The organism is Caulobacter sp. UNC358MFTsu5.1, assembly GCF_000712075.1.
Taxonomy (GTDB): Bacteria; Pseudomonadota; Alphaproteobacteria; order Caulobacterales; family Caulobacteraceae; genus Caulobacter.
The window spans coordinates 728359-785286 of the sequence record NZ_JONW01000006.1; the positions used below are offsets into that span (position 1 = coordinate 728359).

The following is a 56928-nucleotide window of genomic DNA, read 5'->3' on the forward strand; positions in this document are numbered from 1 at the left end:
CCGCACGGCCCTTTCTGGGGTCAATGCAATCATTCGCGAGCTGGAAGCCAACCAGGACGCCCGCTCCGTGCGCGGCGCAGCCAATACCCTGGCCCAGATCCTACGGCACTATCGACAAAGCTATCCCAAGGCCCCGGAGCTCGATGCGCTTGAGGAAAAGATCCGCGAGCTGCAGGCCATTGAGCCGCTCTTCAGGACGCCGGTAGCCCTGACGGAACTGCTCGACATCACCGATGAGCTGCAAAATCGGGTTGGCGAGACGGGCTCCAATTGGACCGGGCCGGTGCATAAGGCCGTCGTTCGCTTAACGGATCTGCGTAACGCCCTTGTCCACCAAGCGCCGGCTAACGAGCGTCCAGCCTACACTCTGGACGATGAGGACTAGCCATGTTCGATGTCCTTGAAGTCCGCCTTGGCGATCGAACGGTCGGCGCCATCACCGCGCTGGGCGGCGACCGCTCGATCTTCACCTTTGACGATGGCTATGCGGAAGATTCGCAGCGGCCGACCCTTAGCCTGTCGTTCAAAAGCCAGACCGGCGGGCTGATCCGCGAGCACAACAGCACCCAAACCCGACTGCTGCCCTTCTTTTCGAATCTTTTGCCCGAGGGGCGCCTTCGCGCCTATCTGGCCGAGCGCGCCGGCGTAAAGACCAGTCGGGAGTTCTTTCTGCTTTGGGCGCTGGGCGCTGATCTTCCCGGTTCAGTCTGGGTCGGTTCGGCTGATGGGGAAAAGCCGCCGCCGGGTGCGGGTGGCGCTGAAGAGGCTGTGGGCCAGGCCAGCAAGACCAGCCGCGCGTTTCGCTTCTCATTGGCCGGCGTTCAGCTGAAGTTCTCAGCCTTGGCCGCCCCAAAGAAAGGTCTCACCATTTCCGTCCACGGCGATGGCGGGGACTGGATCGTCAAGCTGCCTTCGGCTCAATATGCCGGGGTCTCCGAGAACGAGTTTTCGATGATGTCGCTGGCCCGCGCCGTCGGCATCGACGTTCCGGAGATCAAGCTTCTGTCGCTGGACGACATCGAGGGATTGCCCACCGACGTTGGGCGCTTGGACGGCGGCGTTTTCGCCATCAAGCGTTTTGATCGCCTCGAGACCGGCGAGCGGATCCATATGGAGGACTTTGCTCAGGTCTTCGGGCTTTACCCGGAAGACAAGTACGAAAAGGCCTCTTACCGCAGCATTGCCGGCGTGATTTGGCGCGAGACAGGCGAGGCGGGCCTCGTTGAGTTTGTGCGGCGACTGGTGTTCAACGCGCTGATCGGCAACGCCGACATGCACCTGAAGAACTGGTCCCTCCTCTACAGAGATGGCGTCAACGCCACCCTGGCGCCCGCCTACGATTTTGTCGCCACCCAGGCCTACATCCCTGACGACAAGGCCGCACTCAAGGTCGTGCGCAGCAAGCGCTGGGCCGACCTTAGCCGGGACGAGCTTGTTGCCATGTCGCGCAAGGCCGGCCTGCCCGAGGAGCTGGTGCTGCGCACGGCGGCTGAAACCGTTGCGGCGTTCCGCGAGGTCTGGAGCAATCAGCGTATCGGCTTGCCGCTCGACCAGGCGGCAACCGATGTGGTCGAGACCCAGCTCAAGATCGTGCCGCTCGCCCAAATATAAGGAGCGTAGCGCTGGGTGCGACCGAGTCTTAAGTCAGGCGCCGATGGGGGCCAGCCAGTTGTGTCTGCCGCTACGTCCAAACCATAGAAGTCTTGAAGCACCCATCCGCGCTCATCGATGGACGGCGTGCCATCCTCCCAAGCGCAGGCTTGCCACAGATCGTCCAAATGGGGCGAACCTCCTGCGGGTGGACCACCGAAAAGTTCGGCGGCATGAACAGCCAATTCTACGCCAAGCTGTTCGAGGTCATCCTGCGGCTGCGCGGCAATTATCTGTGGCCGGCGATGTGGGACAACGCCTTCTTCGAGGACGATCCGGACAACGCCCGCCTGGCCGAGGAATACGGCGTCTAGAACGATTGTTCAAACCCTGCGCCGTCGCGGCAGCCCTCGCACCCCGTCGCCATGGTCCCGCTTTCCTCAATCGCTATGGGTTGAGCTTAGAGATGGCCGGTTTATGGAGTCTTGCGCGCCATCCTCAACGTGCGGAAGTTGAAGCGAACTTAGAGTCCGCTAAATGGCGCAAAGCGACCGCGAGACGGGTCCTGAATTAGGCGCTAGTTTCCGCAGGAGGCATAAACTTCCTCATCCCCGTCGAGCGGAATAGGGACCTTAACGGCATAGCTGCGCTGTGCGGAACCTTCGGAGCGCTAAGGTGGATCCAGTTGTGACGGCTGCGATTACGATGCTCCAGCAAGGCGACCAAGAAGGGGCCCGTGTCCAGCTCTTGGAATTCTGGGCCCGAGCCGACGCGGATCTCATCGAGCGCTGCACAATCGCGCATTTCCTCGCCGACACCGAGGCTGATGTCGCCAGTGAGCTCACTTGGGACCTGCGAGCGCTTGAAGCTGCCACAGGCGGGTCTGCTGGCGAGGATCGCGATCCGCTCACGCCCGATCTGGCCAGCTTTCTTCCGTCTCTGCATCTTAATGTCGGTGACGCATGTCGCCGGGCCGGCGATCTCCTCCTGGCTGAACGTCATGCTCGTTACGGCATTGCGCGCTCTGAAGCCCTTGCTGGTGATGGATACGGCGTCACCGTCCGGCGGGCGCTCGACCGACTGCTTGACCGCGCCACGGCCGGGCGCGCAGACTAGGCCGCATCGGATTCGGTTAAAGTGCATCTCTGGAACCGCTAGCACGCGCGCTGGCCGCGAATGGAGGGGGCGAGACCGTTCTCGGGAGGTGGCCCAACCCGACTAGGCGCGTCAGGCGCTCTTAGTCGACTGGAGTTCAGGCGCGGGTATAATGTACGGCGATGGCGCCGTTGCGCAACGGCTTGGCCGAGACCAGCACGAGCCGCCGCGTGCTCGGCAATCCACTCTGGTAAAGCGTCGGGCCGTGCCCTGCCACCATCGGCTGAATAAGAAACTTGTAGTCGTCGATCAGGTCCAGGCGATCCAGCTCGGCTGCGAGCTTGCCGCTGCCAAGCAGAACGCCGGATGGCGTGGCGTCTTTCAGGGTTTGGATGCCCGCACGCAGGTCACCGACGATCTGTTGGCTATTGGTCCAAGGAAAATCGTCTCTCGTCGAGGACACTACGTACTTGGCCTTATCCTCCAGTGTTTGCGCCCACGCGCGCATCGACGGCGGCGCGTTGATCTCGCCACAGGCGACCAACGGCCAATAGCTCTCCATCATTTCGTAGGTGACCCGGCCCCACAGCATGGCGCCGCTCTTATCAAGGAGATCCGTAAAGTAGGCGCGGGTCTCATCGTCGACGATACCCTCCTGGTGGTCGATACAACCATCGAGCGTCACGTTGATGCTGAAGGTCAGAAGTCCCATGCAATAACTCCGGTTCTTGTGTGAGAATCGGTTCAGCCGTCGAGGTGTCGCCCGGTCGCGGCTTGCTCCCCGGCGTGGAGGCCGTAGCCCGACGGCTAATCGGCGATCTTGATCGTCACAATGGTTTCGAGTTTTAGGGGGGCGGGCTCGTCATCGGGCCCGTTCACGTAGATTTCCAGTCGGCAAGCGAAATGTTCACCGTCAGAGTGCGTTTGGCTGTCCCACACAACGCCATGGTCGCGGGCCCAACCCACCAGCTTGGCGTTGGCTTCCATGAGGCCGTCGTAAGGCCCGCGATGGATGACTTCACCAAACCGTCCGGCGGGGAGAATTCCGGTGATAAGCGTGTCTGTCGCAGGCTGCGGCTCCGCGATGGGCACTCCAAATTCCATCTCGATGTCGGGCATGGCGATGACATTGTGCTTGAAGAAAAGCGGCCCCGCTGGTGTCAGCCCCTGGGATGCGAGCCCGGCGAACAGTTCATGCAGTATTCCCGGGATCTCATCGTCGAAGGGCAAGGTCACGCACCGGCGGATGGCGGCATAGGGGACAGAGGGACGCTCCTGGATGACGGGGGCCGTGATCATCGTTCCTCCTTTAAATCTGAGTTCGGCGCCGACGAGCGCAAGCGAAGGTTTGGCACCGGGTGTCCGCAGGCGGTTTTGGCGTCCTTGCTGGCCGCGCCCAAACAACTCCTTCTGAACTGCCGGGCGACCGCATTGGCCATAGAGGCGGCGAGCAAGGAGAGGCGCTCATCGAACTTCCGATCCGACACTGTGTCTTCCCACGGCCGCCCTAGGCTCTGGGGCGGCGTCAGGCGCGCGCTGAATAGGGCTACCACACAGCCGAGCAAATCGGCCGAGCCGGAGCTCAGCTTCGCCGATTGCACGCGACACCCGCCGACGCTGTCCGTTCGAAGAGGCGGAGAAAGGTCGAGGCGGGCGGACGACGTCCCTGCGACATCGCTTCCGGGCCCCCATGGACTGGGGTGAAGCCTGCCCTTGGCGCTCCAATCGCCGATGAACATGCCGAAAAGCGCAAGCCGTTCTGGTGACACGGGCGTGTTCATTGGGATCTCGGATCTAGGCGCCTGCGGGATCAGCCCAGTTGCCGCGCCCGCCTCAATGTCGATCATTTCAAGGACTCACCCCCCGACGCTTTCACTCAGCGGCTGGCCGATGAAGAGCGCCGGGCCCGTACCCTAGTAGCGTGACGTGCGATAGCGTGGCGCCGCCTGCGTGGGCGCCGATGAAGGCGCCTGGCCGCCCTCTGGAGTGCGCGCGTTCGCCGACGCCTCGCTCGCGGCTGCGTCGTTGGCCAGCATCATGCTCTTGAGCAGGCGAGGGGCGTCGAACTTCACGAAGCGCTCGACGCGCGCGGCGTTCGATCGGGGGTCGGGCAGCGTCGGATCCAGGACCGGGTCGCCGATTTTCCGCGAGCCAATGCGGGGCCATGAGCCCGTCTTCACGCGACTGGCGTTCATGATCGTTTTGGAGAGCTTTTCCTGGCTTGTGCGCAGGTGCCCGCTCAAGAGCCTGGCGCGCGTGATATAGCCCGCGTTCACGCCTGGCAGGCTGTGGTTCATCAGCAGGTGCATGTCGATCTCCGACAAGCCAGCGACCTGGCCTATCGTGCGATAGGTCTGGCGAAGATCATTGCCCCACTTGGAGAGAACCTGGCGCTGCTCCTTGTGCTCGACCAAGTGCCCCTCGCGGCTATCTGCGGTGAAAATCCACTCGCCGCTCTTGTCCGGGTAGATCATGCGAGCGGCGCGGATGGCCCTGACAATGCAGCGGATCATCGCCTGTGACAGCGGAATGTCGAAGGCGCGGTCGGCCCCGCCCTTGGGGCGGGGAATATGCAGGATCCGGTCCCTCAAATTGAGATGCTCAAGGCGCGACCGAACCAAGGCGCCAGGCCGGCTTCCAGACAGCAAGGTGAAGAGATGGAACTCGCGGCGCACGGGATGACGCATTCTGCGGGCTTCTTCGAACCATTGCGGAAGGTCGTCGACGCCCATCGCCGTGTCACGCCGCTTTTCGCGGTTCCAGTCGACCGCGAGGGTCGGGTTCTCCGCCGGTAGGTAGCGATGGCTCTTGCGCGCGTGGTTGTAGATCGCGCGAAGCGTGCGCATCGCGCCATTCGCCGCGGACGGACCATTCTCCCGGGTGAGCTGGTCGTGACGCTCGGCGACCATGGCTGGGGCGTCGCCCAGGGTCTGGAGCGGGACGTCAAGCCAATCGGCCAGCAGGCGTTCGACATGGTCCACATAGCCCCGGATGGTGGCCTCGCTGCGCCCCTTGCGCTCCATGTGAGACGTTCGGTATCGCGCCCAGGCCTCGCGCAGGGTGATGCCCAGTTGGGCCTTTGCTTGGGCAAGCGCGGCGGCCTCGTCCTCGGCCTTGAAAAACTCGCCACTGGAAATCTTGGCGATCAGGGTCTTGGCCTTCAAGCGTGCTTCGCGAACCGTCATCTCATCAGTGCTGCCGACCGACATGGCCTTGGAGCGACGCTTGCCGTCCTTCCAGAACTCGCCGGTCACCATGAACGTCTTCTTGCGGGCGCCGATGAGCACGTAGAAGCCGCGCAGGTCGTCGTCGCGCACTCGGTACTGCCCGCCGTTGGCGAGCGGCAGCTGGAGGAGGGCGCGGTCGGTAAGCGAAAGTTTGATGTCGGCCATTACGACATTCCACCGGAAAAAACTAAGACGGGGTTTTCGGGCGATTTATGCCGGGGTTTATCCTGGGGTTTGCAAAAACCCCAGACTAAAATCGGCTACGAAGCAACCCTACATGGCACGCCAAAAATTGGCAATTCAAAAGCAAAGACAATTACATATCGTGCTACAGCGTGCCCTGGCGAAAGGCCGGAAAAACCGCCTGAGGCCTCTACGAATCTGAGGGTCGGACGTTCGAATCGTTCCGGGCGCGCCATTTTCTCCCAAGTTTCTAGCTGGTTTCCGCCCCGCCGATTTCGCGGGCGTCGGCTTATGCATGCTCGCGCGCCTCGCCGTGCATCCAGCCCTTCCTCGCCAGCCAGGCCGCGAAGACCGGCAGGGCCAGAAGGGTCAGCGACGTCGAGGTCAACAGGCCGCCGATGACGACGGTGGCCAGCGGCTTCTGCACTTCCGCGCCGGGGCCGACGGCGACCGCCATGGGCAGGAAGCCGAGCATGGCGACCAGCGCCGTTGTCAGGACCGCCCGGAGGCGGCTCACCGTGCCCGACACCACCGCCTCGACCGGTTCGAGCCCGTCGGCGAGTTGCCGCCTTATGCTCTGCATCAGCACCAGGCCGTTCAAGGTCGCCACGCCCGAGACGGCGATGAAGCCGACGGCCGCCGAGATCGAGAACGGCGCGCCGCGCAGGGCCAGGGCCGCCGCGCCGCCGACCAGGGCCAGGGGCACGCAGGCGAAGACCAGGGCCGCCTCCGCCGCCGAGCCCAGGGCGAAGTAGAGCAGGATCGCGATCACCAGGAAGACGACCGGCACGATGACCGCCAGGCGCGCCGAGGCCCGCTCCAGGTTCTCGAACTGGCCGCCCCAGTCCAGCCACGAGCCGGCGGGGAGGGGAACCTCGTCGCGCACGGCGGCCTTGGCGTCGGCGACGAAGCCGCCCAGGTCGCGGCCCCGCACATTGGCCTGGACGATGATCCGGCGCTTGCCGTTCTCGCGGCTGATCTGGTTGGGGCCCTCGCTGGCGTCGAAGCGGGCCAGGGTCGAGAGCGGGATCGCCGCCGTGCCGCGCGGCGCGCCTTCCGGCATGACCGGAAGCTGGCCCATGACGGCCGGGTCGTTGCGCCGCTGCTCGTCCAATCGGACCACGACGTCGAACCGCCGGTCGCCCTCCAGGATATGCCCGGCCTCGCGCCCGCCCAGGCCGATGGCCAGGGCGTCGGCGGCGTCGCTGGCGTGGACGCCCAGCGCGGCGGCGGCCGTGCGGTCCACCGTGGCGGTGACGGTGGGCTGGCCCGAGACCTGCTCGACCTTGACGTCGGCCGCGCCCCGCACCCCGCGCAGCGTCTTGGCGATCTTCCGGGCGGTCTGGTCCATGACCGCGAAGTCGTCGCCGTAGACGCTGACGGCGACATCGGAGCGGACCCCGGCGATCAGCTCGTTGAACCGCATCTGGATCGGCTGGGTGAACTCGTAGGCGTTGCCCAGGTGCTTGCCCAGGGCGCTTTCCATGCGCTCGACCAGCGCCGCCTTCGGCAGGCGCGGATCGGGCCAGTCCTTGCGCGGCTTGAGGATGACGAAGGTGTCCGAGGCGCTGGGCGGCATCGGGTCCGAGGCGATCTCGGCGGTGCCGGTGCGGGTGAACACCAGGGCGACCTCGGGCATGGCCGCCAGGGTCTTCTCGACCCGGAACTGCATGGCCTGGCTCTGCTCCAGCGAGATCGACGGCACGCGCGCGGCCTGGACCAGCAGGTCGCCCTCATCGAGGGTCGGGATGAACTCGCGGCCCAGGCTCAGGAAGGCGACGAGGCCGATCAGCAGGGCCGCGCCGGCTCCGGTCGCCACCGCGATCGGACGGGCGACCAGGCGGCGCAGGGTCGGCTCGAACCGCGTCCGGACGGCGGTCATGACCCGGGTCTCGCCGTGCGCCCTGGGTTCGCCGATCAGCAGGGCGGCCATGGCCGGCACGAAGGTCAGGGACAGCAGGAACGCCCCGGCCAGGGCGAACATCACCGTCGCCGCCATGGGACCGAACATCTTGCCCTCGACGCCCTCGAAGGCCAGCAGCGGCGCATAGACCATCAGGATGATGGCCTGGCCGAAGGCGGCGGGCCGGGCCATTTCCCGGGCCGAGGCGGCCGCGATCCCGATCCGCTCGCGGGCGTCCAGGGGCCGTCCCAGGTCCGTCCGGCGCGAGGCCAGCCGGCCCAGGGTGTTCTCGATCACCACCACCGCGCCGTCGACGATCAGGCCGAAGTCAAGCGCGCCCAGGCTCATCAGGTTGCCGCTGATCCCGAACCGCCGCATGGCGATGGCGGCGAACAGGAACGACAGCGGGATGACCAGGGCGGTGATGATCGCCGCCCGGATGTTGCCCAGGGCCACGAACAGCACCGCGATGACCAGCAGGGCGCCGAAGGCCAGGTTGTGCTCGACGGTGCGGATGGTGGCGTCCACCAGGTCCGTGCGGTCCAGCACCGGCCTGACCACCACGCCGGCCGGGAGGCTGGCCTGGATGTCCTTCAGCCGCTCGCCCACGCGCGCGGCGACGGTGCGGCTGTTCTCGCCGGCCAGCATCAGGGCGGTGCCGATGACGACCTCTCGTCCCGCCTCGCTGGCCGAGCCCAGGCGCGGGGCCTGGCCGACGACGACGGTGGCCACGTCGGAGACGCGGATCACCGCCGAGCCGCGACGGCCCACGGGGGTCTCCGCCAGTTCGGCCAGGGTCTTCACCTTCGCGTCGGCGCGGACGATATAGGCCTCGCCGCCGCGCTGGACGTAGCCGGCGCCCTCGACGCGGTTGGCGTGCTCCAGGGCGTCGATCAGCTGCGGCAGGCTGATGCCGAAGGCCGACAGCTTGGCCGGGTCGGGCTGGACGACATACTGCTTCACATAGCCGCCCAGCACATCGACCCCGGCCACGCCCTTCAGCGTCTTCAGCTGGGGGGCGACGATCCAGTCCTGGACCGTGCGCAGATAGGTGGCCTTCTCGATGTCGGTGGTCAGCCGGTCGCCCTCGGGGGTGACATAGGGCGCGCCGGGGCGCGCCGCTGGGCCCGACAGCTCGACCGTCCAGATATAGACCTCGCCCAAGCCGGTGACTGGCGGCCCCATGCGGGGCTCCAGCCCGTCAGGCAGGGTGGCGCGGGCGGCCTGGAGGCGCTCGTTGATCAGACTTCGGGCGACATAGAGGTCGGTGGCGTCGGTGAAGACGGCGGTGATCTGCGAGAAGCCGTGGCGCGACAGCGAGCGGGTCTCGACCAGGCCGGGGATGCCGGCCAGGGCCGTCTCGACCGGGAAGGTGACCTGGCGCTCGACCTCCTCGGGGCCGAGGGCCGGGGCGATGGTGTTGATCTGCACCTGGCGGTTGGTGATGTCGGGGACCGCGTCGATGGGCAGGCCGGCGAGCTGGGCGCCGCCATAGGCCAGCAAGGCCGCGGCCAGCAGGGCGACGATCCAGCGGAAGCGGACGGAGAGGTCGATCAGGCGGTTCAGCATGGTCAGTCCTCGTGTCCCGCTTCGCCCTTGCCGAGTTCGGCCTTGAGCAGGAAGGCGCCCTTGCCGGCGATGCGTTCGGACCCGGTCAGGCCGCGCAGGATCTCGGTCGAGCCGGCGGCGACCCGCCCCGGCGTCACCGGCCTGGCGCGGAACCCCTCGGCCTCGACCACGAAGACCACGGGGCGGCCCTCGACGGTCTGGACGGCTTCGCTGGGCACGATGATCGCGCCGCCGCCGACCGCTCCCGTCATGACCCGCGCGGAGACGACGGACCCGACCGGTGCGGTCCTGCCCCAGGGCGTCGCCCGGACCGTGGCGGTGTTGCTCCCGGACGCGCCGGGCGCCACGGCGGTGATGGTGGCCGGCGCCTGCTGGCCGTCCGGGGTCTGCACCTGGATCACCTGGCCGAGTCGGATGGCGCCGGCGGCGACGGCGGGCGCGTCGAAGACGTATTCGGCGCGGCTCTGGTCGGCGACCTCGGCGACGAGCGCGCCCTGGGTCAGGAAGCCGCCGACCTGGGTCTCGATCCGGGTGACGACTCCGGAAATGGGGCTGCGCAGGACGGTGACGCCGTTGGCGCCCGGCCCGCCCATGGCGCGGACCTGGGCCTGGGCGGCGCGATAGTCGGCCTGGGCCTTCTCGGCGGCGGCCTGGCTGGCTTCCCAGTCCTGGCGGGCGACGACGCCGGCCTCGAACAGGCGGCGGTCGCGGCCGGCGGCGGCCTGGGCCGCCCGCGCCCCGGCCCCGGCGGCGTCGAGGCTGGCGCGGCCCGAGGCGGCGTCGGCGCTGCGCAGGGTGGCGATGGGCGATCCGGCGGCGACGCTGGCGCCGGCCGAGACGTGGACGCGCTCCACCGCGCCCGACACCGGCGCGCCGAGCGCGGCCAGGGCGTTGGCAGCCAGGGTCACGCGTCCGGGCAGCAGGATGTCCGCGCCGCCGCCGCGTCCCGGCGTGACGACCGAAACCCCGGCCGCCGCGGCGTCGGCGAGTTTCAGGGGCACGAGGTCGGTCGCGCCGTGCTCCCCGGGCTCGCCGCCTTCTTCTTCATGGGCCGGCGGGGCCGGGCGATGTGCGGTGAATTGGGCGGCGCCGTAGCCGAGACCGGCGGCGGCGACGAGGGCGGCCGCCGAGGCAATGAGGGAGCGACGAGCGATCACGGCTGATCTCCGAAGGGAATGCGGCCCTGGGCGCGGGCGAGGTCGGCGAACGCCTTGACGCGCGCCAGCTTGGTTTCGACGGCCCGTCCCCGCGCGGCGATCAGGTCGCGGCGGGCGGCCAGCAGTTCGGACAGCGGCAGGCGGCCGGCGTCGTAGCCGATCCGGGCCAGGCGATAGGCCTCGGACGCGGCGCCTTCCGCCTGGCGGGAGGCCTCTAGGGTCTGGCCGGCGGCGGCGACCTGGGCGGACGCGGCGCGGCGGTCGCCGTCCTGTTCGGCCTGGGCCATGGCCAGCCGGGCCTGGGCGACCTGGGCGTTGGCCGTGGCGGCGACGACCGCGCCTCGGTTGCGATCGAACAGCGGCAGGGGAACCGAGACGCCGAACACCGCCGCCGTGGAGTCGTCGCTCTGGAACTGGCGGACCCCGAAGCTGACGGCGAGGTCGGGCGTGCGCCGCGCGCGCTCCACGGCGATCCGGCGCTCGGCGGCGTCCCGCTCGGCGCGGGCGGCCGCGACGGCGGGACTGAAAGCCGGCTCGGTCGGCGGTGCGGCGGGGGCGGCGTCGAGGAGACCCCCGGCGACGGCGGTGTAGGTCTCGGGCGAACCGGTCAGGGCGCTCAGTCGGGCCAGGGCGGTCTCGGCCTCGGCCTGGGCGGCGGCCAGGTCCGCGCGGGCCGTGGCCAAGCCGGCCTCGGCCTGGACGGCCCGCACCTGGGCCTCCTTGCCGTTGTCCACCAGCAGGCGGGCGGCCCTGGCGTCGGCCCGGGCCAGGTCGACGCCGTCCCGGGCGATGGCGAGGCGCTGCTGGGCCGCTTCGGCGTCAGCGTAGGCCAGCGCCAGGCCGCGGGCGAAGTCGACCTGACCCAGGGCGGCGCGCGCCTGGGCGGCGGCGAGGTCGGCCTGGGCCGCGGCGGTCCGTGCGGCGCGCTTGCCGCCCAGCTCCAGCGGCTGCTCGATCGACAGGGTCGTCTCGGCGCCGTCGAAGTCCTTGTAGGGACCGGAGCCGGCGGCGTTCTCGACCATCAGGCCCAGGGTCGGGTTGGGACGGGCGGCGGCCTGCGTCGCCTGCCCCTCGGCCGCGCGGGTCTCGGCGGCGCCCAGCGCCAGGCGCGGCGCGGAGGCCCGGGCCTGCGTCAGCAGGGTCTGGAAGGTCGGGGCGGTCTGGGCCGCGACCGGCGTGCAGAGCACCCCGGAAGCGACGCAGGCCAAGGCCGCGCGCAGCGGCCATCGGTTCGATGACATGAAGGTTCCTCGCGAAGGATGAGCGACGGCGCGCGAAAGGCGCGCGGATCGTTCAGGCGCGAGGCGGTCGGTCGAGGCCGGAGAGGACGCGCGAGGCCAGGACGTGGACGGCCGCCGTCGCGTGCCCGGAGGCGGCGGGGGGCAGGGCGGCGACGTCCGCGACGGCCGCATCCAGCATGGCGCCGCCGTGATGGCAGTGGCCGCCGACGCAGCACGCGGCCTCGCAGGGCGCGTTGTGGTCCCGCTGATCGCCCTGGACGGCCTGGACGACGGCGGTCTCGACGCCGACGACGGGCGCGCCGTCCTCGCAGACGCAGGCCGCCATGCCGACCGTGGGCGCGACGACGAGCAGCGCCAGGACGCAGGCGGCCATCAGGCCGCTCAGGTTCCGCCACCATGTCATCGTTCGACGCATGGTCGTCCTATAGCTTCGGGGGGCGAGCTTGAGAACGTGTTACATGATCACGCCAAGGCCCCCGGCCGCCGAAGTCGCGCCGATGACCCCGAGCGGTCGCCGACCGTCGTTCTCCCGAAATCACGCGTGGTTCCGTCTCCACCGACGATATGCCGCTTGCAATCAAGCGCCTATTCCGCGAGTTAAATCTCCAGGTTGCGGGGGCGACGCGTGAGTGAGTATCGAGCCGAGGCTGACGGTGGCCTCGCCTGTCTGGTTTTGTTGCTCGGCTTCCATCAGATCGGAGCCGATCCGCAGCAATTACGCCATGCCCTGGGGCAGGCGGGCAAGGCGGACGCGGGCGATCTGGTGCGCCTGGCCCGCAGGCTCGGCGCCAAGGCCAAGCTCGCGAACCTGCCGATATCCCGCCTCCAGGACGCGCCCCTGCCGGTGATCGCCCGGGGGCGCGGCGGCGACTTCTTCATCCTGGCCAAGGTCGCCGACGGCGAGGTCCTGGCGCAATGGCCGGGCCAGGCCCCCAGGACGCTGTCCCTGACCGAGCTCTCGGCCGCCTGGGCCGGCGAGGCGGTGCTCGTGACCACGCGCTCGGAGATCCCCGGCGGCGCCAAGTTCGACGTCACCTGGTTCATCCCCGCCCTGGTCAAGTACCGCGGCCTGCTGGGCGAGGTCCTGGCCGCCTCGTTGACCCTGCAGCTGTTCGCCCTGGCGACGCCCCTGATCTTCCAGGTGGTGATCGACAAGGTCCTGGTGCATCGCGGCCTGACCACTTTGGACGTGCTGGCGATCGGCCTCGCGGCCGTGATCCTGATGGAGACCCTTCTGGGCGGGCTGCGGGCGGCGCTGTTCACCCACACCACCAGCCGGGTCGACGTCGAGCTGGGCGCGCGGCTCTATCGCCACCTGCTGGCGCTGCCCATGGCCTATTTCGAGAGCCGCCGGGTGGGCGACACCATCGCCCGGGTGCGCGAGCTGGACACCATCCGCGAGTTCCTGACCTCCTCGTCGGTCACCCTGATCATCGACCTGCTGTTCACGGTCATCTTCCTGGTGGTGATGTGGTTCTATTCGCCGTGGCTGATGCTGATCGTGCTGATCGCCATCGCCCTCTACGCCCTGGTCGCAGGCCTGCTGACCGGACCCCTGCGCCGGCGCATCGAGGAGCGCTTCCAGCGCGGCGCCGAAAGCCAGGCCTTCCTGGTCGAGAGCGTGGCCGGCATGCAGACGCTCAAGGCCTCGGCCGTCGAGCCTCAGATGCAGAGCCGCTGGGAGCGACTGCTGGCCGCCTATGTGGGGGCGGGTTTCCGCGCCGCGCGGCTCAACATCTGGGGCGGCCAGGCCATCCAGCTGATCAACAAGGCCTCGACCGTCCTGATCCTCTATATCGGCGCGCGCCTGGCCCTGGGCGGCAAGATGACCGTCGGCGAGCTGGTGGCCTTCAACATGCTGGCCGGGCGGGTGGCCGAACCGGTCCTGCGGCTGGCGGGCCTGTGGCAGCAGTTCCAGGAGGCGCGGGTCGGCGTCGCGCGCCTGGGCGACGTGCTCAACACCCCTACCGAGGCCCAGTTCTCGCCGTCGCGGGCGGCCCTGCCGCGCATCGAGGGGCGGGTCGCCTTCGACGACGTCACCTTCCGCTACAAGCCGGGCGGGCGCGAGGCGTTGCGCCGCGTCAGCCTGTCGGTCGAGCCCGGCGAGGTGCTGGGCATCGTCGGTCCCTCGGGGTCGGGCAAGTCGACCCTGACCAAGCTGGTCCAGCGCCTGTACGTGCCCGAGAGCGGCCGCGTGCTGGTCGACGGCGTGGACCTGGCCCAGGTGGACCCGGCGTGGCTGCGCCGGCAGGTCGGCGTGGTGCTGCAGGAGAACCTGCTGTTCAACCGCTCGGTGCGCGACAACATCGCCCTGGCCGACCCGGCCTTGCCGATGGAGGCGGTGATGGCCGCCGCCACCATGGCCGGCGCCCATGAGTTCATCCTCGAACTGCCCGAGGGCTACGACACGGTGCTGGAGGAGCGCGGCGCCAACCTGTCGGGCGGCCAGCGCCAGCGGATCGCCATCGCCCGGGCCCTGATCACCAATCCGCGCCTGCTGATCCTGGACGAGGCGACCAGCGCCCTGGACGCCGAGAGCGAGGCGATCCTGCAGAAGAACATGCGCCAGATCGTGCGCGGCCGGACGGTGATGATCATCGCCCACCGGCTGTCGGCGATCCGCATCGCCGACCGCATCGTGACCATGGAGAACGGGGCGATCGTCGAGACCGGCGACCACGAGACCCTGATGGCCGCCGGCGGCCGCTACGCCCAGCTCTGGCGCGCCCAGACCCACGGCTACGGAGCCGAGCAATGAGCCTGGTCGGCCATGCCCGGGTCCTGGTCCAGGCCTGGAAGGACGAGACCGCCCGCCGCAAGGCCGGCGCCCGGGCCCGGATCGAGACCCAGTTCCTGCCCGCGGCCCTGGAGATCGCCGAGACCCCGCCCTCGCCGATCGGCCGGGCCATCACCTGGACGATCATCGTCGGGGTCTGCGGGACCCTGGTCTGGTCTTGCTGGGCCAAGGTCGACACCGTCGCCGTGGCCGAGGGGCGGCTGGTGCCGACGGGGCGCCTGCGCAGCGTCGAGCCCTCGGACCCGGGCACCGTCCGCGCCATCGCCGTGCGCGAGGGCGAGCACGTGCGCCCCGGCCAGCTGCTGATCGCCCTGGACCCGACCGTTGCCGACGCCGACGCCGAGAGCGCTACGACCGAGCTCTCCACCGCCGGCCTGACCCTGGCCCGGGCCAACGCCCTGCTCAGCTACAGCCGCGGCGGCGGCGCGGCCGTGGTCGCCCCGCCGGGCGCCGAGGCCAGCGCCGCCGAGGCCGAGCGCCAGGTGGTGGCCGCCCGCATCCAGGCCTACGAGGCCAAGCGCGCCTCGCTGGCCGAGCGGCGGGCCGGCGCCGAGGCCTCGGCCCGCTCGGCCCAGGCCGAGATCGTCAAGCTGGAACGCACCCTGCCGATCCTCCAGCGCCAGCTGGACGACCAGAAGATGCTGGAGGCCAAGGGCTACGGCGCCCGCCAGAAGCTGCTGCAGCAGGAACAGGCCATGGTCACCGCCGAGCAGGACCTGGTCGCCCAGCGCGGCCGCCTGGACGAGGCCCGCGCCCAGGTCGCCTCCCTGGCCCGCGACGCCGCCGAGCTGACCCAGCAGTTCGTCGGCCAGGCCGCCCAGGAGCGCGCCGAGGCGGAAGGCCTGGCCGCCACCCGCGCCGACGCCCTCAAGAAGGCCGAGCAGAAACAGGGCCTGCAGACCCTCAGCGCCCCGGTCGGCGGGATCATCCAGGCGGTGTCGGTCACCACCCTGGGCGAGGTGGCCGAGACCGGCAAACCGATCGTCACCATCGTGCCCGACGGCGAGGCCCTGGTGGTCGAGGCCCTGGTCCTGGGCCGCGACATCGGCTTCGTCCACGTCGGCGACCGCGCGGTGATCAAGCTGGAGGCCTATCCGTTCACCCGCTACGGCACCCTGACGGGCGAGGTCGTCCAGGTCTCGCCGGACGCCATCGTCGACGAGAAGCGCGGCCTGGTGTTTCCCGTGCGGGTAAGGCTGTCATCGACGCGACTTAGGGTTGACGGCCGACAAGCTCTGCTGTCCGCTGGCATGAGCGCTTCGGTCGAGATCGTGACGGGGAAACGGCGGGTGATCGAGTTCGTGTGGTCGCCGGTCGCGAAGACGGTGAGCGAGGCGGGGAGGGAGCGGTGAGAATATATCCAGCCAGAATACCTGCTAGGGTCGCGGATTTCTGGCGCGCAGGCGGGCGATATTCGAATATTGAATTATCTGTATAGGTCTCATTCAAAGTAATATCGCATACATACTTAATAAATATTCAATATCTCGCGGTAAAATACTAAACACTGTCGACTGAAGTTTGTAGGTGGGGTGGGTCAATGTCTTCTAATGTTATGCGGCAAGTTCAAACTCTGAACTCTGACCTGGCGATCTTTACGCTCAAGATGACCAGTTTGGGCAAGGCTTGGTCGACGCTGAACAATCAGAAAACAGACCTAAACCAAGCGGCGTTCGATCTGGCGGTGCATGACGCCACGGTGTCGTTCTCGACACTTGGCAAGGACGTCGTTGAGTTGATGGGCAACTCCAAGTTCGCGAAAGTCCTTGGAGTCGGGCTCGGCGGTTTGGGCCTCGTCGGCGACATCGCCTCGCTAAAGATGACACTTGACGAATATGCCGCCTTACAAGCGCAAGGGGCGCCCATCCCTTACAGTTTGAACGTCAAACTGGCGATTCAAGTCGGCAAGGTTTCGTTGGGGGTCATCTCCATCCTCGCGGAATTCGCGGCCGGCCCCGAACTGGCCGCGGTGGCGGGCGGTTCCATCCTGCTGCTAGAATTTGCAGGATTCGCCGCCGACTACCTGCCGTCCGGGGCGGATTCCGATGACCAGAAGAAGGAGCTTGCTTCCGTCAAGAGCCAACTCAATTCCGCAGCCAGACTCTATGCGCCCGATGCGCCGATCGTGATGCAAGAGTTGCTTGTCACGGGAACGCACAATTTCGACTTCTCAGGCACGAGCGGAAGATCGGCCAATTGGTTCTATCATGATCCTGAAAACAGCAAAGTTCAGGAGTTCCAGATTTGGAACAAATCTACGGGTAAACTACTCTTTACGATCGTCGATAACACAGGCCACCCGCGGACGTTTCCCTCTGGCGCGGACCTGGTGTTTCATACCGCGTCCGGAGATATCCGTGTCTCGCCCGACGGCTCCGTCACCAGGACAGTCAATGGCGTGACCACCAACGTGCCCCTGTCGACCACGGAGGGATCGTCCACGGTCATCGTCGTCGACGCCAACGGGATCACGGTCAACGAAGGTCTCAACAAGCCGGTGGATCTGTCGCACCCGACAAAGCACACGGCCCAAGAGAACGAAGACATCCTAGCGACGGCCGGCACGGTGGGTTCGATCATCGGCTCGAGCCTGGGCAGCATGCTGGCGGGCGATAACAAGATCGCCGGCATCGTGTACTCGTCGGTTCTGGGCGAGGTGGGCGAGCGCCTGGCCGCGGCGCTCGCGGCTCATGCGGCAGGCGAAACGGCGATGAACGTCGCTACGCAGGGCGGTCTGTCGGCCTTTGGCAGCGAAGTGGCCGTTCGGGCGGGGCAAGCCGCGATCGGTTCGGTCAGTTCCTGGCTCACGATGGAGCTTGGCCAGGCTCTTGGCCTGAAGGGTTTCGGCGCCGAGTTGTTCACGACGGTGGGATCGTCGGTGACAACCCGGGTTATCGCCAATCTGCTCGACGCGACGCTCGGCCCGAGCCAGATTTGGTCGGGCCTGGTCCCCAAAAGCACCGTCAACTCGCCCAACGCCGGGGGCATGGCGCTGGCCAACGCCGTCGGATCCTTCCTCGGCGCCAAGCTTGGCGCCATGGTCGTCAGCCCGCAAACCCAGGCCGGCGTGGCGCTGTCGTCGCTCGGCTCCGCTCTTGGGGCCTTCGCCGCCGGCAAGATCATCGGCCAGGTCACCGGCACGTGGATGAACCTGTTGGTTCCCGGCGTCGGCTCGTTCGTGGGCTTCGTGCTCGGCGCGTTGATCGGCAATTTGTTTGGCCGGAGAAAGCCCAAGATACCGACCGCCAGCGCCGAGACCGTGCTGCAGATTCCCTATGCGCAATATCAGTTGGGCGCGATCACGGTCACCAACAACGGCAATCGCGAGCTCGTCGTCTCGATGGCGTCTTCAGCCCGAGACATCCTCAACGACCTGATCAACAGGGTCGCCTATGTCAACACGACGACCTATGTCTCCAACCTCAACGGCTACGCCACAAACCAGACCTACGGCCACACCAACAGCCAGATCTATGTGAAGATCAACGGCGCCCAGACCAACTTCGCTTCGGCCGACCAGGCCGTGGAGTTCGGGGCCCTGACGGCGATCCGCAACACCAAGATCGTTGGGGGAGACATCTTCGCCAAGCGCGCCATCGCCCGCTCGGTCGCCGCCGACCTCACCTCCCTGTCCGGCGATCTGCAGATCGCCAGCGACTACCGCGCCTACGCTAAGAATCGCAGCCTGGTGAACGCGGCCATCACTGGCGCCTATGCCACCCTGACCGAGGCCGAGCAGAGCTACTACGCCGCCAACAAGGCGCTGATCGACAAGGCCCAGACGCAAGGGACTGCGGCTCTGACCGCCGGCGAATTGTCGATCTATAACGGCAACAAGGCGACCATCGACAAGATCATCGGCGCCCTGGAAAACCAGGCCCTGGCCAACCCCTGGATCATCACCCTGCAGCGGGTCAGCGAACTGGGCCTCGACAAGTGGACCCCCTCCGACTTCTACGGCGGTCTCCAGGGTTTCCTCTCCAGCTTCGACCTCTCCGGTCACGGCGTGGCGTTCGAGGACATCTACTTCCGCGACAACGGCAACTGGCAGGTCAAGATCGGCGCCTCGGGGCTGACCAAGGTCACCGACGTCGAGAGCGCGGCCGCCCAGGTCTGGCGGCTCTATGACGCGATCCTGCGGCGGGCTCCGGACCGGGCGGGCTTCGACGCCCACACGGCGATGGTGCGGAACGGCTCCAGCCTCAAGGACATCGCCACGATCTTCTACAACAGCGCGGAGTTCGCGCTCAGCGGCGCCAACAGCCTGAACAACGCCCAGTTCGTCGACTGGATGTACACCAACATCCTTCGTCGTCCGGCGGACGCCGGCAACGGCTGGGTGGCCCTGCTGAACGGCGGCATGAGCCGCGTGGACGCCTTGCTCGGCTTCTCGGAATCCGCCGAACACAAGCTGATCACCAACGCGACCCTGCTCGCCAACACCTGGATCGACGAGAAGGGCCTGGACCTGCTCTCGATGATGCCGACGGCGTCCAAGGACGGCCAGTCGGTGACGATCGACAGCTTCCCGTGGGCCATGAACTACGGAGGCGGCTATCGGTTCAGCAACGGAACCGGCGCCCAGGGCACCAGCAATTCGGATGTCGTCTGGTCGGCCAATGACGGGCCGATGATCCTCGACGACCAGCACACCGAGGTCGTCTGGCAGGACAACTGGCAGTACGACCCCTACGAGGGCGGCTGGTACAATTCGCCGACCGAGGACTACATCCAGAGCGACGGCGGCGACGACATCTTCGTCGGGGGCTCGGGCGGCGACCTCATGTACGGCCGCTCGGGTTGGGACTGGCTGGACGGCGGGGCGGGCGACGATGTCCTCTACGGCGGCGACCAGAACGACGTCCTGATCGGCGGCGCGGGCAATGATGTGCTCTTCGGCGAGGGCGGGGACGACTACCTGGCGGCCGGCGACGGGGCGGACGCCGCCTATGGCGGGGTGGGCGCCGACACACTGGCCGATGGCCAGGGGTCGGAATGCCTGCTGGGCGAGGATGGTGACGACACGTTCCTGATCGCCACAGACGCCACCTTCAACTGGTTCCTCGGCGGCACGTTCGATGCCGCCAGCGATCCGGCCGGCAAGGACACGATCAGCGCCGAGCGGATGACCGTCGGCGTCAGTTTCGACCTCGACTACAGACCGAGCGACTGGACCGCCAGCCACCCCGACGCCACCGCGGCCAACGCCGCCAGTCGTCAAGCCTTCGTCGTCAATGCGGCGACCGGCGCTTGGATCACCAGCGAGGGCCTGCTGAGCGTGGAGAACGCCACGGGGTCGCTCTACAACGACCGGCTCTACGGCACGGTGGGCGACAACGTCCTGAAGGGTTCGGCCGGCGACGACCTGATCTGGGGGCGCGGCGGCAACGACACCATCGAGGGCGGCGCCGGCGCCGACAGCATGGCCGGCGAGGGCGACTACGACTGGCTCAGCTATGCCGGGTCATCGGCCGGGGTCTATATCGACCTTTCCACCGGCGAGGCCTTTGGCGGCGACGCGGACGGCGACGTCTTCAGCGGGATGGAAGCCGTGCGCGGCTCCAAGTTCGCCGACCAACTGAAGGGCTACGACGGCGGCGACAACTGGCTGGACGGCGGCGACGGCGACGACTGGCTTGTCGCGACCACGGGCGCCGACGTCTATGTGGGCGGGGGCGGCAAGGACTTCGTCGACTATTCGGCGGCGACCTCGGGCGTCTCGTTGTACCTGGGCGGCTACACCCCGACCGGGACGACCAACGGCTACGGCTATACCGGCCTGGCCGCGAACCAGACCTATATCGGCGTCGAGGGCGTGGTCGGCACGGCCTATGGCGACAGCCTGTCGGCCGGCGACGGCGACCAGACCTTCGTGGGCGGGGCGGGCAACGACACGCTCAGCGGCGGCTCCGGAACCGACACCTATGTGCTGAACCTTGGCGACGGCGCCGACACCATCGTCGAGGACAACGGTGGCTGGAACGTGCTGTCCCTGGGCGAGGGGATCACGGTCTCCAACCTGATCGTCGGGACGGCGGGGGGAGCGAACGGCTGGCTGAGCCTGTCGGTTCGCGGCGGCAACGCCTCGGCCTATGTGGGCGGCAATTTCGCGCAGCTGACCAACGCCCGGGTCAAGACCATCGACCTGAACGGCGGCGGACAGCTCGACATCGGCAGCATCGACTACGCCGTCGGCGGCGTCACCGACAACGCCGACACCCTGGTCGGCCTCAGCGGCGAGCACTACGACCTGATCGTCGGGCTCAACGGCGCCGACACGATCCGGGGCATCGCCGCGGGTCAGGTGGAATCCAAGGGCAACGTGATCATCGGCGGGCTGGGCGACGACACCATCTACACGTCCGGCGGCGACGACCAATTCGCCTATGATCGGGGGGATGGCTTCGACACCATCACCGACGACGGCGGCGAGGACACCCTCGTGTTCGGCTCGACGGTGTCGGCCGAGGACGTGATCTACCAGGTGGTGGGCTCGGACCTCTATATCGGCGCCAAGAGCGCGACCGACCCCTCCCAGACCGCGTCGCAGGTCGCCGACCATGTCAAGATCATCGGCGGCGGCGTGAAGTGGATCGAGTACGACCCCTATGGCCAGCCCACCGGGACCTCGTTCATCAGCACGGTGGAGTACGTGGTCGCGGGCGGGACGTCGATCGACCTGCGCAAGCTGGACATCAACTGGACCCCGCAGACCTACGTCAACTACAGCAACTACTATCCGATCGCCCTGGACCTGGACGGCGACGGGCTGAACCTGTCGTCGGTCGACGGCTCCAGCGTTGTGGTCAAGACCGCCCAGGGCGGGCTGTCGAAGATCGGCTGGGTGGGCCCCACGGACGGCTTCCTGGCGGTCGATCGCAACGGTGACGGGGCGATCAACACCCTGTCGGAGATCTCGTTCGTGCAGGACAAGCCGGGCGCGACCAGCGACCTGGAGGGCCTGCGCACCTGGGACACCGACGGCGACGGCCTGCTGGACAAGGCCGACAAGGACTTCTCCAAGATCCTGCTGTTTGTCGACGCCAACCAGAACGGACGCTCCACGGCCAAGGAACTGCGCACGCTCGAAGAGGCGGGCATCGTGGCGATCAATCTGGGCGGAACGGCCACCGGCTATACGCGCGAGATGACCACCGAGAGCTTCGTGCAGAACACCCTCAGCTTCGTGTGGGCCGACGGGCGCACGGGCGCGGGCTACGACGTGGCGCTGGCCCGACGCGTGCTGGGCTCCGAAGGCCTCTACGCCGGCGAGTACCAGGCCGAGTGGGGCGCGCGCGACGAAGACGGCGTGCTGGGCCAGCTGCTCAACGATCCCAAGACCGCGGCCAAGGCCGCCCGGATCAAGGCCAAGAAGGGGCTGCTGGACAAGCTCGGCGCGACCTATGCGGAGGTCAAGGCCGCCGCCCAGGTCGATTTCTCCGACCACGACAAGGTCGATGCGGCGATCGCCAAGCGCTGGAAGAAGATGGACGCCTCCCAGCAGGCCGCCTGGTTGTCGGGTCAGGCCAGCGGCATGGACGGCCAGAAGAACCTGGCGGGGCTGAAGGCGATCTCGTCGCAGCAGTCGCTGAGCAACGCCCTGAGGCGCGGGGCCCAGGCCGGTTCGGACCTGGTCGCCCAAGGGCTGACCCAGGCCGCCGCCGGGGTCTCGTCCAGCGGGCCGGCATCGTCGTCCGCCGGCGGCCAGGGCGGGCCCGGCGGACTGGGCGTGGACTTCGGCCTGGCGTCCAGCGGACTCGGCGGCGTCGCGGCCGGCGAGCCGGTCGATGGGCTGGTCTCGTCCGGCGCGGGCATCGGCCAGGATCAGGCCTGGTGGCGCGGCGAGACCGGCGACGGCCTGGCCGGCGCCGGGTCGTTGGCGGCGCTGCTGGCGGCCATGGACCAGGGCCCGGGCGGCTCCGCGCCCGACGCGGGTTCGGCGGGCGACGACGGGGCCCTGCTGCAGCAGCAGATGCTGTTGCGCCAGGCCATGGCCGGGTTCGGCGGCCAGACCGGCGGTTCGGCGGCGATCTGGAACCGCGACGCGGCCCAGGCCTCGTCCGTCCTGGCCGCCGCCGGCCAGACGAACTTGCCCGCTGCGACCAATCTGGCCCTGGCGTCCTGATGCGATCCTGCTAGGACCCGCATAACGGTCGATTGGACCATCCCTATTTTCGTCGCCCGGCGTCTTCGCCGGGCGGCACAGGTCTTGGAGTTGAGATCATGGCCGAGGAGGCCAAAGGACAAGTCGCGGCGCCGCAGAAGACGGTGTCGCAGGTGCTGGGCGAAATCACTTGGCTGATGACCCAATCCCCCGTGCACAAGTCGCTGTTCATCGGCGACCTGGAATGGTTCGCCATGCCGGCCATCCTGCTGGAGCAGTTCCGGGTCTGGAACGGCCCCAACAGTCCGGCGGCGGTGGCGTTCTGGGCCTTCGTCTCCGACGATACCCAGGCGCGGCTGGAAGGCGGAGCCCACAAGCTTCGGCCCGACGAATGGAAGGGCGGCGAGAACCTGTGGCTGATCGAGCTGGTCGCGCCGTTCGGCGCGACCGACGAGATCCTGGCCGATCTCTCGACCAACGTCTTCGCCGGAGCGCCGTTCAAGTTCCACACCGTCGGTCCGGACGGCCAGCGGCGGGTCAGCGTCTATCCCGCGCTGGTGGGCCAGGCCTAAGACCCGGACATGGTTTTCGCTTCCGTCGCCCTGGCCGGGGCGTTGCACCTGGGGGAAGCGTCGTTCGCCGCGCCGCACGTCTCCCTGCCGCGCGCGATCGGGCTGCCTACCGAAGGCATGCGCCGCCGGGCGGGCTACAAAATCCGGACAAAGGCCTATCACCTGGCCGGCTGGGACATGCGCATCGAACGCGACGGCTTCACGGGGCTGACGCGCTGCCGGCTGTTCGCGCCGTCCGGCCTGGGGCAGGGGCGGATTTCCTACGCCGACGGGGTCCTCGGCTTTCATCTGGATCGCGACCGTGACGTCGCCCAGGCCTGGTACAGCGTCGACGACGCCGCGCCTCGGCCGTGGCGCGACGACTATCCGGTCCTGATCGCCCGGCGGGTGTCGCTGGAGGGCGGCAGCCTGGCCAACCCCACCGGCGGGGTGGTGCTGATCCCTCAGGAAATCCTGGCCGGCGCCCGGACGGTGACGATCCGCGCCGACCGCGACGTCGCGCCCAAACGCTTCCACCTCAAGGGCTTCGAACAGGCCCTGGCCGCGGCCCGCGCCAACGGCTGCGCCGATCCGGCCGCCTTCTCGCGCGCGGCATGGTAGCCGCCCGACCCTGCTGGATGGCGGTCGGGGGCGTGGCCACGGCCGCCCTGTCGATGCTGGCCGCCTCGGTCGGTCCCGCGCGGGCCGATACGCTGGTCGAGGCCATCACCCGAGCCTACCAATCCAACCCCACCCTGCAGAGCCAGCGCTACGAGCTGCGGGCGTTGGACGACGCCTATGTCCGGGCCCATGCCGGTCTGCGACCGTCGGCCGAGCTGCAGATCACGGGAGACTACGCCGACAACCGGGCCGGCGACGCCACCCAGGCCCTGCGCCTCGTCGCGGACCCCCTGGCGGGGCGGCGCCTGGAGAGCAACCAGGGGCAGGCCAAGATCGTCATCGAGCAGCCGCTCTACAGCGGCGGCCAGGCCAGCGGGGCGGTCGATCTGGCCGCCTTGCGGATCCGCGCCGGCCGCGAGGCGCTGCGCGGGGCCGAGGGGGATCTGATCCTGCAGGTCATCGCCGCCTATGCCGACGTCCGCCGCGACCTGGAGAGCCTGGCCGTCCGTCGCGCCAACCTGGCGGCGTTGGAGCGCCAGCTGGACATCGTCCGGGCCCGCCAGGAGGCCGGGGAGGTCACGCGCACCGACGTCGCCCAGGCCCAGGCCCAGCTGGAAGCGGTCAGGACGCAGATCACGCTGGCGCAGGTCCAGCTGCAGGCCAGCCGGGCGAACTACGCCGCCCTGGTCGGCGATGGGCCCGGCGAGCTGGCGCCCGAGCCGCAGCTGCCGTTCTTGCCGGACCAGCTGGAGACCGCCTTCGACCTGGCCGAGGCGGACAATCCGGACTTGGCCCAGGCCAAGCTCACCGAGCAGCAGAGCCGCCGCCAGGCCGACCTGGCCAAGAGCGCCGGCCGGCTCGCGGTCTCGGCGCGCACGAGCTACGGCTCCACCGGCGAGCTGGCGCCGTTCTACGCCCAGGACCAGGACGTGGCCTGGACGGCGTCGATCTCCATCACCAAGCCCCTCTATGCGGGGGGAGCCTACCAGGCCGGCTACCACGAGGCGCTGAACCGCAACGGCGCGGACCGGCTGCGCCTGGAGGCGGCGCGGCGCCAGGTGATCCAGAACGTGCTCTCGGCCTGGAACCAGGCCGCCGCCGGGCGCGCCAACATCAAGGTCCAGCTGGCCCAGGTCGCCGCCGCCCAGATCGCCTTCGACGGCATGAGCGAAGAGTTCCGGGTCGGCCAGCGCTCGACCCTGGACGTGCTGGTGGCGGAACAGAACCTGCGCGAGGCGCAGCTGGCCCTGCTCGGGTCGCGGCGGGACGCCTATGTCGCCGAGGCGGCCCTGCTGCGCCAGACCGGTCGCCTCGAGCTGCGCGCGCTGACGCAGGGCGCGCCGCTCTATGACCCGTCCGCCCATCTGCGCGCCGTGAAATCGGACGGGGCCGTGCCGTGGGAGGGCCTGGTCGGCGTCGTGGACCGCGCCTTCGCCTCGAAGGCCGGGTCGGTGTCCCTGGAGCAGCCGCCCGCGCCCGTCGGCCCGCCGGTGCTCGTCGAAGGGTCGGCGAACGGGCCGGCGGACCGCCCCCTGGGCGAGCACAGCCGAACCACGCCCATTCCCGGAACCGTCGGGTACGAGCGATGAGGACCGCGCCCGGCATGTCCGTGTCGGCGGCGGTGTTGCCGTTCGGGTCCTGAGCGGCCAAATGAAGCTCAGGACGAATCCGAGCAAACGACCATGACCCATCCCATCGACGACCGTCTCGCCGCCGCCGCCTTCCATCGGCTGGTCGAGCATCTGCGCCTGCGCACCGATGTCCAGAACGTCGACCTGATGGGCGCGGCGGGGTTCTGCCGCAACTGCCTGGGCGACTGGGTCAGCGAGGCGTCGGAGGGGGCGCTGAGCAAGGACCAGGCCCGCGAAGCGGTCTACGGCATGCCTCAGGCCGAGTGGAAGGCGCGCCACCAGGGCCCGGCGACGCCCGAGCAGCTGGCGCGGATGGAGGCCAGCGTGGCGCTGAACGAGCGGCTGCGGACCGAGCGCGAGGCGCGGCTGGACGAGGCGCTGGACGAAAGCTTCCCGGCCAGCGATCCGCCGTCGATGACCGATCCGACGCGCTAGAAGGCGACCTGGGCGAAGAGGGCCGGACCCTTGAAGGTGTAGGACACCTCGCCGTTCCAGCGGTCCTTCTCGATGCCGAGATTGTAGTCGACGTACCGGTACATGACGCCGATGTCGACGTTCTTCCAGACGCGATAGGCGGCGCTGGCCTGGAGGTTGACCAGGCGGCCGTCATAGTCCGAGACCTTGAGCGACAGGTAGTCGGCTCGCCCGTTCAGCGTGATCTTGGGCGTGGCCTGATAGATCCCGTAGAGGCCGACCGTCGGCAAGGGCGCCAGGGCGTCGCGCTTGCGGTTCTCGGTCGAGAGCGCGGCCCCGCCCACATGGCCCTGGCCCTTCAGCCCGACCGTGAACTGGGTGACGTGCAGACCGACCACGACGCCCAGGTCGGCCTTGTCGTTCTTGACGAAGGAATAGCCGACCGCCACCCGATAGACATCGGTCTTGAATTCGCTGTCGATGGTCACGCCCGCCGGGAAGGTGACGTCGTCGAAGGTGAGATCGCGGTTGGCGGAGGTCGAGGCGTTGCGGTTGAGGGCGTAGTATTCGCCGATCACCGTCCAGCGATCGCCGATCCTGGCCCCGCCGAAGAGGGCGGGAAGGGACTTGCGGTCGCTCAGTTTCAGGTCGGATTCCAGGTCGATCTGCGTGCCCCGGGTGCCGGCGGTGTTGGACACCTCGACCGTGGTGTCGATGTCGGGCCAGAAGGCCTGCACCTGCAGCCAGTAGCGATCGTCCACCGATTGGGCATGGGCGGACGAGGCCATGGCGAGGAAGGCCGCGCCGATCGCCGCCCCCGTCGTCAGGAAGCCGGTCTTCGTGGACGATCGGGGCATGGCGTGTCTCCGCTTGTACCCGTCAAGCTGAGCGTGGAGGGGCCATGAACCAATCGGGAGAATTCTCAATTCCCGTCGGGATTTTACATTAGCGGGGCGCGGGGTTTGTCCGGAGCTTCGCCGGGCTCCGCCGCGCGCCCCGTCAGAACGCCAGCTTCCGGGCCTTCACCTTGACCCGGATCACGCGGTGGTTGGACGACATGTAGAGATGGCCGTCGGCGGCCAGCTCGCAGTTGGAGATCACGTCGTCGGCCCGGATGATCCCGATCCGCTTGCCGGCCGGGGTGAAGATCGAGATCCCGTCCTTGCTGGACGCCCAGAGGTTGCCGCCCCTGTCGACCTTCAGGCCGTCGCCGCCGTCGATGCCGCTGGCCGCGCGGTCGACGAACTGCCGGCGGGCCGTGGGCGCGCCCTTGGCGTCCAGGTCCCAGGCCACCCAGCCGGACTTGCGGTCGGTGGCGTAGAGGGTCCTGCCGTCGGGCGACAGGCCGATGCCGTTGGGCTCGATCGTCCGGTCGATCATCGTCACGACATTGTCAGTCCCCAGGCGATAGACGCCCGAATAGTCGGTCTGGCGGTAGGGCGAGGTCCAGTCGCCCTTCAGGCCCCACGGCGGATCGGTGAAATAGATCGCGCCGTCGCGGGCCAGGACCAGGTCGTTGGGGCTGTTGAAGCGCTTGCCCTCGAAGCTCGAGGCCAGCACCGTCTTCTTCTGGGTCTTCAGGTCGATGCGCGAGACGCAGCGGTTGCCGCTGTCGCCGATCACCAGGCCGCCGCGCGCCAGGATCAGGCCGTTCGAACCGGCCTCGCGCAGGCTGTTGGTCTCGGGGCCGGCATAGCCCGAGGGCGTCAGCCAGACCGCGCCGCCGCCCGCCGGGCTCCAGCGCAGGATCTTGTTGGCCGGCACGTCGGAGACCAGCAGGAAGCCGTCCTTGCCCCCGACCCAGACAGGCCCCTCGCTCCAGGTGAAGCCGTCCAGCACCTGCTCGACCACGGCGTCGGCGTCGATCAGGGCGTCCAGGGCCGGGTCCAGGCGCTCGACCCGGCCGACCACGGGGAAGGTCTGCATCGCGGCGCGCGCCAGGCTCGGCGCGGCGGCGAGCGCCAGCATCGCGGCGGCCGCGCCGCGGCGGGTCATCGGGGAGGTGGGGTTCACGGCGGCGCTCCTGGTTTCCGACGGTTCGACCCCGCTGTTGTGCCTCGCGTCGGCCGCGAGCGCCACTGTTCACTGACAGCCTTGTCATAATCTAGATAGGATGCTATCTAATATCGATAGCAAGCTACCTATCTAGAGTCCCATGGCCCTCACGCCCCGCCTTCTCGACGAACGCGCCTTCACCGGCTCGCTGCTGCGCCTGGCCCGGATCTACCGGCGCGAGGTCAACCGCGCACTGGCCGAGCACGACCTGTCGGACGCCCGCGCCCTGCCGGTGCTGCACATCGCCCGCTCGGGCGGCGGCATGCGCCAGGGCCACCTGGCCGAGGAGTTGGGGGTGGAGGGGCCGTCCCTGGTCCGCATCCTCGACCAGCTATGCGCCGCCGGCCTGGTCGAGCGTCGCGACGACCCCAAGGACGGCCGCGCCAAGACCCTGCACCTGACGCCGGAGGGCGACGCCCTGGCCGTGATCGTCGAGGACGCCGTCCAGGAGGTGCGCACGCGCCTGCTGGCCGGGGTCAGCGCCGAGGACCTGGCCGCCACGGTGCGCACCTTCGCGATCTTCGAGGCGGCCCTCGACGCCGCCCACCGGCAGGAGGGCTGAGGCCGCTCCGCCATGCCCAAGTTCGACAGATGGACGCTGCTGTTCTCGGTGAACAGTTTCGCGGCGGCCATGCTCGCCCTCTACATCGGTTTCGCCCTAGGCCTTCCCCGGCCGTACTGGGCGATGACGACCGCCTATATCGTCAGCCAGCCGCTGGCCGGGGCCGTGCGCTCCAAGGCCGTCTACCGCCTGCTGGGCACCCTGCTGGGCGCGGCCGCCGCCGTGGCCATGGTGCCCAACCTGGTCAACGCGCCTGTCCTGCTGTGCCTGGCCATGGCCCTGTGGGTCGGCGGTTGCCTGACCGTGTCGCTGCTGGACCGCACGCCGCGCTCCTACATCCTGATGCTGGCCGGCTACACGGCCGCGATCATCGGCTTTCCCAGCGTGAACCAGCCGGGCGGCATCTTCGAGGTCGCCGTCTCGCGGGTGATCGAGATCGGCCTGGGCATCCTCTGCGCAACCCTGGTCCATAGCCTGGTCTTCCCGCGTCCGGTCGGGACCGTGCTGCGCCAGCGCCTGGCCGCCTGGCTGGGCGAGGCCGACCGCTGGGCGCTGGACGTGCTGAAGGGGCAGGGCGCCGACGCCCTGGTCCGCGACCGCCGCCACCTGGCCGCCGCCGCCAGCGAGATCCATCTGCTGGCCGTGCACCTGCCGTTCGACACCTCGCGGCTGCGCGAGACCACCGGCGCGGTGCGGGCCTTCCACGACCGCATGCTGCTGCTGATCCCGCTGCTGTCGGGCCTGGCCGACCGCATGGAGGCGCTGAAGGACGTTTCAGACGCCGTCGTGCGCGAGGCGCTGGACGCCGTCGCCGCCTGGATCGAGGCCGGCGCCCCGCGCGAGCCGGGCCTGGCCCTGGTCGAGCGCCTGGACGCCCTGGCCGGCGCGCGGCGCGACGCCGACTGGTCGGGCCTGCTGATCGAGAGCCTGCTGGTCCGCCTTTCCGAGGCCGTCCGGGCCCTGGGCGAGGCCCACGCCTTGATGGTCCGGCTGTGCGACCCCGACGCCCCGTTGTCGCCGGCCCTGGAGGCGGCCGCCGCCACGGCCGGCCGCCGCAAGCTGCACGCCGACCTGCCCCTGGCCCTGCTGTCGGGCGGGGCGGCGGTGATCGCCATCCTGCTGTCGTGCGCGGCCTGGATCGGCCTGGGCTGGGGCGACGGCGCGGCGGCACCGGTCATGGGGGCGGTGTTCTGCTGCTTCTTCGCGGCCATGGACGACCCCGTGCCGGCCATCAAGAACTTCGGCCTGTTCTCGCTGCTCTCCCTGCCGCTGGCCGCGCTCTACATGTTCGCCGTGCTGCCGGCGATCGACGGCTTCCCGCTGCTGCTGGCGGTGATGGCCCCGCCGCTGGTGTTCCTGGGCCTCTACATCCCCAATCCCAAGACCATGGGCGCGGCCCTGGCGGTGATCATGGGCTTCGCCAACGCCATGGCTCTGCAGGAGAGCTTCAGCGCCGACTTCGCGAGCTTCCTGAATGGCAATCTCGGCCAGTTCGTCGGCCTGCTGGCGGCGATCATGGTCACGGCCGGCCTGCGCTCGATGGGCGCCGACGCCAGCGCCCGCCGCCTCTTGGGCCGCACCTGGACGGGCCTGGCCCGTCTGGCCCGGGCGAACGCCGCGCCCGAGCCCACCGCCTTCGCCGGCGTGCTGGTCGACCGCCTGGGCCTGCTCACCCCCAAGCTGGCCGAGACCGGCTCGCGGGGGGACCTGGTCGGCGTCGACGCCCTGCGCGACCTGCGGGTGGGCATGAACCTGGTGGCCGTCCAGGCCGCGCGGCCCGACCTCGACCGCGCCAGCCTCGACGCCGCCCTGGACGGGGTGGGCGAGCGCTTCGCCGCCCTGGCCGCCGGCCGGACCCCGCCGCCCGACGCCGACCTGCTGATGAGCCTGGACGCCGCCCTGCGCGACGTGGCCGGCGCGACGTCCGACGCCCAGGTGCAGGGCGTGACCGGCCTGGTCGGCCTGCGCCGCAACCTGTTCCCCGACGCCCCCGCGCCGAACCTCGTCATGGAGCCCGCCCGATGATCGGCGAGATCAACCTCGACGGCGTCCTGCTGTCTTCCGTCCTCGTCTCGGCCCTGATCGCCCTGGCCGCCGCCTTCGTGCTGCGGCGGGTGCTGTCGTGGGCCGGCGCCTACCGCTTCGTCTGGCATCCGGCGCTGTTCGACACCGCCCTGTTCGTCATCCTCTGGGCCGCGGTCATCGCGGCCCCCCTGCCGATCGATCTCTGACCATGTCCAAGCTGAAAACCGTCCTGCTGACCGGCGCCCGTTTCGCCGTCACCGCCGCCGTCGTCGCCGCCGCCGTGGTCGGCGGGCGAGCCCTGTGGACCCACTACCAGGTCGATCCGTGGACCCGCGACGGCCGCGTCCGCGCCGACGTGGTCCAGGTGGCCCCCGACGTCTCGGGCCTGGTGACCAAGGTCGAGGCCGTCAACGACCAGACCGTCAAGGCCGGCCAGCCGCTGTTCTATGTCGACCGCGAGCGCTACGCCCTGGCCCTGCGCCAGGCCGACGCCAACGTCGCCGCCGCCCGGGCCACCCTGGCCCAGGCCCGCCGCGAACTGGTCCGCAACCGGACCCTGGGCGAGCTGGTCGCGGCCGAGAGCACCGAGCAGAGCGCCTCCAAGGTCGAACAGGCGCAGGCCGCCCTGGCCCAGGCCGACGCGGCCCGCGACGTCGCCAAGCTCAATCTCGAGCGCACCGTGGTCTACGCCCCCACCGACGGCTTCCTGTCGGACCTGACCCTGCGCACCGGCGACTATGTCACGGCCGGCAAGCCGGTCCTGGCCCTGATCGACAGCCGCTCGTTCCGGGTCGAGGGCTATTTTGAAGAAACCAAGCTGTCGGGCCTGAGGATCGGCATGCCGGTCAGCGTCCGGGTGATGGGCGAGGCCCAACCGCTGAAGGGCCACATCCAGTCGATCGCCGCCGGCATTGAGGACCGCGACCGGGTGGCCGGCGCCAACCTGCTGCCCAACGTCAACCCGACCTTCAGCTGGGTGCGCCTGGCCCAGCGGGTGCCGGTGCGGGTGGCCCTGGACCAGACCCCGGCCGACCTGCGGTTGATCGCCGGCCGCACGGCCACGGTGGCGGTCCTCCAGGCGGACGGGCGCGGTGTGGCGACGGGAGCCGGCCGATGAGCCCGCAAAAGCGCGTCATGCGTATCCTGATCGCCGCCGCCTCGCTGTCGGCCGTGGCGGCCTGCACGACGGTCGGCCCCGACTACAAGGTCCCTACTGCCGCCAAGGTCAATGCGCCTTCGGCCCAGGGCGCCTTCCTCGGGAGCGCCAACCCCGCGGTCAGCCAGGCCCCCGTGCCCGAGGGCTGGTGGAAGCTCTATGACGATCCGGTCCTGAACGGGCTGGTGCAGGAGGCTCTGACCGCCAACACCGACCTGCGGGTCGCCGCCGCCAACCTGGCCCGGGCCCACGCCGTGGCCGCCGAGGCCGACGACGCCGGCGGCTTCTCGGCCTCCGCCTCGGCCGCCGCCGCCCACTCGCGGGAGTCGGGCGAGCAGTTCCTGCTGGCCGAGCAACTCCCGGTCGAGAACCTGGCCGACGTCGGCGTGAAGGTCTCCTACCAGGTCGACCTGGTGGGGCGGATCAAGCGCGCCTCGGAAGCCGCCCACGCCGACGCCGAGGCGGGGCAGGCGGCCCTGGACCTGGCGCGGGTCAGCGTCGCCGCCGACGTCGCTCGGGCCTATGTCGAGGCCTGCTCCAGCGGCCACGAGCTGGCCGTCGCCCAGCGCACGGTGGACCTGCAGACCCGCTCGCTGGAGGTCACCGGCAAGCTGGTCGCCGCCGGTCGCGGGACCAGCCTGGACGTCACCCGCGCCAAGGCCCAGCTGGACCTGTCGCGCGCCGCCCTGCCCACGTTCGAGAGCCGCCGCCGCGCGGCGCTCTATCGGCTGGCGACCCTGACCGGCAAGACGCCGGCTCAGTTCCCGCGCGAGGTCGAGGCCTGCGTCAGCCCGCCCAAGCTGTCCCAGCCCCTGCCGGTCGGCGACGGCGCGGCCCTGCTCAAGCGCCGGCCCGACGTCCGCGCGGCCGAGCGCGGCCTGGCCGGGGCCACGGCGCGGATCGGGGTGGCGACGGCGGCCCTCTATCCCAGCGTCTCGTTCGGCCTGGGCGGCGGCTCGACGGGTCTGCTGGCCGACATCGGCACGGCGCCCGCCAACCGCTGGGGCCTGACCTCGCTGATCAGCTGGACCCTGCCGGGCGAAGGGGAGCACGCCCGCATCCGCGGCGCCGAGGCCGGGGCCGACGCGGCCCTGGCGCGGTTCGACGGCACGGTGCTGAACGCCCTGCGCGAGACCGAGACCAGCCTCACCGTCTACGCCCACGAACTGGATCGCAACGCGGCCCTGAGATCGGCGCGGGACGAGGCCGCGACGGCCGAGGCCCAGGCCCAGACGCTGTACCGCGCCGGCAAGAGCCCCTACCTGACGGGCCTCGACGCCCAGCGGACGCTCGCTTCCGCCGAGGCCGCGTTGGCGGCCTCGGACGGGGCGCTGGCGGCGGATCAGGTGAACCTGTTCCTGGCGCTCGGCGGGGGCTGGGAGAACGCGCCGGCGGTGAAGGTGGTGGCGGCGGCGCGGTAGGGCGCAGCGGCTCTGCCGGCGAACACTTGCCCCCACCTGGCGACTTCGTCGCCTGTCCGCCCCCGTAGGGGGCGGAGCCTTCGCGCTGGAGCGCTCTTCCCCCTATGGGGGAAGACGACCGCGAAGCGGTCCGTAGGGGGCAAGTGGGTGCGATCCTACGCCTAGGCGCGCCACCCCTCGCCGCGATGTTCATCCAGCCCCGGCGCCCTCGGCTCCACCCGCCCCGGCTCCTCCCGGAACTGGATCGGCGTCCCCACCACGGCGTTCCCCTCGGCGTCGCGCGAGATCATCCCCCGCGCCGACACGGCCGGATCGTCGAAGGCATCCTTCAACGACCGCACCGGCGCGAAGCACACGTCGCGGCCCTCGAACCAGGTCACCCATTCGCCCTGCGTCCGTGTGCGGAACGTCTCGCGGAAAAAGGCCCGCAGCGGTTCCTGGCCCGGCCCCGGCGGCAGGCGCGCATAGTCCAGCAGGTCGCTCCGCTCCAGCGCCTCCAGCAGGTTCGCCGCGAACTTCACCTCCGAGCCGCCCAGCACGATCCACTTCCCGTCGGCGCATTCGTAGAGATTGAACATCGCCGCCCCGCCCCACGAGCGCTCGGCCTTGGGGACGTTGGCGCGGCCCTCGGCGAACACCGGGCCGGTGGCGTTGGGCGTCCAGGCCATCAGGCTGTCCAGCATGGCGACGTCCAGGTGGTCGCCCCGGCCGGTCTTCTCCCGCCGAAGCAGGGCCATCAGCACGCCGGAGAGGGCGGTCAGGCTGGCCAGGGCGTCGGCGGCCATCAGGCCAGGCATGGCCGGCTTGCCGTCCTGGCCCTCGTTCAGCGCCACCAGCCCGGCCAGGGCCTCGACGGCCAGGTCGTGGGCCGGGCGGTCGCGATAGGGGCCCTCCTGGCCGAAGGCGCTGATCGAGCAGTAGACGATCCCCGGATTGACCGCCTTCACCGCCTCGTAGCCCACGCCCAGCCGGTCGACCACGCCGGGCCGGAAGGCCTCGACCAGCACGTCGGCCTCGGCCGCCAGCGCCCAGAACGCGGCCTGGCCCTCGGCGCTCTTCAGGTCCAGTTGCACCGAGCGCTTGCCGCGATGGGTGTTGCGGAACCAGACCGTCTGGCCGCCCGTCGACAGGCCGATGTGGCGGCTGGGCTCGCCCTCGCCGACCGGTTCGACCTTGATCACGTCGGCCCCGTGGTCGGCCATCATCAGGGTCAGCATCGGCCCCGGCAGGAACAGGGAAAGGTCCAGGACCTTGACGCCGTCGAGCTTCATCGGCCGCTCCCCGCGATCTTGGGGGCCAGCAGCAGGTCGTTGTGCTCGCCCAGCGCCGGGGCGCGGGCGGCGGGCATCCGGCGGCCGTCGACCTTGATCGGGCAGGCCAGCATCTCCAGGCCCTGGGGCCGGTCCGGATGGTCGATGTGGTCGCGCATGCCCACCTCGCGGACGAACGGATTGTCCAGCGCATCGGCCAGGTCGGCGATCGGCGAGAACGGCACGCGGCCGCCCAGGAACGCCATCCACTCGGCGCCGGTCCGCTGCTCCATGACCGCGTCGACGATCGGGGTCAGGGCGTCCAGGTTGGCGCGGCGGGCCGGCATGTCGGCGAAGCGCGGATCGGCCTTCAGTTCGGGCCGGCCGATCAGGTCGCACCACACCTCCCAGAACCGCTGGGTCTGGCACATCAGCATGCCCCAGCCGTCCTTGGTCTTCACCCGCTGGGACGGGCTGATCGACGGGTGCGCCCCGCGCGGCGGCCGGCCCACCTGGTGGCCCTCGTTCATCGCCCACACCGCCGGGTAGGAGGTCTGGTGCAGGGCCACGTCGAACAGCGACACGTCGACGTCGCAGCCCTCGCCGCCGGCCCGCGCCTTCAGGATCGCCGAGACGATCCCCAGGGCGAACACCGAGCCGGTCATGAAGTCGACCATCGACAGGCCGAACCGCACCGGCGGCCCGTCGGGCTCGCCGGTCAGGGTCATGAAGCCGGCCTCGGCCTGCATCAGATAGTCGTAACCCGGCCAGGCCTCGCGGCTGTTGCCCCGTCCGTAGGCGGACAGATGGGCGCAGACGATAGCGGGATTGATCGCCTTCAGGTCCTCGTGGCGGATCGCCAGCTTCTCCGGCTGGTCGCCGCGCAGGTTGTTGACCACGGCGTCGGCGCCGGCGACCAGGCGTTCGAAGTCGGCGCGGCCTTCGGGGGTCTTGATCTCCAGGGCCACCGACTGCTTGCCGCGCGAGAAGGTCTGGAAGAACTGGCTGTCGCCCCCAGAGGAAGGGTCGCCCAGGAAATAGGGGCCCAGGCCGCGGCTGATGTCGCCGCCCAGGGACGGGGCCTCGATCTTGATCACCTGGGCGCCCAGCTCGCTGAGCAGCTGGGTGCCGTAGGGACCGGCGGCGTACTGCTCGACCGCCACGATGCGCACGCCGTCCAGGGGTCTGTTCATCCGCTCCGCCTTAAGTTTCGCGGATGATGCGACGCGGGTCTCGCCGCGCCTAGAGGGCGCCGTCGGGGAAGGGCGCTTGTTTCGACTGGGCGATATGCGTAGGCAGGCCGCGTTCCGCTTTCGCCAAGAGGCTTCCCAATGAACGTCGCCCCCGTCGTCCTGCAGACCGCCCGCGCCCGCGTCGAGCTCCTGCCCGCCCTCGGTGGCTCTGTGGTCCGGTTCACCTGGGACGGCCGCGACGTGCTGCGCCCGGCGCCGGCGGGGACGCGCGAGGTGCTGGACACCGGCAACTTCGCCCTGGTCCCGTTCTGCAACCGCATCCGCGACGGGCGGTTCAGCTTCGGCGGCCACGACGTGGCCCTGGCCCCGAACCTTGGCGACCACCCGCACGCCCTGCACGGCCAGGCCTGGCGCGGGGCGTGGACCGTCGTGTCGGCGAGCGAGACCGAGGCGGTGCTGGCCTTCGACCACGCCCCGGGCGAATGGCCCTGGGCCTGGCGCGCCGAGCAGCGCTTCGTCCTGGGCGACCATGGCCTGCGGCAGGACCTGACGGTGACCAACACCGGGGCCGAGCCGATGCCCGTGGGCCTGGGCTTCCACCCCTATTTCCCCGCCCGCGACGGCGAGCGGCTGCAGGCCGGGGTGACTGGCGTCTGGCTGATCGACGACGACTGCCTGCCGACCACTCGAGTGGAAGGCCTCTGGCGCTCGGACTGGGCGGCCGGCGCGCCGACGGCGGTCTCCGAACTGATCGACAACTGCTACACGGGCTGGAACGGCGTCGCGACCCTGTCGGCGCCGGGCGGGGCCAGCACCACCCTGACGGCTTCGCCCGACTGCCGCTGGCTGCACGTCTATTCGCCGCCGGGCGCCGACTTCGTCTGCGCCGAACCGGTCGCCAACCGCCCCGACCCGTTCAACGGCCAGGACAGCGGGATCAAGGTCCTGGCCCCCGGCGAGACGGCGTCGGTGTGGATGAACGTCAGCTCCAGCTGACGTCCATATATTTCACGCCGTCATTCCGGGCCTTGTGCCCGGAACCCCTTTGTCCGCCGCAGGTGCGGGAGGGGCGGACCGCTGGCGGTCCGCTTGCGCTTCACTTGCGAGCTGTACGAGGGGTTCCGGGCACAAGGCCCGGAATGACGGCTGAAAGGTAAGGGCGAGGTCGGAAACGCCTCAGTCCACCATCGCTTCCAGCGCCTCGCGGTCGCGCAGCAGCACCTTGCGCGTCGTCGGCAGGGCGATCAGGCCGTCGTGCTGGAACTGGGTGAAGGTGCGCGACACGGTCTCGATGGTCAGGCCCAGATAGTCGGCCATGTCCTGGCGGGTCATGGGCACGTCCAGCAGGGCGTGGGCGCCGGTGCGTTCGGCCAGGTCCAGCAGCAGGGCGGCGACGCGCTCGCACGCGGTGCGCCGGCCCAGCATCAGCACGTGGTCCTGGCAGCGGCGCAGGCTCTCGGTGGCCAGTTCCAGCAGCCGGCGGGCCACATCGCCGCGCTCGCGGGCCAGGGCCTCCAGCGCCGTCCGGGGCATGACCCGCACAAGGGCCGGGCTCAGGGTCTGGGCGGCCGCGCGATAGGCCTCGCCGCTCTCCAAGCCGAACACGTCACCGGGAAAGTGAAAGGCTTCGATCTGCCGCCGGCCGTCGCGCAGGATGCGGCAGGTGCGCACGCTGCCCGAGATCAGCTGGTAGACCCGGTCGGCCGGCTGGCCTTCGTCGAAGATCGTCTCGCCCGGGTCGAAGCTCAGGTGCAGGCCGTCCAGCACGATCGCCGCCGGCTGGCGGACGGGCGTGGTGGCGGGGGCCTGGATCACGGACAACATGGCGAATTCCCCAATCTGATCGCCCGCCCAATCTCCGTCGCCGGAGCCAAGCGGTACAGTCGGGACCTCCGCCTAAGGGGGACTACCTAGCCGCGCCGCGAGGACAGGGTCATGCGCACGAGGGCCGCCAGGTTGTCGGCGTGCATCTTGGCCATCAGCTTGGCGCGGTAGATCTCGACCGTACGCGGACTGATGCCAAGCTCGCGGGCGATCACCTTGTTGGGCTGGCCGTCGACGACGCCGTCCAGCACCTGGCGCTCGCGTTCCGACAGGGTCTCCAGCCGCTGGCGCACGACCGCCGCCTCGTCGGAGGCCTGGGGCGCGGCGGGTTTGGGGCCGGCCTCCAGGGCGCGGTTCAGGGCGTCGATCATCCGGCTTTCGCCGAACGGCTTCTCGATGAAGTCGACCACCCCGGCCCGCATGGCCTCGACCGCCAGGGGGATGTCGCCGTGGCCGGTGATCATGATGATCGGCACGCGACAGCCGCGGGTGTTCAGCTCGCGCACCAGCTCCAGCCCGGTCATGTCGGGCATGCGCATGTCGGTGATCACGCACCCGGCCCCGTCCAGCGGCAGGGCGTCCAGCAGGGCCAGGGCCGAGGCGTGGCTGACCACTTCGAAGTCGGCGGCCTCCAGCAGGAAGGCCAGGGATTCGCGGGCGCTCTCGTCGTCATCGACCACGTGGACCACGGCTTCAGTCATCGGTCACATCCCCAGTTTCTGCGTCGTCCGGCCTGCGCGGCGGCAGGATGAAGTGGAACACGGTCCCGCCCTTCGGGTTCGGATCGGCCCAGATACGCCCGCCGTGCGCCTCGATGATCGAGCGCGAGATCGACAGGCCCACGCCCATGCCCTCGGCCTTGGTGGTCATGAACGGCTGGAACAGGCGCTCGCGGAACTCGTCGCTGATGCCCGAGCCGGTGTCGGTGACGCTGACCTGCACGGCGCCGTTGTCGAGCCGCCGGCTCGAAATGCCCAGCTCGCGTCGCGGGGAGTCGGCCATGGCGTCGATGGCGTTGCGGATCAGGTTCACCAGCACCTGCTGGATCTGCACCCGGTCGGCATAGACGTCGTCGGCGGCGGGGTCGAGCCGCAGGCGGGTGGTCACCTGGTGCTCGCGCACGCCGATCAGCGCCAGGGCGGCGGCGTCCTCGACCACCTTGGACAGGCTTTCGGGCGCGCGCTCGCTGGCTCCGCGCCGCACGAACTCGCGCATGCGGTGGATCACGTCGCCGGCCCGCAGGGCCTGGGCCGAGGCCTTGTCGACCGCGTCGCGGACCTTGACCTGGTCCTCGGGGCGGCCGCGCTCGATCAGGCGGCGCGAGCCGGTCAGCAGGTTGGCGATGGCCGACAGCGGCTGGTTCAGCTCGTGGGCCAGGGTCGAGGCCATCTCGCCCATGGCGGTCAGGCGCGAGACGTGGACCAGCTCGGTCTGCAGGTCGCGCAGCCGGGCCTCGGTGTGCTGGCGCTCGGTCAGGTCGCGGATGAAGCCGGTGTAGAAGGGCCGCGCGCCGCGCGTCTCGCCCACGGCAAGCTCCATGGGAAAGGTCGAGCCGTCCTTGCGCTGGCCCACCACCACCCGGCCGGTCCCGATGATCCGCTTCTCGCGCGTGCGGCTGTAGTGGGCCAGGAAGCCGTCGTGGGCGCCGCGGTCGGGTTCGGGCATCAGCAGGCTGACGTTCCGGCCGATGGCCTCGGCGGCGGTCCAGCCGAACAGCCGCTCTGCGGCGGGGCTGAACGAGGTCATGGTCCCGGCGGGGTCGATGACGATCACCGCGTCGGGCGCCGAATCGAGGATCGACTGCAGGTGATGGGTCATGGCGGCGGCGCGGGCCCGGGCGGCGTGGAACCAGCCTCCGCCGATCGACATGCCGACGCCGATCATCACGAACACCAGGCTGGCCAGGGCCGTCGCCTGGTCGGGGACGCCGCGCACCTTCAGCAGCCAGACCGCGCCGGCGGCCAGGACGGTGGCGAACAGGCCCGGCGCCAGGCCGCCGACCGCCGCGCTGATCAGCACGGCCGGCACCGACAGCAGGAAGGCCGAGGGGGCGGTGAAGCCGGGCGGCAGGGCTTCCTGGATCAGGGCGCAGGCCAGCACCGTGGCCACGGCCGTCAGATAGGCTCGGGGCCGCAGGTCGCTGTGCAGCGTTCCGGCCGAAACCGTGGTCATCACGTGATAGCGGTCTCCGCTGCGCAAGGTCGGCTACCCTATAGCGCGCGTCGTCGCGATTGGCAGTTCACGTTCGCACAGGGCGCGTGGAGCTGGTCGGTGGCTGACCAGGACCAGGCCCTGGCGGGTGCGCTTCAGGCGCGCGTCCAGGCGTTCGACGACCAGGGCCTCGGTCGCGGCGTCCAGTCCCTCGGTGGGCTCGTCCAGCAGCAGCCAGGGGGCGTCGCGCAGCAGGGCGCGGGCCAGGGAAAGGCGCCGCCGCTCGCCGCCCGACAGCCGCTCGCCGTTCTCGCCGATCCAGGTATCCAGGCCCCGGGGCAGGGCGCGGACCCGGGCCTCCAGGGCGGCGTCGGCCAAGGCGTCCCACAGGGCCTCGTCGGCGTGGACGCCGGCCAGGGCGAGGTTGGCGCGGACCGTCCCGGCGATCATCGCCGCGTCCTGCGGGGCGTGGGCGAAGGCGGCGCGCGTGCGTGCGCTTGGCTCCTGCCCCGCACACAACAACCGCTCATCCCGGCGAATGCCGGGACCCAGATCCTCTGGCGGGGGGGCTGATTGGAGTAGCTCAGCGCCCTTTGGCGTCAGGCCCAAAGCCATTCCATCTGGGTCCCGGCATTCGCCGGGATGAGCGGAGTTTGAAGAGCGCAAGCCCAGCAAGCGCTCAAGCACCGTGGTCTTGCCGCATCCCGACGGGCCCGTCAGGACCAGCCGCGAACCAGGTTCGAGGGTGAGATCACCGAAGCCCAGACTGGGCCGATCCGCAAAGGACGGAGCGTCCGCCGCGCCCGGCGCATGCCCCAGCACCGCGTCCAGCCGCGCCGCCGCGGCGTCGGCGCCGGCGTCCTGTTCGAAGGCCTTGCCGACCCCGGCCAGGCCTTCCAGGGCCATGGCGGCGGCGAGGCCCGCCATGGCCGCCAGGGGCGTGGCGGCGTCGTGGGCGAAGGCCAGGACCAGGGCGACGGCCAGGCCGAGGATCGCGCCCTGCAGCACCGCCAGCCCGCCGGCGGCCGCCACCGCCTCCTGCTTGAGGGCGTCCAGCCGCGCGCCCTTGGCGGCGATCTCGGCGGCGGCGCGGTCCTGGACGCCGTAGGCCCGCAGCTCGGGCGCGGCCGCGGCATAGGCGGCCAGGGCGTCCTTGAGGTCGCCGGCGGCCTGCTGGATCGCCGGGCCGCTGTGGGCGGTCAGGCGGAGGGCCAGGGCGCGGACGCCCAGCACCGTGGCGGCCGCCGACAGGGCGACGACGGTGGCCGACGCCCAGCTGGCCGGGGCGGCCATGGCGAGGCCGGCGGCGACCGCGGCCGCCGCGCCCCAGGGGGCGGACAGGCGGACCAGCCGGGTCTCGACCGCGTCGACGTCCTGCACCAGCCGCGCCGAGGCCTCGCCGCGCGACAGGGCCAGGGCCTGTTCCGGCGGGGCGGCGGCCAACGACGCGTAGAGCGCGGGACGGATGGCGGCCAGGGCCTTGAGGGCGGCGGCGTGGCCCGACAGGCGCTCCAGATAGCGGAAGGCCGTGCGCAGGATGGCCAGCAGGCGGATGCCGGCGCTGGGCAGCAGCACGTTGAAGGCCTGGGCCGCGGCCAGGCCGGCCAGGCCGGCGAGGGCCGCCCCGGTCAGGAACCAGCCCGACAGGCCCAGCAGCAGCACCGACCCGGCCCCGACGATCGCGGCCGAGAGCGCGGCCAGGCGCAGCCCGCCCGCGTGGCGCTTCCGCTGCTCCCGGATCAGGTCGGCGAGGGGGCCGCTCATAGCCGCACCACGCGGTCGGCGAGGGCGGCGACGGCCTCGGAATGGGTGGCGATCAGGGTCGTGCGGCCTTTCGCGGCCTCGACCAGGATCGACAGCAGGGCCTGTTCCGACGCCGCGTCCAGGTCGGCGGTCGGCTCGTCCAGCAGCAGGATCGGTGCGGGCTTGAGCAGGGCCCGGGCCAGGCCCAGCCGCCGCCGCTCGCCGCCCGACAGCCCGCCGCCGCGCTCGTCGAGCCGGGCGTCCAGGCCGCCGCGAGCGGCGAGCACGGCGTCCAGGCCCACGGCGCGGGCGGCGCGTTCGATCTCGTCCCGTGTCGCGCCGGGGCGGGCCAGGGCCAGGTTGTCGGCCAGGGTCCCGGGCAGCACCACGGGCGACTGTCCGGCCCAGGCGACAGAAGGCGCGATCGAGCCCAGGTGCGACAGGCGCTCCCCGCCGACGACCACCTCGCCCGCGCTCAAGGGCGCCAGGCCCAGCAGAAGGTTCAGCAGGGTGGTCTTGCCGCTGCCGCTGGGGCCCAGCAGAGCCACCACCTCGCCCGGGGCGACGTCCAGGTCGAAGCCGTCGAACACCGGGGCCTCGTCGGGGGCGTAGGCCACGGTCACCGCCTGGAAGCGGATCGCGGGCGGCGCCGCGAACGTCGCGGCGGGCGGGGGCGGCGCGGGGGCGGGCAGGGCGGCCAGGGTCAGGGCGGCGGCCTCGGCGGCCTGGCGGTCGTGATAGGCGGCGGCCAGGCGGCGCAGCGGGGCGTAGACCTCCGGCGCCAGGGCCAGGGCGAAGAAGGCGCGCTTCAGGTCCAGCTGCTCCGGAACCGGGAAGGGCAGCAGCCGCAGCAGGTTGAAGCCGCAATAGACCGCGACCAGGGCCACCGACAGGGCGGCGAAGAACTCCAGGGCGCCCGACGACAGGAAGGCGACCCTCAGCACGCGGATCGTCCGCCGCGCCAGGTCGTCGGCGGCGACGCCGAGGTCGCGGGTCACCGTCCCCTCGGCCTGGAAGGCCAGCACCACGGGCAGGGCGCGGACCCGGTCCAGGAACAGGCCCGACAGCCGGGCCAGGGCCAGGAACTGCCGTCGCGACTCCTCGGCCGCCGCCCCGCCGGCCAGGGCCATGACCAGGCCGAACGGGATCAGGGTCAGCAGCAGGATGGCCGCCGCTAAAGGGGTGGCCACGGCGATGGCGGCGATGATCAGCAGGGGCGCGACGGCGGCGGCCAGCTTGGCGGGTTCGAAGCGCGCGACATGGCCGTCCAGGGCCTCGACACCCTCGACCACGGCGGCCAGGGCCTCGCCGCCGGTGATGCGGCCGCCCAGCGCCGAGGCCGCGGCGTCCCGGCGCGCCTGGGCCTTTGCCCCGGCGGCGGCGCGGGCCCCGGCCTGGGCGGCGCGTCGGGCCAGCAGGCCGCGGGCGGCGGCCGCCAGGGCGATCAGGACCAGCCAGGGCGCGGCGGCGGGGAGGCCGCGCGGCAGGGCGTCGACGCCCAGGGCCAGTCCGGCGGCGAAGGCGATGGCGGCGGGGACGTCGGCCAGCAGCCACAGCGGCGCGGTGCGGGCCGCGCGTCCGCCTCCCGACTTGCTCAGGGTCTTCAGCCAGGGCCGCGCGACGGCGTCGAGGTCGGCGGTGAAACTGACGGGCATGGGCCGTTGTTAGGAGCAGGGAACGGGAACGTCCTTGATCCTGATCAAAGCGTTCTAGCCAGAACGCGTCTAGGGGTGGAAAGTCGTGGCGCGACCGATCGCCCACGACAACCGGAGCGCTGCATGGATCCCGCCGTCGTCGACCTTTCCCGTCTGCAGTTCGCCCTGACGGCGCTCTACCACTTCCTGTTCGTGCCCCTGACCCTGGGCCTCTCCTTCATGCTGGTGATCATGGAGAGCGTCTATGTGATGACCAAGCGGCCGATCTGGCGCACCACGACGCGGTTCTGGGGCACGTTGTTCGGCATCAATTTCGTGCTCGGCGTCGCCACCGGCCTGACCATGGAATTCCAGTTCGGCATGAACTGGTCCTACTACTCGCACTATGTCGGCGACATCTTCGGGGCCCCGCTGGCGATCGAGGGGCTGATGGCCTTCTTCCTGGAGGCCACGTTCGTGGGGCTGATGTTCTTCGGCTGGGACAAGCTCAAGCCCGTGCAGCACCTGCTGGTCACCTTCCTGGTGGCCCTGGGCACCAACCTGTCGGCCCTGTGGATCCTGATCGCCAACGGCTGGATGCAGAACCCGGTCGGCGCGGCCTTCAATCCCGATACCATGCGGATGGAGGTGGTCGACTTCCGGGCGGTGGTCTTCAACCCCGTGGCCCAGGCCAAATTCGTGCACACGGTCAGCGCCGGCTACACCATCGCCGCGGTCTTCGTGCTGGGGATCAGCGCCTACTACCTGCTGAAGGGCCGGTTCGTCAGCGTCGCCAAGCGGTCGCTGACCGTGGCCGCCGCCTTCGGCCTGGCCTCGTCGCTGTCGGTGGTCGTGCTGGGCGACGAGAGCGGCTACGCCCTGACCGACAACCAGAAAATGAAGCTGGCCGCCCTGGAGGCCATGTGGGAGACCGAGCCCGCCCCGGCCGGCCTGACCGCCTTCGGCATCCCCGACCTGAAGGAGCGAAAGACCCACGCCGAGATCAAGATCCCCTATGTGCTGGGCCTGATCTCGACCCGCAGCCTGGACCGGCCGGTGGCCGGCATCTTCGAGCTGGTGGCCCAGGCCGAGACGCGGATCGAGAGCGGCCTGGTCGCCTACGACGCCCTGGAGACCCTTAAGGCCAACCCCACCGACCTGACGGCGCGCGGCGTCTTCGAGACCCATCGCCGCGACCTGGGCTACGCCCTGCTGCTCAAGCGCCACGTGGCCGACCCGCGGACCGCCGACAAGGCGCTGATCCAGAAGACCGCCTGGGAGACCGTGCCCAACGTGCCGGTGATGTTCTGGTCGTTCCGGATCATGGCCGGCATCGGCTTCCTGATGATCGCCCTGTTCGCCACGGCCTTCGTCCTGGTGTCCTTGCGCCGGCAGAACACCCGCTGGTTCCTGATGATCGCGGTGGCGGCCATCCCGCTGCCGTGGATCTCGACCGAGCTGGGCTGGGTGCTGGCCGAGGTGGGACGCCAGCCCTGGGCGGTGGAGGGCGTGCTGCCCACCTTCCTGGCCCCGTCCACCCTGACCGTGCCCCAACTGCTGACCAGCATCGTGGTCTTCACCCTGCTGTACGGCGCCCTGGCGGTGGTCGAGGTCGGGCTGATCCTGAAGACCATCAAGAAGGGCCCCTTCGCCGAGCAGGAGGCCTTCCCGTCGGGCTCGGCCGCCCCCGCCGGCGAAGCCGTGGCTTAGGAGACACCGGATCATGGAACTCCCGATCGACTATCCGACCCTGCGAATGATCTGGTGGGGCCTGCTGGGCGTGCTGCTGATCGCCTTCGCCTTGACCGACGGCTTCGACATGGGCGTGGGCGCGCTGCTGCCGTTCGTCGCCCGGACCGACGAGGAACGCCGCATGGTGATCAACACCGTCGGCGCCACCTGGGAGGGCAACCAGGTGTGGTTCATCACCGGCGGGGCCTCGATCTTCGCGGCCTGGCCGCTGGTCTACGGTGTCAGCTTCTCGGGCTTCTACCTGGCCATCTTCCTGGTGCTGGTGGCGATGATCCTGCGGCCGGTCGGCTTCAAGTACCGGTCCAAGCGGCCGGAGCCGCGCTGGCGCTCGGCCTGGGACTGGGCGCTGTTCACCGGCAGCTTCGTGCCGGTTCTGGTGTTCGGCGTGGCCGTCGGCAACGTGCTGCAGGGCGCGCCGTTCAAGCTGGACGGCGACCTGCGCGCCTCCTACCACGGCGCCTTCTTCGGCCTGTTCACGCCCTTCACCCTCGTCTGCGGCCTGCTGTCGGTGGCCATGCTGGTGCTGCACGGCGCGGCCTGGCTGGGGGTGAAGGCCGAGGACGGCAGCGTGGTGCAGGACCGCGCGCGCCGGTTCGGGACCGGGGCGGGGATCGCCTCCCTGCTGCTGTTCCTGGTCGGAGGCCTCCTGGCCATGCGGCTGGGCTTCCGGATCGAGGGGGCGTTCGATCCCGCGGGACCGTCCAATCCGCTGCGCACGACCACGGTGGCCGCGCCGGGCGCCTGGTTCGACAATTTCGGCCGCCATCCCTGGATGCTGGTCGCGCCGGTGCTGGGCTTCGGCGGCGCGCTGCTGGCGCTGCTGGGCCTGTGGCGGCGGTCCGCGGCCCTGGCGTTCGGCGGCTCGTCGGCCTCGGCGGCGGGGATCGTGGCCACGGTCGGCCTGTCGATGTTCCCGTTCATCCTGCCCAGCACGATCGACGCCCATTCCAGCCTGACGGTGTGGAACGCCTCGTCCAGCCCCTCGACCCTGTTCATCATGCTGCTGGTGGTGATCGTGCTGCTGCCGGTCGTGCTGCTCTACACCGCCTGGGTGTTCAAGGTGCTGTGGGGCCGGACCAGCACGGCGGCCCTGAAGACCGATCCGGCCCTGTACTGAGGAGACCTGACGATGTGGTATTTCACCTGGATCCTCGGCCTGGGCCTGGCGCTGGCCTTCGGGGTGCTGAACGGCGTCTGGTACGAGTTCAACCTGACCGATGAGGGCGACATCGGGGCCTCGGAGCCGTAATCCGTGTTCCGCTCATCCCGGCGAATGCCGGGACCCAGATCCTGAATCTGAGTGGCTGACTGGAGCGGCGCCGCGCTCTTGGCGTCGGCTTTCGCACCATTCCATCTGGGTCCCGGCATTCGCCGGGATGAGCGGATTTATGACTTGGCGCGACAATTCGACGCCGCCCGGTAAGCTTTGCATTAACCGTTATTAAACGGCGGTCGGGCTCTTGTGGCAGACGACGCGAAACCGGCTTTCGGCCTTCGCCGCAAGACCTTTCGAGCCTCGGGATCCGACCATGACCGACCACGCCGAACCCGCCCTGGAGCTGATCTCGTTCTGCATCGGCGAGCAGGAGTTCTGCATCGACGTGAAGACGGTCCGCGAGATCCGCGGCTGGACCCCGGCCACCCCGATCCCGCACGCCCCGGCCTTCCTGAAGGGCGTGATCAACCTGCGTGGCGCGATCATGCCGGTCATCGACCTGCGCAACCGCCTGGGCCTGGGCGTCACCGTCCCGGAGACCCGCCACGTCATCGTCGTGGTCGAGTGCCAGGACCGCCTGGCCGGCATCCTGGTCGACGCGGTCAGCGAGACCTTCACCGTGTCGCGCGACCACCTGCAGCCGACTCCGGACCTCGGGACCGACGAACTGCGCTTCATCCAGGCGATCATCTCGCTGGACAGCCGCCTGATCACCTATCTGCGCATGGACGACGTCTTCCCGGCCCAGGTCAGCCAGGCGGCCTAAGCCACGCCTCGGAGCGAAACGAAAAAGGGGCGGACCGGCTGGTCCGCCCCTTTTTGATTCCGGTCCCGTGTGACCCCTACTTCCCCCGCACGATCTTCGCGGCCGCCGCATGGAAGGCGGCTTCGGTCTCGGCGGCCTCGGCCACGGCGTTGTGGCGGTCGGCGGCGACCGGCATGGCCGCGCGGCCGGTGTTGGGGGCGGCGTAGCTCTGGGCTACCCGGCGCGCGTCCTGGGCGCGCAGGGCGGCGTTGTTCGAGGCCGTCTCGTGCCAGTGGGCCAACTGGCCGGCGGTCAGGGCGCCGTCCGTGGGCAGGTCGCCGTGATGGACCACCTCGCCGAAGCCGATGGCCACGAAGCCGTGGATCACGCCGTAGTCCTCTTCCGACAGCAGGAAGGTGATCTGCCGCTCCTCGACCTGGCCGGTATAGACGTCCTGCTCCGGATCGAACTCGCGCAGCACCAGCACGTCGCCCACGGCGAACTCCCGGTCGTTGCGGCGGATCTCGAAGCGCTTCTTGCCCGAGCGCACGGCGGCGAAATACTGGGGCCAGGTCTTCAGTTCGTGACGGGTCATGAGCGGTTCTTCGGGGGGAAAGGGCGGGGCTCTTAGCCTGCGTCGGACTCTATAGCAATCGGCGACGGCGCGCGCAGCGGGATCGAACCGGCGGCGGAGGGGTTGAGGAGACATGATCCACTCGTTCCTCATCGGACTGGTCGCCGGCGCGCGATCCATCACGCCCTTCGCCGCGGTCAGCGACGCGGCCCATCGTGGCGAGCTGCCGCGCGACAACGGCGCGCCGTCCTGGCTGGGCGACCCACTCGTCGCGGCCGGCTCCAAGCTCCTGGCGGGCGGCGAGCTCTGGGGCGACAAGCTGGCCTCGGCGCCGGACCGTATCGTGCCGGCGGGCCTCCTGGCGCGCCTAGTCACCGCCGGCCTGGCCGGCGCGGCGCTGGCGCCGCGCAAACAGGCCCTGGCGGGCGCGGCCCTGGGCGCGACGGCGGCCGTCGTGGCCGCCTTCGTCACCTTCGATCTGCGGATGCGGGCCATGCGCCGGTTCGGCCAGACGCCGACCGGCCTCGTCGAGGACGCGATCACGGTGGGCGCCGCGCGCTGGGTGGTGGCCTCGGCTCGCCGCTAGCCCGCCCGGGTCAGCTCAGGCAGGTGCGGGCGATCTCGGCGCGCAGCTCGGGCAGGCCGTAGCCCTTCTCCGACGAGGTGGCCATGACCTTGGGGAAGGCCGCCGGACGCTTGGCGATGGCCTTCAGGGTCTTCTCGACCGTCGCGTCCAGCTCGGCCTGCTTGATCTTGTCGGCCTTGGTCAGGACGATCTGGTAGGAGACCGCCGCGATGTCGAGCGCGTCCAGGGCCTCGGCGTCCACCGCCTTCAGCCCGTGACGGGCGTCGATCAGCAGGTAGACGCGCTTGAGGTTCACCCGGCCGCGCAGATAGGCGCGGCCCAGGTCCTGGAACTTGTCGGCGATGCTCTTGGACACCCGCGCGAAGCCGTAGCCCGGCAGGTCGACCAGGCGCAGCTTCTCGGCCAGCACGAAGAAGTTGACCTCCCGCGTGCGCCCCGGCGAGTTCGAGGCGCGCGCCAGGTGGTTCTGCCCGACCAGCCCGTTGATCAGGCTGGACTTGCCGACGTTGGAGCGGCCCGCGAAGGCCACTTCCGGCAGGCTGGGAGCCGGCATGCCGTCCATCTTGACCGCGCCCATCATGAAGGTCGCCGGTTGGGCGAACAGCACGCGGGCGGCCTCGATCTCCTCGTCGGTATAGGCCAGTTCGTCCATCAGGTGGCCTCGACGGTCTTGCCGCGCAGCCTGGCGATGAACTTGTCGATCGGGTTCTCGACCTTGTAGCGGTGCATGATGATGTACTGCTGGATGATCGTCAGCACGTTGCTCCAGCACCAGTAGATCACCAGGCCCACGGCGAAGCCCGACAGGGTGAAGGTGAAGATGATCGGGAAGAACTGGAAGATCTTCTGCTGGATCGGGTCGCCGGCCGGCGGGTTCATCGCCGTGGTCAGCCACATGGTGAAGCCGTACAGCAGCGGCCAGACGCCCAGGTGGGCGATCGAGGCGCCCAGCAGCGGCAGGGTGGCCGGATCCCAGTGGATCGCCCCGAACAGGTTGAACAGGGTGGTCGGTTCCGGCGCCGACAGGTCGACGATCCAGCCGAAGAACGGCGCGTGCCGCATCTCGATGGTCACCGTCAGCACCTTGTACAGCGAGTAGAAGATCGGGATCTGGACCAGCATGGGGATGCAGCCCATCATCGGGTTGATCTTCTCCTTGGCGTACAGCTGCATCATCTCCTGCTGCTGTTTCGCCGGATCGTCCTTGTGCTTGGCCTTCAGCTTCTCGACCTCGGGGGCGATCTTCTTCATCTTCGCCATCGACTCGTAGCTCTTGTCGGCCAGCGGGAAGAGGATCAGCTTCAGGGTCACGGTCAGCAGCATGATGGCCACGCCGAAGTTGCCCACCAGCTTGTAGAAGATCTCCAGGATGTTGAAGATCGGCCGGGTGATGACCGAGAACATCCCCCAGTCCACGGCCTTGTCGAAGCTGGGGATGACACTGGCCGGGCGGTTCCAGAACTGCCACCAGACCACCGGTTTGCCGCCGTATTCGTAGCGGGTCAGCAGCGGCACGGTCTTGGCGCCGGCGAACAGGCGGGTGGTGTTGGTCAGGGTCGCGCCGGCCGCAAGCGACTGGGGCGCGCCGGTGAAGGCCGACTCATAGATGTCCACGCCGCCGACCGGCTTGACGATGAAGCGGCCCTTGATGGTCTCGGACTGCTCGGGGACCAGGGCCGCCAGCCAGTACTTGTCGGTCATGCCGATCCAGCCGCCCTTGGATTCCAGGTTGTCCTGGACCGGCTTGTCCTTCTTCCACTTCGGGTACTTGGCCTGGTCCTGCAGCAGGTACTTGCCGTCCTTGACGCCGTCGATGCCGCCCAGGACGCCGATGCCGCCCTCGTAGACGATCTGGGTCTTGCCCAGGCCGTGCGGGCCCTCGGTCGGGATGCCCTGGCGCTGGACCGAGGCGTAGGGGGCCAAGGCCACGGCCGCGCCGCCCTGGTTGCGGACGCTGTCGGCCACGGTGAACATGGCGTCGGCGTCGACCGAGATGGTGCGGGTGAACACCAGGCCCTGGCCGTTGTCGTAGGTCAGGACGACCGGGGTGTCGGGGCGCAGCACCTGGCCGGGCGCGGCGGTCCACACCGTGCTGGGCGTGGGCAGGCCGGTCATGCCGGCCATGCCGGCCCAGCCGAAGTCGGCGAACCAGGCGTGCTCGGCGCCCTCGGGGCGGAACAGCTCGACCGGCGGCGAATTCTTGTCCGACGTCTGGGTGTAGCGCTTGAGCCAGAGGTCGTCGATGCGGGCGCCCTTCAGGGCGATCGAGCCCGAGAGGGCCGGGGTGTCGACATTGATGCGCGGGCTCTGGGCCTTGGCGGCGTCGCGCGACAGCTTCAGCGGCTGCGGCAGGCCGTCGGCGCCCAGGGTCATGCCGGGCTGCAGGGCGGCCTGGGCCTCGGCGGCCTTCTTGGCGCGGAGCTCGGCTTCCTGCTTCTTCTGCTGCGGGCCCAGGATGAAGAACTGGTAGCCGATCAGGATCGCGAACGCGCAGACGAGAAACAGCAGCGTGTTCTTGTTGTTGGTGTCGTTCTGCATGGGTTGGGACTTAACCAGAAACGGAGGAATCGGACGCGGCGGGGGCGTGCGGAGCAGGCGGCTGGCCCGGGCCCGCGCGATCGAGGTCGGCGGCGAGGCTTATCAGCGCGGTTTTAACGTCGTCAAGCAAACGCCCCCATGGCCGCTGGCCGGTTCCGCCGCGGGCGATGAACACATAGTCGCAAGACGGGCGGCCATGAAGGGGGAGAAGCAGTCGGGCGGCCTCTCGGAGGCGTCTTTTTGCGCGATTCCGTTCGACCGAGCCGCCGATCTTCTTGGTGGCGGTGAAGCCGGCCCGGATCAGCGGGTCGTCGTCGTGGCGAGGACGCATCTGCAGGAACACCGCGCCGCGAGCCAGGTTGGGGGCCTTGGCGGCCTTCAGGAAGTCCGGGCGCTTCTTCAGGCGCTCGATCTTCGGAGACCGCGGAAGCTGGGCTTCGGTCATGAAAAAAGCCGCCCTTTCCGGCGCAGGCCTAGAGCCTGGTTCGAGGAAAGGGCGGCTTCCATCATGGTCTAGTTTCCCGCCGAAGAGAGACGGGAGAAGGCTGTTAGGCCGTCAGGCGCTTACGGCCCTTGGCGCGGCGACGCGCGACGATCTTCTGGCCGTTCTTGGTGGCCATACGCGCGCGGTAGCCGTGACGGCGGGCTCGCACGAGCTTCGACGGCTGGAATGTCCGCTTCACGAGGTGGCTCCGAATACAATAGTGGGACGCGATAGCCGCGAGGCCGCCGCGAGTGAGGGGCGGTGGATAAGGGAACGGGCGGGCGCTGTCAACATGAGTCCGACACGAAGACGAGTCGGATCAGGGGCTTGGCGGGGTGGGTGGATCGGACGCCGTAGCGCACGCGAAGCTGTCCATCACCAGCCAGTCGGCGTCCGTGGTCTCTTGTGGACGGGATAGAAGGCCCTCTCGCCCCAGGTGATAGCGAATGTCGCAGCGCTGGCCCGGGCTTGGCAGGCGATCGACGCCGAAGCTGACCGAGAACAACTCCCTCGACGATCCGCTACGGGTTTCGACCGCGACCCTGTCCCAAAAGACCAGATAGCCTGACCCGATCTTTGTATCGTCCACTGATGTGATGAGAACATCCCGCAAGGTCGTGGGCGGCCCGTCCGCTCGGGCGGGCGCGGCGACCGAGATCGCGGCCAAGGCGCCGATCAGACTCGTTCTGGCAAGATGCTGGATCACAAGATTGGTCAGGGCTCTAAGCTTCGGGGAGGATCACCGCCTTGCCGACGACCTGCCGGTTCGCCAGCAGGTCGAAGGCTTCGCGCCAGTGATCAAGGCCAAGCTCCGCATGCACATGGGGCCGAATTACGCCCTCGTCAGCCATCCGCCACACCGCCCGCGCGTTCTCGCGGCCCTTCTCGGGAAACTGGCGGCCGTACTCGCCGGCCCGTACGCCCATCACCGAGAAACCCTTGATCAGCGGCATGTTGACCGAGACCGTCGGGATGCGGCCCGAGGTGAAGCCGATCACCAGCAGCCGGCCGTCGAAGGCGATGCAGCGGACGCTCTCGTCGAAGACGTCGCCGCCCACCGGGTCGTAGATCACGTCGGCGCCGCGGCCGCCGGTGATCGCCTTCACCTTGTCCTTGAAGCCGCCGGTCACGTTGACCACGGCGTCGGGGGCGTAGAGGCGCTGGACCTGCGCCAGCTTGTCGTCCGAGGCCGAGGCGGCGATCACCCGCGCGCCCAGGGCCTTGGCCAGGTCCACCGCCGCCAGGCCCACCCCGCCTGCCGCGCCGTGCACCAGCACCCACTCGCCCGGCTCCAGCCGCGCCCGGCGGACCAGGGCGACATAGGCGGTCAGATAGGCCGCGCCGTAGGCGGCGGCCTGGGCGAACGACAGGCGGGCCGGCTTGGGCTTCAGCGCGCTCGCCGACAGCACGGCGTATTCCGCGAACCCACCCAGCCGCGCCCCGCCGACCACGGCGTCGCCGATCTTCCAGTCGGTGACGCCTTCTCCAAGCGCCGCGACCTCGCCGGCCAGGTCCAGGCCGGGGGTGAAGGGCAGGGGCGGTTTGAACTGGTATTCGCCCCGGGTCATCAGCAGGTCGGGGAAGTTGACGCTGGCGGCGCGCACGCGGACCAGCACCTCGCCCGGACCAGGCGTCGGCGTGGTGACCTCCCGGACCGCGCAGCCGGCGAAGTTTTCGCTCAGGTTTTCAACGACAAGGGCGCGCATCGTCTTGAGCTCCAAAATCTCTGCTCATCCCGGCGAAAGCCGGGACCCAAGCCGAGCTTCAGGATGGGCCGTGATCGATCGAGCCGCCATGCGCCTTCCCGCCAATTCAGCTTGGGTCCCGGCTTTTGCCGGGATGAGCGGAGTGTGGGGAATCAGGCCTTGGCCGCGTCGAACGCCGCCCGCACCAGCCGCGCGATCTCCCGGCACGCCGCATCGGCCGCCGGGACCGCACCCGTGAACGCGGTGAAGCCGTGGGCCAGGCTGTCGTAGCAGCGGTAGGTGACCGGCACGCCGGCCGCGACCAGGCGCTTGGCGTAGGCCTCGCCCTGGTCGACCAGGGGATCGAAGCCGGCGGTGATCACCACGGCCGGGGCCAGGCCCGACAGGTCGGCGGTCTTGTCCGGCGACAGGCGCGGATCGGCCGGGTCGGCGTCGGGGCCCATATAGTGGCCCATGAACCAGTCCATGATCGGCCGGCTCAGCGGATAGGCGTCGCCGTAGGTGGTCATGGACGGCGTCTCGCTGGCCACGTCGACGGCGGGATAGATCAGCAGCTGCAGGGCAGGCTGGGCCTCGCCCAGGCGCTTCATCTCCTGGGCGACGATGGCCGAGAAGTTGCCGCCCATCGAGTCGCCGCCGATCGCCGCGGCGCCCGGCAGGGCCCCGAACCGCGCCGCGTTGTCGCGACCCCAGCGGAAGGCGGCCAGCACGTCGTCCAGTCCGGTCGGAAAGCGGTGGTCGGGCGCCAGGCGATAGTCGACCGACAGCACCGCCGTGCGCGCCGTCCGCGCCAGGATCCCGCAGAAGGCGTGGCAGGTCTCCAGGTCGCCGATCACCCCGCCGCCGAAGTGGGCGAAGATGATCAGCGGGGCGCTGCTGTCCTGGTCGGCCGGACGATAGGCGCGCAGTCTGACGGGTCCGTTCGGCCCGTCGATGGACAGGCTCTCGTTGCGCACGCCCGGCTCGGGCGGACCGCTCATGGCGGCCAGGCCCCGGGCGCTGGCGGCGCGGGCCTCGTCCGGCGATAGCGTCGTCATGGAGGGAAGCTTGGCGGCGGCCGCGGCCAGGAACTGGAAGCGCGGGTCCAGCGTGCGTCCGCCGCGGTAGACCGTTCCGCCGCCCGACATCGCCCGCAGGATCGGGCTGGGCAGCGACATCATCGCTTTCAGGATGAACTTCTGGACGGCGGGGTCGGCCATTCGGGCTCTTTCTTATGTCTTGTTCTTATGTTTGGGCGGGTGTTTCGAGGGGCGGGGCCTCTAGGGTCGAGGCAGGGCGGGCAGGCCGCCCAGGATCATCCGGACGGCGAAGTCGGTGGCCCCGTCGACGTCGATGGGCCGGCGCTCCAACATCTTGTCGCCGACCTCGCGGGCGATGGCGATGCAGGCGGCGGCGAAGTAGTCCAGGTCGACGGCCGGGGCGTGGTCGTGCTCCAGCACCTTGGCCAGGGCCACGTGGACCTCGTCGAACACCGCCTGGACCTCGGGCGTGGCGCGGGCGTGGGGGAAGATCTCGCCGGCCGGCCGGTTGACCCGCCAGCTCTCGTGCTCGCCTTCCAGGAAGTCGAAATAGGCCCGGATCGCGCCGCGCAGGAAACTTTCGAAGTCGGCCGCCTTGTCGGACTCGGCCCGCAGGATCGGCCGGAAGCGCCGCGCGCCGTCGTCGGCCAGGGCGTCGAACACCTCTTCCTTGGACTTGTAGTAGTTGTAGAAGGTGCCCGAGGCCAAGCCCGTGCGGCGGATGATGTCGCGCACCGTGGCGGCCTCGTAGCCCAGCTCGCCGAACACCGCCCGCGCCGCGTCGAGGATCGACTGGCGGTTGGCGACCTTGGTGCGTTCGCGCTTGCCGGGGCGGTTGTCCTCGGCGGGCGGACGGGCGGGGAAGTAGGCGATGTTCGACATCGGACGCGACTCGTGGCGAGGCCCAGATGACGCCCCGTCATGATCTCAGCCTCATTCCGCCGCCAGTGGCAAGGATTCCGACGCGCGCGCCGGGACCGGCAGGGTGCCGCCGGCCGCCCGGGCCCGTTTCTCGCCGGCCGCGATCTCCTTCTTGAGGTCGGCGCAGTAGACCCCGAAGTCGACCTGGATCGTGTGGCGGGCCGAGGCGTAGTACTGGCCGGTGTGGCGCTCCTCGTCCTTGGCGGTGATGCGCTCCATCTCGGCCTTCGGCGGCGGGGCGTAGCGGCCGGTCAGGTACTCGGCCACCAGCTTGGACTGCTGCTCGGCGAAATTGACCAGGGTCGGCAGGGCCTGGGCCAGGCCCATGTAGAAGAGGTCGGGCACGCCCGGCTTCATCATCCGCTTGAACAGCGGCAGCCTGTGGTCGGCGTCGGGGACCAGGGCCGGGTCGGCCAGGAACGGGAAGCTGATCTTGTAGCCGGTGGCGAACAGGATCACGTCCACGGGCTCGACGCTGTCGTCGGCGAAGCGGACGTTGCGGCCCTCCAGCGCCTTGATCGCCGGCTTGAAGGTGATGTCGCCGCAGCCGGCCCGGGTCAGGAACTCTCCGCTGACCGAGGGGTGGGCCTCCAGCGGTTCGTGATCGGGCTTGGGCAGGCCGTAGTCCTCCATCCGGCCCACGTGTTTGCGGATCAGCGAGCGGACGATCTTCAGGCCCAGCTTGCGCGGCATCCACGGCGGCATGGCCGATTTATCGGACGGCTTGCCGTTCAGGTATTTCGGGAACACCCACACCCCGCGCCGGGCCGAGACGATCAGCTTGCCGGCGATCGGGCGCTGGGCCAGCTCGCTGGCGATATCCATGGCCGAATTGCCCATGCCCACCACCACGACGGTCTTGCCGCGCATGTCGACCGGGTCGAACGGGTCGCTGTAGGCGTGGGCGTGGAAGGCGGGGCCGTCGAAGCTGCCCGGATACTCCGGGACGCGCGGGTCCCAGTGGTGGCCGTTGGCGACGATCAGCACGTCGTAGAGGCGGGTCTCGCCGGTCGACAGGGCCACCGACCACAGGCCGGCCTGGGTGCGTTCGGCGCGCAGCACCTTGGTGTTGAAGGTGATCGTCTCGCGCAGGCCGAAATGGGCCACGTAGTCCTTGAAGTACTGGAAGACCTGGCTGTGGTGGGGGAAGTCGGGCCAGTCGGCCGGGACCGGGAAGTCCTCGAAGGCCAGCCGCCATTTGCTGGTGTCGATGTGCAGGCTCTCGTAGCAGGCCGACAGACCGTTGGGGTTCTTATAGTACCAGTTGCCGCCGATGTCGTCGGAGGCCTCGAAGCAGTCGTAGGGGACGCCGGCGTCCTTCAGCCGCTTGGCGGTGGTGAAGCCGCTGCAGCCCGCGCCGATGATGCAGACCTTCGGAAGCCGCCCCGGGGTCGCTCTTTGGCCGCCCATGGCGGGCCTCCCTGACTTATCGTTGTTCAGGTGAGCGTATCAGCGTTATGCGAGGCGTCAAACTGCCTCTAGGTCAGCGAGCGGGTTTGGCTCAGCCCCAAGACGCTAGTTGGCGGCGCGCGGCGAGTAGGTGGCCGTGCAGCGCGACTTGCACTGCATCCACTGGGTGGGACAGCCGTCGTCGTCGCTATTGGCGCGGCAGAAGAAGTAGGTGCGGCTACAGGCCGACCGGCACTGATCCGGATCGCGGCCCTGGGACGCGCCGGTCAGCGGGATCAGCGGCGGCGGCAGGGCCGGGCTGTCGCCCTGGGCCGGAGCGGCCTCCGAGGTCTGGGCGACCACGCGCGTCGGCCTGGCGGTCTGGGCCGTGGCCGACCCGGTCAGGGCGGCGGCGATCAGCAGGAGGGCGAGGACGCGGCGCATGCCGCCGGTTCTAGCGCGCCGGTGTTGAGGTTCGGTTAACCATGTTTTCCATCGACGTCCTTAAGGGGCCGGGCACGCCGCGCGCGTCGCCTGGTAGCTGGCGAAGGCCTGGGTCTTGTCGCCCTCGCGGGCGGTGATCGTCCATGCCAGCTTGTCGCCCGTCAGGGTCCAGCGGTTCAGGAAGCTGGAGGGCGGATAGCTGTAGGAGAGCTCGAAGCCGTCCTCGCGGACCGCGCCGGCGCCGGTGGCCGTGTAGTCGCCGCCGAAGCTGTCGGCCCAGTAGCCGGTCAGCATCGCGGGGAACGCGCCCTTGGGCGCCTTGGCGCCGATCACCAGGTGGGCGGCGTAGCGGTCGGCGGGGTCGGCCTTGGCCTGGCTGCGGGTCTCGATCACGAACAGCGCGCCCAGGGCGGCCGGCCTGGCCGTCAGCTCCAGCGTCACCGGCTTGCCCATCACC

General features: G+C 69.8%; 49 protein-coding genes and 1 pseudogene (2 of these 50 cut by a window edge). 22 read left to right on the top strand and 28 right to left on the bottom strand.

Going from position 1 to position 56928, the window contains the following annotated elements:
* The 4 genes from BR39_RS25810 to BR39_RS26165 all read left to right on the top strand — a co-directional run.
* A protein-coding gene (locus BR39_RS25810; RefSeq protein ID WP_081916718.1) for a helix-turn-helix domain-containing protein crosses the window boundary here: on the top strand, positions 1 to 385 show its 3' portion. Its footprint begins 200 nt before the window's first position; 385 of the gene's 585 nt are visible here — the last part of the coding sequence; its start codon lies beyond the left edge, outside the window; its stop codon occupies positions 383 to 385.
* Positions 386 to 387: 2 nt separating this feature from the next.
* Positions 388 to 1611: a type II toxin-antitoxin system HipA family toxin gene (locus BR39_RS0112115; RefSeq protein WP_029911884.1), complete on the top strand. Its 1224-nt coding sequence runs from the start codon at positions 388 to 390 to the stop codon at positions 1609 to 1611.
* A 167-nt stretch (positions 1612 to 1778) separates the two neighbouring features.
* Positions 1779 to 1964: a glycosyl hydrolase 115 family protein gene (locus tag BR39_RS26160; protein WP_081916720.1), complete on the top strand. Its 186-nt coding sequence runs from the start codon at positions 1779 to 1781 to the stop codon at positions 1962 to 1964.
* Positions 1965 to 2265: 301 nt separating this feature from the next.
* A complete protein-coding gene (locus tag BR39_RS26165) occupies positions 2266 to 2706 on the top strand; it encodes a hypothetical protein (protein WP_197026690.1) in 441 nt (146 codons plus the stop codon).
* A gap of 136 nt (positions 2707 to 2842) precedes the next feature.
* Here the strand turns inward: BR39_RS26165 and BR39_RS0112130 are convergent, their stop codons facing one another.
* The 7 genes from BR39_RS0112130 to BR39_RS0112160 form a co-directional block, all read right to left on the bottom strand.
* A complete protein-coding gene (locus BR39_RS0112130; RefSeq protein WP_029911890.1) occupies positions 2843 to 3397 on the bottom strand; it encodes a dihydrofolate reductase family protein in 555 nt (184 codons plus the stop codon).
* Positions 3398 to 3492: 95 nt separating this feature from the next.
* Positions 3493 to 3984, bottom strand: coding sequence for a GyrI-like domain-containing protein (locus BR39_RS25815; protein ID WP_051695551.1), 492 nt, complete (start codon positions 3982 to 3984; stop codon positions 3493 to 3495).
* Positions 3985 to 4598: 614 nt separating this feature from the next.
* Complete coding sequence (locus BR39_RS0112140; RefSeq protein ID WP_156035743.1) at positions 4599 to 6077, bottom strand: integrase arm-type DNA-binding domain-containing protein; 1479 nt, start codon at positions 6075 to 6077, stop codon at positions 4599 to 4601.
* 307 nt (positions 6078 to 6384) lie between these two features.
* On the bottom strand, positions 6385 to 9567 hold the full coding sequence (locus BR39_RS0112145) for an efflux RND transporter permease subunit (RefSeq protein ID WP_051695554.1): 3183 nt from the start codon (positions 9565 to 9567) through the stop codon (positions 6385 to 6387).
* A 2-nt stretch (positions 9568 to 9569) separates the two neighbouring features.
* Positions 9570 to 10724: an efflux RND transporter periplasmic adaptor subunit gene (locus BR39_RS0112150; RefSeq protein ID WP_156035744.1), complete on the bottom strand. Its 1155-nt coding sequence runs from the start codon at positions 10722 to 10724 to the stop codon at positions 9570 to 9572.
* Positions 10721 to 11965: a TolC family protein gene (locus BR39_RS0112155; protein WP_029911906.1), complete on the bottom strand. Its 1245-nt coding sequence runs from the start codon at positions 11963 to 11965 to the stop codon at positions 10721 to 10723. Before BR39_RS0112155 ends, BR39_RS0112150 begins: the two co-directional genes overlap by 4 nt.
* Before the next feature lie 52 nt (positions 11966 to 12017).
* Complete coding sequence (locus BR39_RS0112160; protein WP_081916722.1) at positions 12018 to 12380, bottom strand: hypothetical protein; 363 nt, start codon at positions 12378 to 12380, stop codon at positions 12018 to 12020.
* A gap of 210 nt (positions 12381 to 12590) precedes the next feature.
* Here BR39_RS0112160 and BR39_RS0112165 point away from each other — a divergent pair, with 210 nt between their 5' ends.
* From BR39_RS0112165 to BR39_RS0112195, 7 genes and pseudogenes are all read left to right on the top strand, one after another.
* The gene (locus tag BR39_RS0112165; RefSeq protein WP_156035745.1) at positions 12591 to 14723 is read left to right on the top strand and encodes a type I secretion system permease/ATPase; all 2133 of its coding nucleotides are present in this window, start codon (positions 12591 to 12593) and stop codon (positions 14721 to 14723) included.
* Positions 14720 to 16114 (top strand): HlyD family type I secretion periplasmic adaptor subunit, encoded by a 1395-nt coding sequence (locus tag BR39_RS0112170; RefSeq protein ID WP_029911916.1) that lies wholly within the window; start codon positions 14720 to 14722, stop codon positions 16112 to 16114. Before BR39_RS0112165 ends, BR39_RS0112170 begins: the two co-directional genes overlap by 4 nt.
* A gap of 1046 nt (positions 16115 to 17160) precedes the next feature.
* Positions 17161 to 22887: a DUF4214 domain-containing protein gene (locus BR39_RS27355; RefSeq protein WP_029911920.1), complete on the top strand. Its 5727-nt coding sequence runs from the start codon at positions 17161 to 17163 to the stop codon at positions 22885 to 22887.
* 98 nt (positions 22888 to 22985) lie between these two features.
* On the top strand, positions 22986 to 23438 hold the full coding sequence (locus BR39_RS0112180; protein WP_029911922.1) for a toxin-activating lysine-acyltransferase: 453 nt from the start codon (positions 22986 to 22988) through the stop codon (positions 23436 to 23438).
* A gap of 9 nt (positions 23439 to 23447) precedes the next feature.
* Positions 23448 to 24038: a hypothetical protein gene (locus tag BR39_RS0112185; protein ID WP_029911925.1), complete on the top strand. Its 591-nt coding sequence runs from the start codon at positions 23448 to 23450 to the stop codon at positions 24036 to 24038.
* The gene (locus tag BR39_RS0112190; RefSeq protein ID WP_231499446.1) at positions 24032 to 25627 is read left to right on the top strand and encodes a TolC family outer membrane protein; all 1596 of its coding nucleotides are present in this window, start codon (positions 24032 to 24034) and stop codon (positions 25625 to 25627) included. The genes BR39_RS0112185 and BR39_RS0112190 overlap by 7 nt, the downstream gene beginning before the upstream one ends.
* Before the next feature lie 93 nt (positions 25628 to 25720).
* A pseudogene (locus tag BR39_RS0112195) lies at positions 25721 to 26026 on the top strand (DUF1244 domain-containing protein); the annotation flags it as partial.
* A 74-nt stretch (positions 26027 to 26100) separates the two neighbouring features.
* Here the strand turns inward: BR39_RS0112195 and BR39_RS0112200 are convergent.
* Together BR39_RS0112200 and BR39_RS0112205 are read right to left on the bottom strand one after the other, a co-directional pair.
* Positions 26101 to 26940 carry an outer membrane beta-barrel protein gene (locus BR39_RS0112200; RefSeq protein WP_029911933.1) on the bottom strand — a complete coding sequence of 280 codons (840 nt, stop codon included), beginning with the start codon at positions 26938 to 26940 and terminating at the stop codon, positions 26101 to 26103.
* Between the two features lie 142 nt (positions 26941 to 27082).
* The gene (locus BR39_RS0112205; protein ID WP_081916725.1) at positions 27083 to 28096 is read right to left on the bottom strand and encodes an SMP-30/gluconolactonase/LRE family protein; all 1014 of its coding nucleotides are present in this window, start codon (positions 28094 to 28096) and stop codon (positions 27083 to 27085) included.
* A gap of 250 nt (positions 28097 to 28346) precedes the next feature.
* Here BR39_RS0112205 and BR39_RS0112210 point away from each other — a divergent pair, with 250 nt between their 5' ends.
* The 5 genes from BR39_RS0112210 to BR39_RS0112230 are packed head-to-tail and all read left to right on the top strand — an operon-like array spanning position 28347 to position 33302.
* On the top strand, positions 28347 to 28700 hold the full coding sequence (locus BR39_RS0112210; protein ID WP_369795642.1) for a MarR family winged helix-turn-helix transcriptional regulator: 354 nt from the start codon (positions 28347 to 28349) through the stop codon (positions 28698 to 28700).
* 12 nt (positions 28701 to 28712) lie between these two features.
* On the top strand, positions 28713 to 30725 hold the full coding sequence (locus BR39_RS0112215; protein WP_029911942.1) for an FUSC family protein: 2013 nt from the start codon (positions 28713 to 28715) through the stop codon (positions 30723 to 30725).
* Positions 30722 to 30931: a DUF1656 domain-containing protein gene (locus tag BR39_RS0112220; protein ID WP_029911945.1), complete on the top strand. Its 210-nt coding sequence runs from the start codon at positions 30722 to 30724 to the stop codon at positions 30929 to 30931. Before BR39_RS0112215 ends, BR39_RS0112220 begins: the two co-directional genes overlap by 4 nt.
* A 2-nt stretch (positions 30932 to 30933) precedes the next feature.
* Positions 30934 to 31842, top strand: a complete 909-nt coding sequence (locus BR39_RS0112225; protein ID WP_029911948.1) for an efflux RND transporter periplasmic adaptor subunit — start codon at positions 30934 to 30936, stop codon at positions 31840 to 31842.
* Positions 31843 to 31859: 17 nt separating this feature from the next.
* A complete protein-coding gene (locus tag BR39_RS0112230; RefSeq protein WP_231499447.1) occupies positions 31860 to 33302 on the top strand; it encodes an efflux transporter outer membrane subunit in 1443 nt (480 codons plus the stop codon).
* Between the two features lie 161 nt (positions 33303 to 33463).
* On the opposite strand, the gene BR39_RS0112235 is transcribed toward BR39_RS0112230, so the two are convergent.
* Positions 33464 to 34573: a CaiB/BaiF CoA-transferase family protein gene (locus BR39_RS0112235; protein ID WP_035018310.1), complete on the bottom strand. Its 1110-nt coding sequence runs from the start codon at positions 34571 to 34573 to the stop codon at positions 33464 to 33466.
* A complete protein-coding gene (locus tag BR39_RS0112240; RefSeq protein ID WP_029911956.1) occupies positions 34570 to 35745 on the bottom strand; it encodes a CaiB/BaiF CoA-transferase family protein in 1176 nt (391 codons plus the stop codon). Before BR39_RS0112240 ends, BR39_RS0112235 begins: the two co-directional genes overlap by 4 nt.
* 138 nt (positions 35746 to 35883) lie before the next feature.
* On the opposite strand from BR39_RS0112240, the gene BR39_RS0112245 reads away from it, so the two are divergent.
* Positions 35884 to 36741: an aldose 1-epimerase gene (locus BR39_RS0112245; protein WP_029911959.1), complete on the top strand. Its 858-nt coding sequence runs from the start codon at positions 35884 to 35886 to the stop codon at positions 36739 to 36741.
* 180 nt (positions 36742 to 36921) lie between these two features.
* Here BR39_RS0112245 and BR39_RS0112250 read toward each other — a convergent pair whose 3' ends face one another.
* The 5 genes from BR39_RS0112250 to cydD form a co-directional block, all read right to left on the bottom strand.
* Entirely contained in the window at positions 36922 to 37569 is a 648-nt protein-coding gene (locus tag BR39_RS0112250; RefSeq protein WP_029911962.1) for a helix-turn-helix domain-containing protein, read from the bottom strand.
* A gap of 86 nt (positions 37570 to 37655) precedes the next feature.
* The gene (fixJ, locus tag BR39_RS0112255; protein WP_029911966.1) at positions 37656 to 38270 is read right to left on the bottom strand and encodes a response regulator FixJ; all 615 of its coding nucleotides are present in this window, start codon (positions 38268 to 38270) and stop codon (positions 37656 to 37658) included.
* Positions 38263 to 39741 (bottom strand): PAS domain S-box protein, encoded by a 1479-nt coding sequence (locus tag BR39_RS0112260; protein ID WP_231499448.1) that lies wholly within the window; start codon positions 39739 to 39741, stop codon positions 38263 to 38265. The genes fixJ and BR39_RS0112260 overlap by 8 nt, the downstream gene beginning before the upstream one ends.
* Positions 39742 to 39774: 33 nt before the next feature.
* Positions 39775 to 41484, bottom strand: a complete 1710-nt coding sequence (locus BR39_RS0112265) for an ATP-binding cassette domain-containing protein (protein ID WP_029911974.1) — start codon at positions 41482 to 41484, stop codon at positions 39775 to 39777.
* The gene (gene cydD, locus BR39_RS0112270) at positions 41481 to 43118 is read right to left on the bottom strand and encodes a thiol reductant ABC exporter subunit CydD (RefSeq protein ID WP_029911977.1); all 1638 of its coding nucleotides are present in this window, start codon (positions 43116 to 43118) and stop codon (positions 41481 to 41483) included. The genes BR39_RS0112265 and cydD overlap by 4 nt, the downstream gene beginning before the upstream one ends.
* Before the next feature lie 123 nt (positions 43119 to 43241).
* Between cydD and BR39_RS0112275 the strand changes: the two genes are divergently transcribed.
* The 4 genes from BR39_RS0112275 to BR39_RS0112290 all read left to right on the top strand — a co-directional run bounded on the left by BR39_RS0112275 (position 43242) and on the right by BR39_RS0112290 (position 46831).
* Positions 43242 to 44807, top strand: coding sequence for a cytochrome ubiquinol oxidase subunit I (locus BR39_RS0112275; protein ID WP_029911979.1), 1566 nt, complete (start codon positions 43242 to 43244; stop codon positions 44805 to 44807).
* 13 nt (positions 44808 to 44820) lie between these two features.
* Entirely contained in the window at positions 44821 to 45966 is a 1146-nt protein-coding gene (gene cydB, locus BR39_RS0112280; RefSeq protein ID WP_029911981.1) for a cytochrome d ubiquinol oxidase subunit II, read from the top strand.
* A gap of 12 nt (positions 45967 to 45978) precedes the next feature.
* Positions 45979 to 46098: a cytochrome bd-I oxidase subunit CydX gene (cydX, locus tag BR39_RS0112285; RefSeq protein ID WP_029911985.1), complete on the top strand. Its 120-nt coding sequence runs from the start codon at positions 45979 to 45981 to the stop codon at positions 46096 to 46098.
* A 280-nt stretch (positions 46099 to 46378) separates the two neighbouring features.
* Entirely contained in the window at positions 46379 to 46831 is a 453-nt protein-coding gene (locus tag BR39_RS0112290; protein ID WP_029911988.1) for a chemotaxis protein CheW, read from the top strand.
* A 76-nt stretch (positions 46832 to 46907) separates the two neighbouring features.
* Here the strand turns inward: BR39_RS0112290 and BR39_RS0112295 are convergent, their stop codons facing one another.
* Complete coding sequence (locus tag BR39_RS0112295; RefSeq protein ID WP_029911990.1) at positions 46908 to 47405, bottom strand: ASCH/PUA domain-containing protein; 498 nt, start codon at positions 47403 to 47405, stop codon at positions 46908 to 46910.
* A gap of 112 nt (positions 47406 to 47517) precedes the next feature.
* Here BR39_RS0112295 and BR39_RS0112300 point away from each other — a divergent pair, with 112 nt between their 5' ends.
* Positions 47518 to 47970 (top strand): membrane protein, encoded by a 453-nt coding sequence (locus BR39_RS0112300; protein ID WP_029911993.1) that lies wholly within the window; start codon positions 47518 to 47520, stop codon positions 47968 to 47970.
* A 10-nt stretch (positions 47971 to 47980) separates the two neighbouring features.
* Here the strand turns inward: BR39_RS0112300 and yihA are convergent, their stop codons facing one another.
* The 11 genes from yihA to BR39_RS0112355 form a co-directional block, all read right to left on the bottom strand.
* Positions 47981 to 48622: a ribosome biogenesis GTP-binding protein YihA/YsxC gene (gene yihA / locus BR39_RS0112305; protein WP_029911996.1), complete on the bottom strand. Its 642-nt coding sequence runs from the start codon at positions 48620 to 48622 to the stop codon at positions 47981 to 47983.
* Entirely contained in the window at positions 48622 to 50508 is a 1887-nt protein-coding gene (gene yidC, locus BR39_RS0112310) for a membrane protein insertase YidC (protein WP_029911998.1), read from the bottom strand. The genes yihA and yidC overlap by 1 nt, the downstream gene beginning before the upstream one ends.
* Before the next feature lie 10 nt (positions 50509 to 50518).
* Positions 50519 to 50953: a ribonuclease P protein component gene (rnpA, locus tag BR39_RS0112315; protein WP_029912001.1), complete on the bottom strand. Its 435-nt coding sequence runs from the start codon at positions 50951 to 50953 to the stop codon at positions 50519 to 50521.
* A gap of 103 nt (positions 50954 to 51056) precedes the next feature.
* On the bottom strand, positions 51057 to 51191 hold the full coding sequence (rpmH, locus tag BR39_RS0112320; RefSeq protein ID WP_012284717.1) for a 50S ribosomal protein L34: 135 nt from the start codon (positions 51189 to 51191) through the stop codon (positions 51057 to 51059).
* Between the two features lie 120 nt (positions 51192 to 51311).
* On the bottom strand, positions 51312 to 51698 hold the full coding sequence (locus tag BR39_RS0112325; protein ID WP_029912005.1) for a hypothetical protein: 387 nt from the start codon (positions 51696 to 51698) through the stop codon (positions 51312 to 51314).
* A gap of 16 nt (positions 51699 to 51714) precedes the next feature.
* The gene (locus BR39_RS0112330) at positions 51715 to 52698 is read right to left on the bottom strand and encodes an NADPH:quinone oxidoreductase family protein (RefSeq protein ID WP_029912010.1); all 984 of its coding nucleotides are present in this window, start codon (positions 52696 to 52698) and stop codon (positions 51715 to 51717) included.
* A 152-nt stretch (positions 52699 to 52850) separates the two neighbouring features.
* Positions 52851 to 53897: an alpha/beta hydrolase gene (locus BR39_RS0112335; RefSeq protein WP_029912011.1), complete on the bottom strand. Its 1047-nt coding sequence runs from the start codon at positions 53895 to 53897 to the stop codon at positions 52851 to 52853.
* A 60-nt stretch (positions 53898 to 53957) separates the two neighbouring features.
* Positions 53958 to 54599, bottom strand: a complete 642-nt coding sequence (locus BR39_RS0112340; RefSeq protein ID WP_029912013.1) for a TetR/AcrR family transcriptional regulator — start codon at positions 54597 to 54599, stop codon at positions 53958 to 53960.
* 51 nt (positions 54600 to 54650) lie between these two features.
* Positions 54651 to 56048: an NAD(P)/FAD-dependent oxidoreductase gene (locus BR39_RS0112345; protein ID WP_029912020.1), complete on the bottom strand. Its 1398-nt coding sequence runs from the start codon at positions 56046 to 56048 to the stop codon at positions 54651 to 54653.
* Between the two features lie 105 nt (positions 56049 to 56153).
* Positions 56154 to 56471 carry a hypothetical protein gene (locus BR39_RS0112350; RefSeq protein WP_029912021.1) on the bottom strand — a complete coding sequence of 106 codons (318 nt, stop codon included), beginning with the start codon at positions 56469 to 56471 and terminating at the stop codon, positions 56154 to 56156.
* A gap of 60 nt (positions 56472 to 56531) precedes the next feature.
* Positions 56532 to 56928, bottom strand: the 3' portion of a protein-coding gene (locus BR39_RS0112355; protein WP_029912023.1) for a hypothetical protein. It continues 131 nt past the right edge of the window; 397 of the gene's 528 nt are visible here — the last part of the coding sequence; its start codon lies off the right edge, out of view; it ends in the stop codon at positions 56532 to 56534.

Bases quoted from the DNA above. Each gene is read 5' to 3' on its own strand.
- yihA (WP_029911996.1), bottom strand. From the start codon at position 48,622: ATGGACGAACTGGCCTATACCGACGAGGAGATCGAGGCCGCCCGCGTG.
- BR39_RS0112200 (WP_029911933.1), bottom strand. From the start codon at position 26,940: ATGCCCCGATCGTCCACGAAGACCGGCTTCCTGACGACGGGGGCGGCG.
- BR39_RS0112190 (WP_231499446.1), top strand. From the start codon at position 24,032: ATGGTAGCCGCCCGACCCTGCTGGATGGCGGTCGGGGGCGTGGCCACG.
- BR39_RS0112215 (WP_029911942.1), top strand. From the start codon at position 28,713: ATGCCCAAGTTCGACAGATGGACGCTGCTGTTCTCGGTGAACAGTTTC.
- BR39_RS0112300 (WP_029911993.1), top strand. From the start codon at position 47,518: ATGATCCACTCGTTCCTCATCGGACTGGTCGCCGGCGCGCGATCCATC.
- BR39_RS0112155 (WP_029911906.1), bottom strand. From the start codon at position 11,965: ATGTCATCGAACCGATGGCCGCTGCGCGCGGCCTTGGCCTGCGTCGCT.
- BR39_RS0112230 (WP_231499447.1), top strand. From the start codon at position 31,860: ATGCGTATCCTGATCGCCGCCGCCTCGCTGTCGGCCGTGGCGGCCTGC.
- BR39_RS0112170 (WP_029911916.1), top strand. From the start codon at position 14,720: ATGAGCCTGGTCGGCCATGCCCGGGTCCTGGTCCAGGCCTGGAAGGAC.
- BR39_RS0112335 (WP_029912011.1), bottom strand. From the start codon at position 53,897: ATGGCCGACCCCGCCGTCCAGAAGTTCATCCTGAAAGCGATGATGTCG.
- BR39_RS25815 (WP_051695551.1), bottom strand. From the start codon at position 3,984: ATGATCACGGCCCCCGTCATCCAGGAGCGTCCCTCTGTCCCCTATGCC.
- BR39_RS0112130 (WP_029911890.1), bottom strand. From the start codon at position 3,397: ATGGGACTTCTGACCTTCAGCATCAACGTGACGCTCGATGGTTGTATC.
- BR39_RS0112220 (WP_029911945.1), top strand. From the start codon at position 30,722: ATGATCGGCGAGATCAACCTCGACGGCGTCCTGCTGTCTTCCGTCCTC.
- BR39_RS0112340 (WP_029912013.1), bottom strand. From the start codon at position 54,599: ATGTCGAACATCGCCTACTTCCCCGCCCGTCCGCCCGCCGAGGACAAC.
- BR39_RS0112115 (WP_029911884.1), top strand. From the start codon at position 388: ATGTTCGATGTCCTTGAAGTCCGCCTTGGCGATCGAACGGTCGGCGCC.
- BR39_RS0112225 (WP_029911948.1), top strand. From the start codon at position 30,934: ATGTCCAAGCTGAAAACCGTCCTGCTGACCGGCGCCCGTTTCGCCGTC.
- BR39_RS0112160 (WP_081916722.1), bottom strand. From the start codon at position 12,380: ATGCGTCGAACGATGACATGGTGGCGGAACCTGAGCGGCCTGATGGCC.
- cydX (WP_029911985.1), top strand. From the start codon at position 45,979: ATGTGGTATTTCACCTGGATCCTCGGCCTGGGCCTGGCGCTGGCCTTC.
- BR39_RS0112350 (WP_029912021.1), bottom strand. From the start codon at position 56,471: ATGCGCCGCGTCCTCGCCCTCCTGCTGATCGCCGCCGCCCTGACCGGG.
- BR39_RS26160 (WP_081916720.1), top strand. From the start codon at position 1,779: ATGGGGCGAACCTCCTGCGGGTGGACCACCGAAAAGTTCGGCGGCATG.
- BR39_RS0112240 (WP_029911956.1), bottom strand. From the start codon at position 35,745: ATGAACAGACCCCTGGACGGCGTGCGCATCGTGGCGGTCGAGCAGTAC.
- yidC (WP_029911998.1), bottom strand. From the start codon at position 50,508: ATGCAGAACGACACCAACAACAAGAACACGCTGCTGTTTCTCGTCTGC.
- BR39_RS0112330 (WP_029912010.1), bottom strand. From the start codon at position 52,698: ATGCGCGCCCTTGTCGTTGAAAACCTGAGCGAAAACTTCGCCGGCTGC.
- BR39_RS0112265 (WP_029911974.1), bottom strand. From the start codon at position 41,484: ATGAGCGGCCCCCTCGCCGACCTGATCCGGGAGCAGCGGAAGCGCCAC.
- BR39_RS0112295 (WP_029911990.1), bottom strand. From the start codon at position 47,405: ATGACCCGTCACGAACTGAAGACCTGGCCCCAGTATTTCGCCGCCGTG.
- BR39_RS0112250 (WP_029911962.1), bottom strand. From the start codon at position 37,569: ATGTTGTCCGTGATCCAGGCCCCCGCCACCACGCCCGTCCGCCAGCCG.
- BR39_RS0112245 (WP_029911959.1), top strand. From the start codon at position 35,884: ATGAACGTCGCCCCCGTCGTCCTGCAGACCGCCCGCGCCCGCGTCGAG.
- BR39_RS0112235 (WP_035018310.1), bottom strand. From the start codon at position 34,573: ATGAAGCTCGACGGCGTCAAGGTCCTGGACCTTTCCCTGTTCCTGCCG.
- BR39_RS0112180 (WP_029911922.1), top strand. From the start codon at position 22,986: ATGGCCGAGGAGGCCAAAGGACAAGTCGCGGCGCCGCAGAAGACGGTG.
- fixJ (WP_029911966.1), bottom strand. From the start codon at position 38,270: ATGACTGAAGCCGTGGTCCACGTGGTCGATGACGACGAGAGCGCCCGC.
- BR39_RS0112275 (WP_029911979.1), top strand. From the start codon at position 43,242: ATGGATCCCGCCGTCGTCGACCTTTCCCGTCTGCAGTTCGCCCTGACG.
- BR39_RS0112260 (WP_231499448.1), bottom strand. From the start codon at position 39,741: ATGACCACGGTTTCGGCCGGAACGCTGCACAGCGACCTGCGGCCCCGA.
- rnpA (WP_029912001.1), bottom strand. From the start codon at position 50,953: ATGACCGAAGCCCAGCTTCCGCGGTCTCCGAAGATCGAGCGCCTGAAG.
- cydD (WP_029911977.1), bottom strand. From the start codon at position 43,118: ATGCCCGTCAGTTTCACCGCCGACCTCGACGCCGTCGCGCGGCCCTGG.
- BR39_RS0112345 (WP_029912020.1), bottom strand. From the start codon at position 56,048: ATGGGCGGCCAAAGAGCGACCCCGGGGCGGCTTCCGAAGGTCTGCATC.
- BR39_RS0112140 (WP_156035743.1), bottom strand. From the start codon at position 6,077: ATGGCCGACATCAAACTTTCGCTTACCGACCGCGCCCTCCTCCAGCTG.
- BR39_RS0112185 (WP_029911925.1), top strand. From the start codon at position 23,448: ATGGTTTTCGCTTCCGTCGCCCTGGCCGGGGCGTTGCACCTGGGGGAA.
- cydB (WP_029911981.1), top strand. From the start codon at position 44,821: ATGGAACTCCCGATCGACTATCCGACCCTGCGAATGATCTGGTGGGGC.
- BR39_RS0112290 (WP_029911988.1), top strand. From the start codon at position 46,379: ATGACCGACCACGCCGAACCCGCCCTGGAGCTGATCTCGTTCTGCATC.
- BR39_RS0112145 (WP_051695554.1), bottom strand. From the start codon at position 9,567: ATGCTGAACCGCCTGATCGACCTCTCCGTCCGCTTCCGCTGGATCGTC.